Source organism: Bradyrhizobium sp. USDA 372, from assembly GCF_053629095.1.
The window spans coordinates 3,836,902-3,892,958 of record NZ_JBRJHR010000001.1 but is presented as its reverse complement, the minus strand read 5'-3'; the positions used below and the strand labels follow the sequence as shown (position 1 = coordinate 3,892,958).

Below are 56,057 nucleotides of genomic sequence, written 5' to 3'. Positions count from 1 at the left end.
AAATCCAGGCCGATTTGAGCTGCGGCAGCGAATCGCTCAGCCGCTTCAGCCGGCGATGCAGCGTCGGCTCCCGGGCGCGGATGACGTCGTCGGGCAGGCCGCGCACGACCTCGTTGAGCTCGGCGAGGCTGCGGTCGATGGTCTCGAAGACCTTGAGCGCGTGCTCATGGGCGACATCGACCGTCCGCTCGATCTCGCGGTCGGCGGTATCCTTGGTCGACGTGTAGGAGATCGCGGCGGCGACGGCGAACAGCGCAATCGGCAGCGCCAGGGATGCCGCCATCATCCACTGCAACAGCCTCAGCGAGTTGCGTTGCGCCCTCTGCACAGTCGCTCCGTCCCTGACGGGAGCTTAACTGAATCCCGCGTGAGGAAGGAAGCAGCTTGTGCTGGAACCGCTGGTTGTGAGCCGGAAACTTGCGCGCCCAGCGGGTCAGAGAAAATTCTGCTCGAATTGACGGCAAATGCAGGACACCCCGGCCGGTTTGGCCGGGGCGCAAAGGGGGGACTTCGCCTCAGATCTGCCGTTCGACCATCTTGAGCTTGAGCTCGGCGATGGCTTCGGCCGGGTTGAGGCCCTTCGGGCAGGCCTTGGCGCAGTTCATGATGGTGTGGCAGCGGTAGAGCCGGAACGGATCCTCGAGATTGTCGAGCCGCTCGCCAGTCGCCTCATCCCGCGAATCCGACACCCAGCGGTTGGCCTGGAGCAGCGCGGCGGGGCCGAGATAGCGCTCGCTGTTCCACCAATAGCTCGGGCAGGAGGTCGAGCAGCAGGCGCAGAGGATGCACTCGTAGAGACCGTCGAGCTTCTCGCGGTCCTCGTGGCTCTGGCGCCATTCCTTCTGCGGCGTCGGCGAGGTGGTCTTCAGCCAGGGCTCGACCGAGGCGTACTGCGCGTAGAAATTGGTGAGGTCAGGGACGAGGTCCTTCACCACCGGCTGGTGCGGCAGCGGGTTGATCTTCACCGCGCCGTCCTTCACGTCGTGCATCGACTTGGTGCAGGCCAGCGTGTTCTGGCCGTCGATGTTCATCGCGCAGGAGCCGCAGACGCCTTCGCGGCAGGAGCGGCGGAAGGTCAACGACGGGTCGATGTGGTTCTTGATCCAGATCAGGCCGTCCAGCACCATCGGACCGCAATCATTGGTGTCGACATAATAGGTGTCGACGCTCGGATTCTTGCCGTCATCCGGATTCCAGCGATAGACCTTGAACTCGCGGAGCTCGGTCGCGCCCGCAGGCTTCGGCCAGGTCTTGCCGCCTGATATCTTGGAGTTCTTCGGAAGTGCGAATTCAACCATTCGATTAAGGCCTTCGCTGTTCGATCAATACAAGCGCGACGTTTAGTAAACGCGAGCTTTGGGCGGGATGTACTGAACGTCGTTGGTCATGGTGTAGTTGTGAACCGGGCGATACTCGATCCTGACCTTGCCGGCATCGTCCAGCCAGGCCAGCGTGTGCTTCATCCAGTTCTTGTCGTCGCGCTCCGAGAAGTCCTCGCGGGCATGGGCGCCGCGGCTCTCGGTGCGGTTGGCGGCCGAGTTCATCGTCACCACCGCCTGCGAGATCAGGTTGTCGAATTCCAGCGTCTCGACGAGGTCCGAATTCCACACCAGCGAGCGGTCGGAGACGGCGATGTCGGTGATCCCGCTGTGGACCTTCGCGATCAGGTTCTGGCCTTCGCTCAGCACTTCGCCGGTGCGGAACACCGCGCAATTGTTCTGCATCACGTGCTGCATGCCTTCGCGCAGCTTTGCGGTCGGCGTGCCGCCCGAGGCGTAGCGGTAATGGTCGAGACGGCCGAGCGCCATCTCGGCCGAGTTCGCCGGCAGCTCGGGCTGCTTGGCGTTGGGCGTGAGCTTTTCCGCAAGGCGCAGCGCGGCGGCGCGGCCGAACACGACGAGGTCGATCAGCGAGTTGGAGCCGAGGCGGTTGGCGCCGTGCACGGAGACGCAGGCGGCTTCGCCGATTGCCATCAGGCCGGGGATCACCGCGTTGTCGTCGCCGTCCTTCTTGGTCAGCACCTCGCCGTGATAATTCGTGGGGATGCCGCCCATGTTGTAATGCACGGTCGGCACGATCGGGATCGGCTCGCGCGTCACGTCGACATTGGCGAAGATCTTGGCCGATTCCGAGATGCCCGGCAGGCGCTCGGCGAGCACCGCGGGATCGAGATGGTCGAGATGCAGGAAGATATGGTCCTTCTTCTTGCCGACGCCCCGTCCTTCGCGGATCTCGATGGTCATCGCGCGCGAGACCACGTCGCGCGAGGCGAGGTCCTTGGCCGACGGCGCGTAGCGCTCCATGAAGCGCTCGCCCTCGGAGTTGACGAGATAGCCGCCTTCGCCGCGCGCCCCCTCGGTGACGAGGCAGCCCGAGCCGTAGATGCCGGTCGGGTGGAACTGGACGAACTCCATGTCCTGCATCGGCAGGCCGGCGCGCAGCACCATGCCGCCGCCGTCGCCGGTGCAGGTGTGCGCCGAGGTGCAGGAGGCATAGGCGCGGCCGTAGCCGCCGGTCGCCAGGATCGTGGTCTGGGCGCGGAAGCGATGCAGCGTGCCGTCGTCGAGCTTGAGCGCGATGACGCCGCGGCAGGTGCCCTGATCGTCCATGATCAGGTCGATGGCGAAGAACTCGATGAAGAACTCGGCCGCGTGGCGCAGCGACTGGCCGTACATCGTGTGCAGCATGGCGTGGCCGGTGCGGTCGGCGGCGGCGCAGGTGCGCTGCGCCTGGCTCTTGCCGAACTCGGTGGTCATGCCGCCGAACGGACGCTGGTAGATCTTGCCGTCCTCGGTGCGCGAGAACGGCACGCCCCAATGCTCGAGCTCGTAGACCGCGTCGGGCGCGTTGCGCACCATGTATTCGATCGCGTCCTGGTCCCCGAGCCAGTCCGACCCCTTCACGGTGTCGTACATGTGCCAGCGCCAGTCGTCCTTGTGCATGTTGCCGAGCGAAGCGGAGATGCCGCCCTGCGCCGCGACCGTGTGCGAACGGGTCGGAAACACTTTCGTAATGCAGGCGGTGCGGAGGCCGGCCTCGCTGCAGCCGACGACCGCGCGCAGGCCCGCGCCGCCGGCGCCGACCACGACGACGTCATAGGTGTGGTCTTCGATCGGATAGGCTTTTCCGTTGGTGGCGGGAGCGCCGTTGCCCTTGCCATTGGTCTCAGCGGCCATGGGTTACACTCCGGAAGAAAGCTTCAGGATCGCATAGGTCGAGGCGAGCGCCACGGCGACCGAGAAGAAATTGTTGAGCATGATCGCGGTGAGCTTCAGCTTCTCGTTATGGACGTAGTCCTCGATCACCACCTGCATGCCGATCTTCATGTGCCAGGCGCTGGCGAAGATGAAGAGGAGCAGGATCACCGCAACGGGAATGGAGCTCAGGGTCTGCGCCGCGTAGACCTGGTTGCGGCCGAGCAGCATCATGATGATCACCAGCGCGGGGATCATCAGCAGCGTCATGGCAACGCCAGTGATGCGCTGGCGCCAGAAATCGGTCGTGCCGGAATGCGCGGCGCCGAGATTGCGGACGCGCCCGAGCGGCGTGCGCATCGAGGGACGCTTCGGAGAGCCGTGGGATTCGTCAAAGCTCATCGGCCGCCTCCGTTCGCATAGGCGATGATCCAGATCAGCACCGTCAGCGCGATGCCGCCGATCAGGGCGCCCCAGGTCAGCGCTTCGCGCTCATTGGCCTTGAAGCCGTAGCCGAGATCCCAGACGAAATGCCGGATGCCGCTGAGCATATGGTGCATCAGGGCCCAGGTGTAGCCGAACACGATCAGCCGGCCGATGATGCTGCCGGAGAAGGCCTGGACATGGGCATAGGCGGCCGGGCCGGAGGCCGCGGCAACCAGCCACCAGACCAGCAGCAGGGTTCCGACATAGAGGGCGATACCGGTGGCACGATGGACGATGGACAGGGCCATCGTCAGCGTCCAGCGATAGGTTTGGATGTGCGGCGAAAGCGGTCGTTCGATCCGTGCGGTCATGGGCGGCTTTTGATGTTTGTTGCGGCCCAGCATGGGGCGCGCGGGGATCGCGAGAGGTCGGCTCTATTTACGGAGTCGATTTGGCCTGCGCAATCACCAAATCGCCATAAACGGAACCTGGGTTCAGCTCTATGGCCTTGATGAACCAAGGCCAATCAAGGTCTTGGTATACCAGCATATCGGTCCGCCAACGAAAGTGTGAATATAAGTTCGCTCTTTGATCCCGAGCGTATGGCGCATTGAAATCACTGTTGGAACGCCTCTAAGCCGCCTCGGGCCCCGTGATCGCAACTCGCGAGGGGCATCGCCGAGGGTGAGCCGGCCCGGCCACCGCCCCACCGCGGTTCTCGCCGCGCGCCACGGTTCCTGCAGCGCGGGCGGATATGCGCAGCCTGCATTCCACCCCAGCCGGGTCGCGCGACGTGTCGACCGGCTGGATCGGATCGCCTACAGCTTGCCGACGCGGCCGGCTCTGAACGTGCGTATCGGGCCGGCAGGCCGGGCAGGTCTGGGGTGATTGCAGGTCTTGATATCAGGGACTTTGTCGAGCTCGCGCTGCTGCTGATCGCAACCGGCGCGCTCTCGGGATTCCTGGCCGGCGTGTTCGGCATCGGCGGCGGCGCGATTCTCGTGCCGGTGTTCTACGAATGCTTCCGCATCGCCGGCGTGCCGCTGGAGGTGCGGATGCCGCTCTGCGTCGGCACCTCGCTCGCCGTGATCATCCCCACCTCGATCCGCTCTTTCCAGGCGCATTACAAGCGCGGCGCCGTCGACATGGCGATCCTGCGGGTCTGGTGGCTGCCGATCCTGATCGGCGTCATCGCCGGCAGCGTGGTCGCGCGCTTCGCGCCGGAGCGGCTGTTCAAGATCGTGTTCGTCGCCGTCGCCTGGTCAGCCGCGGTCCGGCTGATCTTCGCCCGCGAAACCTGGAAGCTCGGCGATGATCTGCCGAAGGGCCCGTTGATGCGCGTCTACGGCTTCTGCGTCGGCATCCTCTCGACCCTGATGGGCATCGGCGGCGGCCTGTTCTCGAACCTGCTGATGACCTTCTACAGCCGCCCCATTCATCAGGCGGTCGCGACCTCCTCGGCGCTCGCGGTGCTGATCTCCATCCCCGGCGCGCTCGGCTACATCTATGCCGGCCGGCCTGCTGCCGCGAACTATCCGGCCGTCGCAGCGCTGCAAGTGCCATTCGCGCTCGGCTACGTCTCGCTGATCGGCGCCGTGCTGGTGATGCCGATGAGCCTCGTCACCGCGCCGCTGGGCGTGAGAGCCGCGCATGCGATGTCGAAGCGTACACTGGAGATGGCGTTCGGGTGTTATCTGTTGATCGTGGGGAGCCGGTTCGTGCTGAGCCTTGTGGGCGGGCAGTAGCCGCCACGACCTCCGTCATTGCGAGCGAAGCGAAGCAATCCAGTGGTAGGGTGGGTTAGCGGAGCGTAACCCACCGCTTCTGTCTCCGCAGAAAGTAAAGAGGTGGGTTACGCTCCGCTAACCCACTCTACGAACTAGTCCTTCAATCGCACCTCGCTGTGGAACCATGATCGGAGATCGCCGATGCCTTCGATGCGACCGGAATCGGAAAGTACCTTCAATCGCGCAGCAATCACTTCGCCTTCGATCGGCAATCCAAGCTCTTTGCAGCGATCCAACACATAGCTGACCATCATCGCGGTTTTCCGCCAAGTCGGCTCCATGACCGAGAAAATGATCTCGTCGAGCTGCTTTTCGGTCACCGACGCTGGGAGTTGCACCTCATCCCACGTGAGTTCGCCGATATATCTTAGCGGTTCTCGATCAGATTTCGGCGGCTCTAGATCCGGGTACTGATCGTAGATTGGCTGGAGCAGCTCGTCCTCTAAGGCGACAACGACTTCCTCAAGCCAATCTTCGAGCTCGATCCGCTCAGCCTTGCCAAGTGCCGCGATCGCCATTCGAGCCTCGTCGAGGGCCCTATAAGCATCGAGGAGATGATCGTTGATCCGGACAGCCTGCTCGCGCTTCATGCATCTCCCCGCACTGGAGCATTTGCCCCCTCACTTCTTCGCGTAAATATCCTTGTACGTCTCGCGCAAGACATTCTTCTGCACCTTGCCCATCGTGTTGCGCGGCAGCTCGTCGACCACGAACACCCGCTTCGGCATCTTGAATTTCGCGAGGCGCCCTTCGAGGCCCTTCAACACGGCTGCTTCATCGATGCTCGCGCCGGGCTGGCGCACCAGCACCGCGGTGACGCCTTCGCCGAAATCGGCATGCGGCACGCCGATCACGGCGGACTCCACCACGCCGGGCATGGCGTCAATCTCGCTCTCGATTTCCTTCGGGTAGACGTTGAAGCCGCCCGAGATCACGAGATCCTTGCCGCGGCCGAGGATGTGCACGTAACCCTTCGCATCGATCTTGCCGAGATCGCCGGTGATGAAGAAGCCATCAGGCCGGAACTCGGCCTTGGTCTTCTCCGGCATGCGCCAATAGCCCTTGAAGACGTTCGGCCCCTTCACCTCGATCATGCCGATTTCGTCGCGCGGCAGCTCTTTCCCCGTCTCGGGATCGGTCACGCGCACAGAGACGCCTGGCAGCGGGAAGCCGACCGCGCCGGGCACGCGCTCGCCGTCATAGGGGTTCGACGTGTTCATGTTGGTTTCGGTCATGCCGTAGCGCTCGAGCACGGCATGTCCGGTGCGCGCCGACCATTCGCGATGCGTCTCGGCCAAGAGCGGCGCCGAGCCCGAGATGAACAGCCGCATGTGCTTGGTCGTCTCATGCGACAGCGCGGGGTTCTGCAGCAGGCGGGTGTAGAAGGTCGGCACACCCATCAGCACCGTCGCGCGTGCCATCAGCTTGATGATCAGGTCCGGATCGAGCTTCGGCAGGAAGATCATCGAGGCGCGCGCGAACAGCGTCACGTTGGTCGCCACGAACAGGCCGTGGGTGTGGTAGATCGGCAGCGCGTGGATCAGGACGTCCTTGTCGGTGAAGCGCCAATAGTCGACGAGCGAGAGCGAGTTGGACGCCAGATTGTCATGCGTCAGCATCGCGCCCTTGGAGCGGCCGGTGGTGCCCGAGGTGTAGAGGATCGCGGCGAGATCGTCGTTTTCACGCGGCACCGTCGTGAACTCGCGGCTCGCTCTGTCGGCGGCCTCCGTGAGCGAGCCCTTGCCGTCAGCCCCGAGCGTCTCGACCTTCGCCTTCACTTTGGCGGCGATCGGGGTGAGCCCTTCCGCCTTGGAGGGATCGCAGACCACGAGCGACGGCTCGGCATCGCCAATGAAGTAGTCGAGCTCGTTGAGCGTATAGGCCGTGTTCAGCGGCAGATAGACCGCGCCGGCGCGCACCGTGCCGAGATAGAGCACGATGTTGGCGACCGACTTCTCCACCTGCACCGCGACGCGGTCGCCGGGCTTCACGCCACGGGCGACCAGCACGTTCGCCATCTGGCCCGCGCGCGCGATCAGATCGCCATAGCTGATATGGGCGCCGTCATGCGTCTCGATCGCGAGCCGCTTGGGATCGGCGAGGCCCTCGAACAGGCGGGAAAACAGGTTGGCGTTGGCAGCTTGGTTCATGCAACATTCCTCGCCGGCACAGGCCGGTCAAAACCGAGGGCTGGATTAGCAAAAACCGCCCCGATGAAGCAACGGAGACAGTTTGCATGTCAAAAAGCGGGAAACGCGTGGCCTGGGTCACGGGCGGTGGCAGCGGGATCGGGGAGGCCGGCGCCGAGGCGCTAGCGGCCGACGGCTGGATCGTTGTGGTCTCGGGCCGGCGCAAAGACGCCCTGGAGACCGTGGTAGCGAAGATCACTGGGGAAGGTGGGGCGGCCGAGGCCCTTGTGCTCGATGTGTCCAACGCGGCCGCAGCCCAGACGGCGGCCGACCAGATCGTCGCAAGGCACGGCCGCATCGACCTGCTCGTCAACAATGCCGGCATCAATGTTCCCAAGCGCAGCTGGAAGGACATGGAGCTGGAGGGCTGGGACAGACTGGTCCAGGTCAATCTCAACGGCGTGCTCTATTGCATGCGCGCGGTGCTGCCGACGATGCGCAAGCAGCAAGACGGCGCCATCATCAACGTCTCGTCCTGGGCCGGCCGCCACGTCTCGAAAATGCCGGGCCCGGCTTACACCACCACCAAGCATGCGGTGCTGGCGCTGACCCATTCCTTCAACATGGACGAATGCGTCAACGGCCTGCGCGCCTGCTGCCTGATGCCGGGCGAGGTGGCGACGCCGATCCTGAAGCTGCGTCCGGTGGTGCCGAGCGAAGCGGAGCAGGCGAAAATGCTGCAATCGGAAGACCTCGGCCGCACCATCGCCTTCATCGCGGGCATGCCGGCCAGAGTCTGCATCAACGAAGTGCTGATCAGCCCGACGCATAATCGCGGATTCATCCAGACCCCGAACAACAGGGATTGAGGCGAGGCGGAGCCGCAAACTCGTCATTGCGAGCGAAGCGAAGCAATCCAGAAATGTGCCCGCGGAGACAGTCTGGATTGCTTCGTCGCAAGGGCTCCTCGCAATGACGGCGGATGGGCCCCCACGGACATCCCCGCCGATAGTTTCACCCATCACAAAGAATTTTTCCTCGAAACCGCACCACAAACCCTCCCGTAGTTCGGTCCAACGACGGCACTGCTGCATCACCCCTCGACTGTCGCAGGCGCCGTTGTTGCCCCAACTCAACGCCGGCCATCGCCGGTCTCAATTCAATCGGGAGACTTTCTCATGTCGAAGCGCATTGCCTATCTCGCTGCCGCCGCCTTCAGCGCCCTGGCCATCACTGCGACCGTCGTCGCGCCCGCAAGCGCCGAGGAAAAGACCGTCATGGTCGGCGGCGCCGCGATGTTCCCCTCGAAGAACATCGTCCAGAACGCGGTCAACTCCAAGGACCACACCACGCTGGTGGCGGCGGTGAAGGCCGCGGGCCTCGTGCCGACGCTCGAAAGCAAGGGCCCGTTCACAGTGTTCGCGCCGACCAACGCCGCCTTCGGCAAGCTGCCGGCCGGCACCGTCGACAGCCTCGTCAAGCCCGAGAACAAGGCGACGCTGACCAAGATCCTCACCTACCATGTCGTGCCCGGCAAGCTCGAAGCCTCCGACCTCACCGACGGCAAGAAGCTGAAGACCGCCGAAGGCGAGGAGCTGACGGTCAAGAAGATGGACGGCAAGGTCTGGATCGTCGACGCCAAGGGCGGCACCTCCATGGTGACGATCTCCAACGTCAACCAGTCCAACGGCGTGATCCATGTGGTCGACACCGTGCTGATGCCGGCCTCGTAACACCGCGCGATCCTGTTTCATCCCCGAACAGGATGGTCTCAGACCGCGAGCCGGGGATACCCGGCTCGCTTTTTTGTGACCACAATAGCCTCGCGGCATCGATTCGATGGCGGGCGGGATGTAACGAAAGCCGAAACACCGGCGTATAATTGCTGTCACACGACCTCAGAATGGAACCCGCTATGGCGAGCCTCACAGTCACCGACGAGCAGGTCACGGCTATCAAGTCCAAAGTGATCCAGCCGGCCTGGGTGCGGGTCATGCACTGGGTCAACGCTTTCGCCATGATCCTGATGATCCTGTCGGGCTGGCAGATCTACAACGCCTCGCCGCTGTTCGACTTCCGCTTTCCGCGCGAGTACACGCTCGGCGGCTGGCTCGGTGGCGGCCTGCTCTGGCACTTTGCGGCGATGTGGCTCTTGATGATCAACGGCCTCGCCTATCTCATCACCGGCTTCGCCACCGGCCGCTTCCGCAAAAAACTGCTGCCGATCACTCCGTCGGGCGTGCTCCACGACGTCAGGGCTGCCCTGACATTCAAGCTCGGCCATGACGATCTCACCGTCTACAATTACGTGCAGCGGCTGCTCTATGCCGGCATCATCGTGGTCGGCGTGCTGATCGTGCTCTCAGGCCTCGGCATGTGGAAGCCGGTGCAGCTCTATTATCTTGTGATGCTGTTCGGCGATTATCCGACCGCGCGCTACGTGCACTTCTTCTGCATGGCCGCGATTTGTGCCTTCCTCGTCATTCACGTCCTGCTCGCGCTGCTGGTGCCGAAGAGCCTGCGCGCGATGATCATTGGCCGCTGATTAGGAGAATTATCATGGCCAAGCGTCCGTTTCTGATCCCCGGCGTCGACAAACGATTGCTGATCAAGGACTCCATGAAGACCATGCCCGACGTCACCCGCCGCCGCTTCATCGCCGGCGGCGCCAGCCTGGGCGCGCTGACGCTGCTGACCGGCTGCGACGTCGTCGACTCGTCCTCGGCCGAGGAGATGCTGAAGAGCGTCTCGAAGTTCAACGACGCGGTGCAGGCCTTCATCTTCAATCCCGACGCGCTGGCGCCGACCTTCCCCGAAAGCGCGATAACAAAGCCGTTCCCGTTCAACGCCTATTACGATCTCGACGACGCGCCCGAGGTCTCGGCCGCGGACTGGAAGCTCGAGGTGCGCGGCCTCGTCGACAACAAGAAGTCCTGGACGCTGGAGGAGCTCTACAAGCTCCCACAGGTGACGCAGATCACGCGACACATCTGTGTGGAGGGCTGGAGCGCGATCGGCAGCTGGACCGGCACGCCCTTGCGCGATTTCCTGAAACTGATCGGCGCCGACACGCGCGCGAAATATGTCTGGTTCCAGTGCGCCGACAAGGACGGCTACAACTCCCCGCTGGACATGCGCAGCGCGCTGCATCCGCAGACGCAGATGACGTTCAAATACGCAAACGAGATCCTGCCGCGCGCCTACGGCTTCCCGATCAAGATCCGCGTGCCGACCAAGCTCGGCTTCAAGAACCCGAAATACGTGGTCTCGATGGAAGTCACCAACGACTACAAGGGCGGCTATTGGGAAGACCAGGGGTATAATTCGTTCAGTGGGAGTTGAACTCCACTGCCGTAGGGCGGATTAGCGAAGCGTAATCCGCCATGCGTCCGCGCTTGCCGAACGAAGTTGGTGGATTACGCTTCGCTAATCCACCTACGGCACCGTCTATTTGGCTGGGCCCACCTTGCGCTGGCACAGCGCCGCTACCGCCCCCAGCGCCAGCAGCGCCGCCGACACATTCAGCGCGTAGCTCAAGCTTCCCAGCGCATCGGTGATCGCGCCGACCACGATCGGCCCGAGCGTCTGGCCGACGCCGAACGAGATGGTCATCGCCGCGATCGCGGTCGGCCACACAGGCGGCGGATAGTTGAAGCGGACGAAGGCGGTGGTCGAGCCGACCACGGCGAAGAAGGCGACGCCGAACACGATCGCGGAGACCGCAAGCCAGGCCGGCGAATGCCCGAGCATCGGCAGGGCTGCGCCCAGCGCGTTGGTGCCGAGGATGATGGCGGTGGCAAGTCCGCCGCGATCGAGCGCCAGCACGGCGCGCCAGGCCCAGGGCGTCACGAAAGCGGATAGGCCGATCAGGCTCCAGAACGCCGCCTGCGCCGCGGCTCCGCCGCCGCCGTCGCGCACATAGGCGATCATGAAGGTCATGTAGGCGATGTAGCCCGCGCCGAACAGGAAATAGCCGGCGAGATAGATCAGCACCGGCAGGATCGCGAACGAGGTGTGGCTGCCTTCCGAGAAGCGCGCGCCGCTCTCGATGCGGATCAGGAACAGCGGCACGGTCATCGCGACCGACAGCAGCGTCAGCGCCCACCAGACGATCCACCACGAGCCCGGCCCGAAATATTGCAGCGTGAACGGGGCGATCAGCCCCGAGGACAGAATGCCGATGCCGGGTCCGGCATAGAACAGGCTCAGCAGGAAATTGGCCCGCTCCGGACGCGACTGGGCGATGGTGGCGGCAAGCGCGCCACCGGCGACGAAGCCGGCCGCCGCGCCCAGGCCAAGCACCAGGCGCGCCAGGCTCAGCGCCACGAAATTGCCGGTCAGGGCGCAAGTCGCAAGCGCGGCGACGCAGGCGAGGGTTCCGCCGCGGATCGCGCCGGCCCAGCCGACGCGCTGGATCAGGCGGGACGCCACCAGCGCGCCGACGAGATAGCCGACGGCGTTGATCGTGTTCATGAAACCGGCCGCCGAGTAGGACCAGCCGAGGTCCTCCCGCATGTCCGGCAGCACCAGCGCATAGGCAAAGCGGCCGATGCCGAGCCCGACCGTCGCGGCCAGCGACAGGGTCAGGATCAGCCGCGCGGGGTGTGCGTCGGGCAGGGGGCGATCAGGTGCGTGCAAGGGGTACTCCGGCCTGCCCAGTGTGGCAGGCCCCGCCCGCCTTGCACAGCCGCACCCCGGCAATGGTGTCTTGCCAAGCGTGCAACGCCGCTCTAGCACTCCGGCCGACCTGTCATTCCGGGGCGCACGCGAAGCGGGCGAGCCCGGAATCCATAACCCCGGCTGGTGGTTATGGATTCCGGGCCCGCGCATCCAAGTCGGCTGTTGCCGACTTGGACAACCAAGATGCCGAACTCGGGTAAACCCGGGGTCGGCGGCGCGTCCCGGAATGACGAGAGAGGATCAAGAAGGACACGACCATGGCGACCCACAAATTGCTGCTGCTCCCCGGCGACGGTATCGGCCCCGAGGTGATGGGCGAGGTGAAGCGGCTGATCGACTGGCTCAATGCGGCCGGGATCGCCAAGTTCGAGACCGACACCGGCCTCGTCGGCGGCTCCGCCTATGACGCGCACAAGGTCTCGATCTCCGACGGCGACATGGCCAAGGCCAAGGACGCCGACGCTGTGATTTTTGGTGCGGTCGGCGGCCCGAAGTGGGATGCCGTGCCTTACGAGGTGCGCCCGGAAGCCGGCCTCTTGCGCCTGCGCAAGGATCTCGCGCTGTTCGCCAACCTCCGCCCGGCGGTGTGCTACCCGGCGCTGGCCGATGCCTCGAGCCTGAAGCGCGAGGCGGTCGAGGGGCTCGACATCGTCATCGTGCGCGAGCTCACCGGCGGCGTCTATTTCGGCGAGCCCAAGACCATCACCGATCTCGGCAACGGCCAGAAGCGCGCCATCGATACCCAGGTCTACGACACCTATGAGATCGAGCGCATCGGCCGCGTCGCCTTCGAGCTTGCCAGGAAGCGCAAGAACAAGGTGACGTCGATGGAGAAGCGCAACGTCATGAAGTCGGGCGTGCTCTGGAACGAGGTCATGACCCAGGTCCACAAGCGCGAATATCCCGACGTCACGCTCGAGCATCAGCTCGCCGATTCCGGCGGCATGATGCTGGTGAAGTGGCCGAAGCAGTTCGACGTCATCGTCACCGACAATCTGTTCGGCGACATGCTGTCCGACATCGCGGCGATGCTCACCGGCTCGCTCGGCATGCTGCCCTCGGCCTCGCTCGGCGAGGTCGACGTCAAGACCAAGAAGCGCAAGGCGCTGTACGAGCCCGTGCACGGCTCGGCCCCCGACATCGCCGGCAAGGGCCTCGCCAATCCCATCGCGATGATCTCGTCCTTCGGCATGGCGCTGCGCTATTCCTTCGACATGGGCGATCTCGCCGACAAGGTCGACCAGGCGATCGCCGCCGTGCTCGCCAGCGGCCTGCGCACCGCCGACATCAAGTCGGAGGGCACCACGTCCGCCTCGACCACGCAGATGGGCGAAGCGATCCTGAAGGAATTGCAGAAGCTGCACGCGTAAGGCGGGCACCGCTCTTGTAGGGTGGGCAAAGCGTAGCGTGCCCACCACTTTTATCTCGATAGCCGAGAGATGGTGGGCACGGCGCAAGCGCGCCTTTGCCCACCCTACTGCACGCGCGCCCGGAGCCACCTCATGGATGCCTCACCCCGCCCCAAGATCGCGGAAACCATCATCCATGAGACGGTGCGCTTGCGCGAGGCGCAGATCGGGCGGCGCTGCGAGGTGCTCGCGGGCACGCGCATCGAATATGCTTCGCTCGGCGACTACTCCTATCTCGGCGAGAATTGCGACGTCGCCGACGCCGTGATCGGCAAGTTCACGGCGATCGCCAATTCGGTGCGGATCGGTGCGCCGAACCATCCGATGGGCCGTCCCTCGCAGCACCGCTTCACCTATGTCCCCGAATATTACGAGGCGGGCGCGACGCGCGACCGCGACTTCTTCGCAGGTAGGCGCGGCGACCGGGTGATCGTCGGCAACGATGTCTGGATCGGCCACGCCGCCATCCTGCTGCCGGGCGTGAGCGTCGGCGACGGCGCGGTGATCGCCGCGGGCGCGGTCGTCAGCCGCGATGTCGCGCCCTACACCATTGTCGGCGGCGTTCCCGCCCGTCCCATCCGCAAGCGCTTTGACGATTCCGTTGCCGCAAGCCTGCGCCGCATTGCCTGGTGGGATTGGCCGGATGAGCTGATCTTCGAGGTCCTCGGCGATTTCCGCTCGGAAGCGATCGAGGAGTTTTGCAGGCGCTACGATCCGGCTGCGAAAGCGTAGCCTCAAGCCGTCATTGCGAGGAGCGAAGCGACGAAGCAATCCGGAATCTGCCCGCAGAGAGTTCTGGATTGCTTCGCTGCGCTCGCAATGACGAGGGAGAGGCAGGTGTGCCCTACGGCATCTCGCCAAAACAAAAATGGCCGGACTTCGGCCCGGCCATTTTGACTTCAAGTCGACCCGCCTCAGTACAGCGGGAAGTTCTGCGGATAGCCGCCGACATCCTGCGGCGGCGAGAGCGGCTGGCGGTCGATCGGACGGTTGAGGTTCTCGCGGGCGAAGGACGGATAGCCCACGGCCGGCGGGAAGGCGTAGTCGGTGAACTTGCGGTCGCCCGGATTGACCTCGGTGCCGCCGTCGAGCCAGGAGCGCTTGCTCACATAGATGCGGGTGCGGCCCTGCTGGTAGACCGCGTTGGGGCCGCTCGGGCCGTAATAGGGCCGGCCGCGCTCGTCATAGCGCTGCTTGGTCCTGGTCTCGGCGGAAGCCGGGGTCGCGAACGCGATGGCCATTGCGGCGCCCGCCGCAAGCAATGTCGCCAGTTTGTTCGCGGCAGAAAATTTCAAGCTCATCACGTCCCCTTCAGGCGGCAGGCCGCCAGTCGATTTCACCCCATACTAGCCCGGCCAGGGCGGATGCAACTAGGTCAATTGGGTCACACCAGCCCGGAATAATCGTGCGCGCCGGCAAAAGTTGCATGCAAACCAGCCACTTGAGCTTGATGCAGAATCCTTGATGCAGGTCAAAGCGCTCCGCGCAATTGCGCGTTCGCGGCGCCGAGCAGCCAGTCCGGCGAGCCCTGCGGGGCACAGCCGCGGCGCCTGAGCTCGGCATGGGCGAACAATTCGGCCAGCTTCGGCTCGTTGCCCGAGGCCAGCAGCGTGAGCCGGTTCAGCGTGCAGGCGATCGCCGCGCGGCGGGCGGGCAAGCTGTCGCCCTGGCAAGAGAAGCCGGAGATCTGCAAGCCTGGCTCCTCATAGCGCTTGAGATAGCCGAGGCAGGCCCGCGTCCCCTCCGCCGCGCCGACCGGTCGGAACAGGGCAACGGGGCCTAATTTGGTGTCGATCAGGCCGGCCTGCTCGAGCGGGGCATCCGCACCCAAACCCATCTGAGCGGCCAAGCCTGCGGCTGCCGGCCGCGTCACGTCGAATTCGGCGCCCTGGCGGTAGATTTCGAGCTCGGCCGCCGGCTTGTCCGCCGCGTCGGTCCAGCGCAGCACGTCCCTGCGGCCGCCTTCGGGATGCCGAAGGATGGTGTAAGAGGCTGTTTTCTCTGATGAATCGATCCGACTGACGGCGAAGCGCGGATGCGAGCGGTCTGCCGTAGTCCAGCTTGGCTTGTCCGCGGGACCGTCACCGCGCAGGTCAGGCAGCTGTCCCAGGCCTGCGAGGGCGAGGATGGCAAACAGGGCGAGCGCCCCCACATAGACGACCAGATGCGCGAGCGTGCCGACGACCTCGTCGGCGACAGCCAAAAGCGTCAGCTGGATCTGGGTAGGGCTAACGGCCGTGCTGGCCTCAGGCGACTGCATCCACGGCCTTCAGGCATGGTCTTAACGTTGTCTTGAGGCCGGTTCTCGCATAGAAGCGCTGCTCTTCCTGTTTAAGCGTCAGCTTCGGGAACGGGCTTTTTCATCGGAGAGTGAACGATGGGTTACAAAGTCGCAGTCGTCGGCGCGACCGGCAATGTCGGTCGGGAAATGCTCAACATCCTGGATGAGCGCAAATTCCCCGCGGACGAGGTCGTGGCCCTGGCGTCGCGCCGCAGCGTCGGCGTCGAGGTCTCCTATGGCGACCGCACCCTGAAGGTCAAAGCGCTCGAGCATTACGACTTCTCCGACGTCGACATCTGCCTGATGTCGGCGGGCGGGTCGGTGTCGAAGGAATGGTCGCCGAAGATCGGCGCCGCCGGCGCCGTGGTGATCGACAATTCCTCGGCCTGGCGCATGGACCCGGACGTGCCGCTGATCGTGCCCGAGGTGAATGCGGCCGCGACCGAAGGCTTCAAGAAGAAGAACATCATCGCCAACCCGAACTGCTCGACCGCGCAGCTCGTGGTGGCGCTCAAGCCGCTGCACGAGAAGGCGACGATCAAGCGCGTCGTGGTCTCGACCTATCAGTCGGTGTCGGGCGCCGGCAAGGACGCGATGGACGAATTGTTCTCGCAGACCAAGGCCGTCTACACCAACGACGAGCTGGTCGCGAAGAAATTCCCCAAGCGCATCGCCTTCAACGTCATTCCCCACATCGACGTCTTCATGGAGGACGGCTACACCAAGGAAGAGTGGAAGATGATGGCGGAGACCAAGAAGATCCTGGATCCCAAGATCAAGCTCTCCGCCACCTGCGTGCGCGTGCCTGTGTTCGTCGGCCATTCCGAGGCCGTCAACATCGAGTTCGAGAATCCGATCACCGCCGATGAAGCGCGCAACATCCTGCGCGTGGCGCCGGGCTGCCTCGTCATCGACAAGCAGGAGCCCGGCGGCTACGCCACGCCCTATGAGGCGGCCGGCGAGGACGCGACTTACATCAGCCGCATCCGCGAGGACGCGACGGTGGAGAACGGCCTCGTGCTCTGGTGCGTCTCCGACAATCTGCGCAAGGGCGCCGCCCTCAACGCGATCCAGATTGCGGAAGTCTTGATCAACCGCAAGCTGATCACCGCGAAGCAGAAGGCAGCGTAAGGGGCTTACATCGGCCGGACTTCGACCACGTCGGGCACGAAGTGCTTGAGCAGGTTCTGAATGCCGTGCTGGAGCGTCGCCGTCGATGACGGGCAGCCGGAGCAGGCGCCCTTCATGTTGAGATAGACGATACCGTCCTTGAAGCCGCGGAAGGTGATGTCGCCGCCGTCATTGGCGACCGCCGGCCGCACCCGGGTCTCGATCAGGTCCTTGATCATGTCGACGGTCTCGGCGTCGGCCTCGTCGAAGAACTCGTCCTCGTCGTCGAGATCGGCCTCGCTTGTGGCCGCGCCGTCGGCCAGCAGCGGCGCGCCCGACATGTAGTGCTCCATGATGGCACCGAGGATCGCGGGCTTGAGCTGCTGCCACTCACCGCTCGCCTTGGTCACGGTGATGAAGTCCGATCCGTAGAACACGCCGGTGACGCCGGGCACCTCGAACAGCTTTTCGGCGAGCGGCGAACGCGCCGCCGATTCGCGGCTCGAAAACTCCATCGGGCTGCCGTCGACCACGACGCGGCCGGGAATGAACTTCAGCGTGGCGGGATTGGGGGTGGCTTCGGTTTGAATGAACATGGTTTTCTCCAGACGTCGCCGGTTCAAGGCCGGCGCGTGCTCTATCCCCTAGCAGATGGCGACGGCGAACGCACGATCAAGGGCTTTGGATAGCGTTCTGTTGTTAAATCAGCGGGTTAGGGACGTTCTTACTTACCCTCTCCTGGAGGGGGAGGGAAGCGCGAGCGGGGTGGGGTGATCTCTCCCCACGGGCAGCGTTCGAGGTGGAGAGACTGTCACCCCACCCCGTCTCATGTCTCGCTTCGCTCGACACGAGCCGACCCTCCCCCTCCAGGGGAGGGTAAGAGCAGCGCAGCTACGACAGCGAATCCACGCTTTGGTCGCTGAGGGCGCCCGAGATGATCGTCACCGGCACCGGGAACGTGCCGAGCGCATGGGCGAGCAGCGAAACCAGAGGCCCGGGTCCTTCCGCGCCGGGATTGGCGGCGAGCACCAGCATGGCGATATCGGGGTCCTCGTCGATGACAGCGAGCAGCTGCTCCAACGCTTCGCCTTCGCGGATCACCCGCTCCGGCGTGATGGCGGCAATGCCGTTGGCGCGCCCGGCGGCGCGGTCGAGCGCGGCTTCGGCGGCTTCCTGCGCCTCGGCGCGCATGATGTCGGCCACGCCGAGCCATTCCTGGCTCTGCTGTTCCGGCTCGATGATGCGCAGCATCACCACACCGCCGCCGGCGCGGATCGCCCAGCGGCTGGCGTAATAGACGGCGCGATCCCATTCGGCGCTGTCGTCGACGATGACGAGGCATTTGGGCTTGTGACCCGGCTCGTAGCAAAGTCGCTTGCTGGTCATGCATGTCCCGGATTGTGCACGGCAAGCATGCTGCCACACTCCCGCAACGTTTGGGAGAGGAGAAGCGGCCGGCGCCGTGGCGCCAGCCGGTCTTGCAATGGCGGCTCTAGCGCCGGCGGATGAAGCCGACGATGTCCTTGGAGAGCTTCATCGTCTCGTCGGCGATCGCGCGCGCCCGGTCGGATCCCTCGTTCAGGATCGCGTCGATATGGCCGGGATCGGCGACGAGGCGCTTCATCTCGCCGGCGATCGGCGCGAGTTTTGTCACGCACAGCTCCGCCAGCGCGTTCTTGAAGCTGGAGAACTGGCCGTTGCCGAACTCGCGCAGCACGTCCGCCTTGGAACGGCCGGACAGCGCGGCGAAGATGCCGACGAGATTGTCGGCCTCGGGCCGCGCTTCCAGGCCCTTCTCTTCCGTCGGCAGCGGCTCCGGATCGGTCTTCGCCTTGCGGATCTTCTGCGCGATGGTGTCGGCGTCGTCGGTGAGATTGATGCGCGAATTGTCCGACGCATCGGACTTCGACATCTTCTTGGTGCCGTCGCGCAGGCTCATCACGCGCGTCGCCGGACCCGTGATCAAGGGTTCGGGCAGCGGGAAGAACAGGCCGTCATTGGTGCCCTGCGCGCGGATGGAGTCACCAAAGTCGTTGTTGAACTTCTGCGCGATGTCGCGGGAGAGCTCGAGATGCTGCTTCTGGTCCTCGCCCACGGGCACGTGGGTGGCGCGATAGAGCAGGATGTCGGCGGCCATCAGCACGGGATAGTCGAACAGGCCCACGGAGGCGTTCTCGCGGTCCTTGCCGGCCTTCTCCTTGAACTGGGTCATGCGGCCGAGCCAGCCCATGCGCGCGACGCAGTTGAAGATCCAGGCGAGCTCGGCATGGCCCGAGACCTGGCTCTGGTTGAACACGATGTGCTTCTTGGGATCGATGCCGGCCGCGATGAACGCCGCGGTCACCTCGCGGGTGTTGCGCGCGAGCTCGACCGGTCCGCCCCAGACGTCCACCCCTTGCGTGATCGCGTGCATGTCGACGACGCAATAGATGCAATTGTGGGTTTGCTGCATCTTCACGAAGTTGACGATGGCGCCGAGGTAATTGCCGAGGTGCAGATTGCCCGTCGGCTGGACGCCGGAAAAGACCCGTTCAACGAATGGCATGGTCAGCCTTCCCATAGGTATTCGGCCGTCGTTTCCAACAGCGGCGCTGCCCCGTCAAGGGTCTTTCGCGCGGGCCGTGGGTCAGCCGGGTCGTTTCAGCGCGTTAACCGCCTCGCGCCAGGAGGCGGCACCGAGGATCTGCAGCAGCAGGCCGTAGACCGCGATCCCGGCCGCGATCTGCACACCCAGCACGACGAAGCGGATCAGGCCATGCGCCTCCGCAGGCATCAGATCCGCGGACAGCCAGAGCAGGGCGCCCATCGCGGCCGCGGCGAGCACGATCCGCGGCAGCCGTCTTCGCGCGGCATCGTCCACCGAGAAGCCGAACTCGCGCGTGCCCTTTCGGAGCAACGAGAGCGCGCTGCTCCAGGCGCCCGCCGCGATGCTCGCCGCGATCCCGCTCGCGCCGAAGAGATGGCCGAGCAGGACCGCGAGGGCGACCGCGACCACAAAGCCTTTGGCGGTGGCCATGAGCGGCGTCATCGTGTCGCTGCGGGCATAGAACGCCGGCGACAGCGCCTTGATCAGCACATGGGCCGGCAAGCCCAGCGCCAGCCACATCAGCGCGCGCGCGGTGGCCGTGCTGTCCTCCGCACCGAACGCGCCATGCTCGAACAACAGCCGCACGATCGGCTCGGCGAGCACGATCAGGCCGAGGGTCGCCGGCAGCGCCAGCCCGGTCGCAAGCTCCAGCGCACGGGATTCGGCGTGCGCCACCGCGTCGCGATCGGAGCTAGCCACCGCGCGCGTCAGCTCCGGCACCAGCACCGTACCCATGGCGACGCCGACGATGCCGAGCGGCAGCTCGATCAAGCGGTTGGCGAAATAGAGCCACGACACCGCGGACGGCGTCGCGGACGCGATGATCGCGCCCGCCACCATCAGCCATTGCGGCCCCGAGCTTGCGATCATGCCGGGGATCGCCTTGGCGAAAAAGCCGCGCATCTCCGTGTCGAAACTGGCGCGCAGCGGCGTCGCGAGGCGCGCGCTTCGCTGCGACAGCAGCATCATCAGTTGCAGCAGGCCGGCAAGACCAACGGTCGCAGCCAGGATCCACGCGGCGAAGCCGGCCTCTGCCCGCCCGACGAGCAACATCGCGATCGCGGCGATCAGCGCAATGTTGAACAGCAGCGGCGCGAATGCCGTGAGCGCGAAGCGTCCCTGCGCGTTGAGCAGTCCCATCAGCACGGTGACGGGACCGGCGAAGGCGAGGTAAGGCAGCATCAGCCGCGCGTTCTGAACCGCGAGATCGAGCGTGCCGCTGCCGAGGAATCCCGGCGCGATGACCGTCATGATCAGCGGCATCAACAATGCGATCAGGAGCGAGATCGCGACCAGCGCTGCGCTGACCGTGCCGAGCACGCGCCCGGCGAACGCCGCGGCTTCCGCCACTCCGTCGCGGTCCCGCACCCGCAACCAGGCCGGGATCAGCGCCGCGTTCAGCGCGCCCTCGCTGAGCAGCCGCCGCACCACGTTGACGAGCTGGAACGCCGCCAGAAACGCGTCCGCCACGGCGCCGGTGCCGAGCAGCGCCGCAATCAGGGAATCGCGGGCAAAACCCAGGAGGCGCGAGGCCAGCGTTCCCGTCGAGACGGTCAGGAAGGAGCGGATCATGCTCTCGAAAATACCGTTGCTTGCCCGCCAAGGCCCGGTCGTGATAGGCCGCGAGCTTGGATTTCAGGCCGACAGGAAGCGGATTTCCGTAAGGTCCGCAATCCGGCAAACAGGATCAAGGTGAATGGCTGACGTGAAATATGACGTTCTCGGCATCGGCAACGCGCTGTTCGACGTGCTGGTTCGGACCGACGAGGCCTTTCTGGCCAAGCATGGCATGACCAAGGGCAGCATGTCGCTGATCGACGAGGCGCGGGCGGCGGCCATCTACAAGGACATGGGGCCGGCCACCGAAGTCTCGGGCGGCTCGGCCGCCAACACCATCGTCGGCATCGGCAGCCTGGGGGCACGCGCCGCCTATGTCGGCAAGGTCAAGGACGACCAGATCGGCAAGCTCTACGTTCACGACATCCGCTCAGCCGGCGTCGCCTTCAACACGCCCGCCGCCAAGGACGGCCCCGCCACCGGCTGCTCCTACATCCTGGTCACCGGCGACGGCGAGCGCACCATGAACACCTATCTCGGTGCGGCGCAGGATTTGTCGCCCGCCGACATCGATCCGGACGAGATTGCTGCTGCCGGCATCGTTTATCTCGAAGGCTATCTCTGGGACCCCAAGAACGCCAAGGAGGCCTTCGTCAAGGCGGCCAAGATCGCCCATGACGCCAAGCGCAAGGTGGCGCTGACGCTGTCGGATTCCTTCTGCGTCGATCGCTATCGCGACGAGTTTCTCTCGTTGATGCGGGGCGGCACCGTCGACATCGTGTTCGCCAATGAGTCCGAGCTGCACTCGCTCTACATGACCTCGGACTTCGACACCGCGCTGAAGCAGCTGCGCAACGACGTCAATCTCGGAATCGTCACTCGCAGCGAGAAGGGCTGCATGGTGGTGTCGTCGGAAGACGCGGTCGCAGCGCCGGCCTTCCCGGTCGAGAAGGTGGTCGACACCACCGGCGCCGGCGATCTCTTCGCCGCCGGTTTCCTCTACGGCCTCGCGCGCAACTTCGGCTACAAGCAGTGCGGCGAGCTCGGCGCGCTCGCCGCCGCCGAAGTCATCCAGCACATCGGCGCCCGCCCACTGGTGTCCCTGAAGGAGCTGGCGGAGCAGCGCGGCCTGACGGGGTAGAGCAAGGCTCTTTCCCCGTCATTGCGAGGAGCGCAGCGACGAAGCAATCCAGAGTCCCTCCATGGCGGCAGACTGGATTGCTTCGCGGAGCCTGTCATCGGGCCGCGCTTCGCGCGGACCCGGTGGCTCGCAATGACGGTGGTGATGCAGATGCGCGCCTTGGACTCTGCTGTCTGCATGGCGTTCCTCGGGTTTGATTATTGTTTGAAGTAGTCGACTGCCTTCACGCGCGGCGAACGCGTCCGGATGCCCGCACTGGTCGCGATGTCGTGACTTGACCGCCTTGGTCCGAGGCACGACGACAGCGGGACTGAACCGCGACGCTCTCTCACAATCTGCGGTGGATTGCCGGACGTCGCCTCACCTCGGGAGGGCTCGAGGCGATATAGTTTCGGCAGCTTGAAACATTTCGTGAGCTGCCGCGTTCAGCACCCGGCCCGGCTCATGGGCTGATTAAGATTTGATGCAAATGTCGCCGCCCGTGCATGGGCGGCGAGGGGGGACCTCAGATGATATCGACCTGGAGCGAATGGAAACGCTATCCCCGTGCCGGACGGGGCGAGAACCTGGAGGCGCCGATTTCGCCCGGGATTTACGAGGTCCGCATTGCCGGCACCGGCGCGCTCTATTCTTTCGGCGCGGTCGACAATCTGGCGCAGGCGCTGGCGCTGCTGCCGGTCGGCTCGAAGTCGTGGTTCGGCCGTCGCGACACCTCCCACGTTCCCGATCTCGAATACCGGACCTGCGCGACGTCCTCCAAGGCCGACGCCAAGGCGGCCGCCGAGCGCATGATCGGCCGGCGCGAGACCTATATGAGCGGCGCGGCGTAACCTCGCGGCTCCGAGTTTAATTCCCATCAGATGTGCGTTGCGGGGCGGTGCATTGCGCGCCGCCTGTCCCTATATTCCGGGCCAATCCGATCGCCCGCAGGGAGAACGCCATGACCCCGACCGCCGCCGCCCGCGCCACTCAATCCACCGCCACCCTGCGCGACCGGTTGAAGGACCCCTCGCTGCTGAAGGAGGCCTGCTATATCGACGGCGCCTGGGTCGGTGCGCCGGTCTTCGCCGTCAACAATCCCGCCACGGGCGTCGAGCTGGCAAAGGTGCCGCAGCTTGGTGCTGACGACACCACCAGAGCGGTCGAAGCCGCAGAGCGTGCCTTTCCGGGTTGGGCCAAGCACACGGCCAAGCAGCGTTCCAACATCCTGCGCAAATGGTTCGAGCTGATCACCGCCAATCGCGAGGATCTCGCGCTGATCCTCACCTCCGAGCAGGGCAAGCCGCTCACCGAGGCGCTCGGCGAGGTCGATATCGGCGCCGCCTATATCGAGTTCTTTGCGGAAGAAGCCCGCCGCGTCTATGGCGAGACCATTCCGAGCCAGCGGCCTGATGCGCGCCTGCTCGCCATCAAGCAGCCGATCGGCGTCTGCGGCGCGATCACGCCGTGGAATTTCCCGAACTCGATGATCACGCGCAAAGTGTCTCCGGCGCTGGCCGCCGGCTGCACCGTGGTGCTGAAGCCCGCCAACGAGACGCCGCTGTCGGCGCTGGCGCTCGCCGTGCTCGCCGAGAAGGCCGGCATCCCCAAGGGCGTGCTCAACATCATCACGGGTGACGCGCCGCCGATCGGCAAGGTGCTGTGCGAGCATCCGGCGGTGCGCTTCGTCGGCTTCACCGGCTCGACCGCAGTCGGCAAGATCCTCTATCAGCAGGCCTCGGTCGGCGTGAAGCGGCTCGGCCTCGAGCTCGGCGGCAACGCGCCCTTCATCGTGTTCGACGACGCCGACATCGAGGCTGCCGTCGAAGGCGCCATCGTCTCGAAATATCGCAACATGGGCCAGACCTGCGTCTGCGCCAACCGCATCTACGCCCAGGACAAGATCTACGACGAATTCGTGCAGAAGCTGTCGAAGAAGGTCGCGGCGATGAAGATCGGCGACGGCACCGAGAGCGGCGTCACGCAGGGCCCGCTGATCAACATGAAGGCGGTCGACAAGGTCGAGCGCCACATTGCCGACGCCGTCAAGCGCGGCGCCAAGGTCGTGACCGGCGGCAAGCGCAGCGAGCTCGGCCGCTCCTTCTTCGAGCCGACTGTGCTCGCCGACGTCAAGCCGGACTCGCTGGTGTCGCAGGAGGAGACCTTCGGCCCGCTCGCACCCGTGATCCGCTTCAAGGACGAGGCCGACGTCATCGCGATGTGCAACGCCTCGCCCTTCGGTCTCGCCTCGTACTTCTATTCCCGCGATATCGGCCGCGTCTGGCGCGTCGCCGAAGCGCTGGAATCAGGCATGGTCGGCGTCAACACCGGCCTGATCACCACCGAGGTCGCGCCCTTCGGCGGCGTCAAGGAAAGCGGCCTGGGCCGCGAGGGCTCGCGTCACGGCATGGAAGAATATGTCGAGATCAAATACGTGATGATGGCGGGGGTGTAAGCCACCATCATCTCTCCACGTCGTTGCGAGCGCAGCGAAGCAATCCAGAATCCCTCCGCAGAGGCAGCCTGGATTGCTTCGTCGCAAGGGCTCCTCGCAATGACGGAGCTGACGTCGTAGCCCGGACCGGCGAGTTGAGTTCGCCGGCGCGGATGGCATCAGCGGCAGACGTAGGCGCCGTTCACATAGACACGGACGCATGCCGCGCCGGCAGCTGCCGCACCCACCGCCGCTCCCCCCACGACCGCGCGTCGCGTGGTTCGACGTGCGACGCCGGCAACGCTCACGGGGGTTGCCGGCCGGCCGACCCTGGCTTCAGCGCTTGGAACGCCGAACGCGATGACGGTGTCGTTTGACCAGTCGGTCGAGCCGAAAATTCCGCAGCCCAGGACGGCTGCAAAAAGTAACGTTCGCTTGGTGCCTACCAGGGTCATGGCGATCTCCCTCGTTTGTTGTATCAAGCCGAGGTGATCAGCTTTCTCTAATCGTTGGCTCCCGGCTTGATCTGGATCAATGGAGGCGAGATCGCAGCCCCAGAGCCCTTGGGTCGGCGCAAAGCGTCAAAGGCGTGTCCATACTTTGCTGTTGTCCTGCCGCGAAGCGCGCCAATCCAGACATGCATCCGTCAGCAAACCGCGCCTAAATCCTCAGCTCCGCTCCGGTCACGCGCCGATACGCTTCCAGATATCGCTTGCTGGTCGCGTCAACCACGCTCGCCGGCAGCGGCGGCGGCGGGGCGTCGCCGTTCCAGCGGCCGGCGCGGCGCTCGACGTCGAGATAGTCGCGCAGCGGCTGCTTGTCGAAGCTCGCCTGCGGCTGGCCCGGCTTGTAGGCATCCACCGCCCAGAAGCGCGAAGAATCCGGCGTCATGACTTCGTCGATCAGGATGATGCGGCCGTCCTTGTCGCGGCCGAACTCGAACTTGGTGTCGGCGATGATGATGCCCTGCTCGCGGGCGAGCTCCTCGCCGAGCGTGTAGATCGCCCGCGTCATGCTCTCCAGCGTGTAGGCGACCTCGTCGCCGACCACCGCGCGCATCTTCGCGATGGTGATGTTCTCGTCATGTCCGCTCTCGGCCTTGGTCGCCGGGCTGAAGATCGCCGGCTCCAGCTTCTCGCTCTCGACGAGGCCCGTCTTCAGCTTCTCGCCGGCGAGCGTGCCGCTGGCGGCGTATTCCTTCCAGGCGGAGCCCGAGAGGTAGCCGCGGATCACGCATTCGATCGGAAACACGGTGGTCCGCTTGCACAGCATGGCGCGGCCGAGGATCTCGGCGCGGTGCGGCTGCAATGCCGGCACGGCCGCGACGATCTCGTCGGTGTCGGCGCTGATCATGTGATGCGGCACTACGCCTTCGAGCTCGTTGAACCAGAACGCGCTGATCTGCGTCAGCACCGCGCCCTTCATCGGGATGGTCTCGCCCATCACGACGTCGAAGGCGCTGATGCGGTCGGTGGTGACGAGCAGCAGGCGGTCGTCGTCGACGGCGTAGATATCGCGCACCTTGCCGCGTCCGATCTTGGATAGAGGCAGGTCGCTGGAGAGCATGGTGGTCATCGGCAAAGCCTTCGCGCAGGACATCCGGCCGCGTCTGACGGCGCGACCGGAGACCGGATTAGCCTATTCCGGCAGCGGAATGAACTCGTGTTCCTGCGGAACTGCCGCGAAGCGGCCGGTTTTCCAGTCCTGCTTGGCCTGCTCGATCCGCTCCTTGCTGGAGGAGACGAAATTCCACCAGATGTGGCGTGGGCCTTCCAGCGCATCGCCGCCGAGAAACATCATCCGCGTCGCTTTCAGCGCCTTCACGGTGATGCGGTCGCCGGGCCGGAAGATCAGGAGGCGCGGCCCCTCGTACCGCTCGTTCGCGATCTCGACCACGCCGTCGACCACATAGATCGCGCGCTCCTCATGATCGGGATCGAGCGGCACGCTCGCGCCCGCCGCCGCCGTGACCTCGGTGTAGAACCAGGGCGAGACCATCGACACCGGCGAGGCGATGCCGAAGGCGGAGCCCGCGATCACCCGCGCGGTGAAGTCGCGCTCGGAGATCATCGGCAGGTCGCCCGCCGCGTAATGCTGGAACGACGGTGCGATCTCTTCGGAGCCCGCCGGCAGCGCGATCCAGCTTTGCAGGCCGAGCATCTTCTGGCCCGAGGCGCGCTGCGCATCCGGCGTGCGCTCGGAATGTGCGATGCCGCGCCCCGCCGTCATCAGGTTCATCGCGCCGGGCGCGATCTCCTGGACGTTACCCTCGCTGTCGCGATGCATGATCGCGCCGTCGAACAGATAGGTGACGGTGGCAAGCCCGATATGCGGATGCGGCCGCACGTCCATGCCTTTGCCGGAGACGAACTGCACCGGGCCGAAATGGTCGAAGAAGATGAAGGGCCCGACCATCTGCCGCTTGCCGTGCGGCAACGCGCGGCGCACCGCGAACCCATCGCCGAGGTCGCGCGTGCGCGGCACGATGACGAGATCGAGCGCATCGCAGGACATGGGATCGCCGAGCACGGGATCGTTCGAGGGCTGCCAGCTCATGGTGGACTCCTTTTAGCTTTGTTGAGCGCGATCGTAGCAGGATTTCGCATCGCCGTCGCGACAAAGGCCGAACCACATACTCCGCTGTCATGCCCCGGCTTGACCGGGGCATCCAGTACGCCGCAGCCCGTCGATTCAATCACTGGCGTCTCGGTGTACTGGATCGCCCGGTCAAGCCGGGCGATGACAGCGGTGGGCGCCGCTAATCCTTGTATGCGGATGGTCCTTGAAAAACCCGGCGCAACAAACGATGTTCGGCTGCCTTCAACCGCACCGTCGCATCACCCGATGACACTTGCCACAACCGAGCTCGCCTTCCGCGCTGCCAGCGTCGCGCTGCTGCTGGTACTGACGGCATCATTGCTCTCCGAGTTCCGCAATGTGCTGGCAGCCCGGCTCGGTGCGGCCTTCGCGCTCGGCTCGGCGGCGCATGCCGCGAGCTATTCCATCGGCGTGTCGTCGCTCGTTCCGGTCTGGCACGCGCCGCTGATTGCACTGTCGACCGGCAATATCGTCGTATTCTGGCTGTTCACACGCGCGCTGTTCGACGACGCCTTTCGCCTGCGCTGGTGGCACGGTTTGATCTGGGCTGCGGTGACCGCCTTCAGCTTCGTCGGGTGTCTCTGGATCGCGCCCGGTGGCAACGCGCGGTTCTCCGTGACTGCAGTGAACCTGATCGTGCTCGGTTTCATCGCGCTTGCGGTGGCGCAGACGATTCGATCATGGTCCGCCGACCTGGTCGAGCGTCGCCGCCGCGTGCGCGTCTTCATCGTCTGCGCTGCCGTGCTCTATGGCGGGTCGAATGCGGTGCTCCAGATCCTCGTTGCCTTCAGCGCGGGCGATGTCGCCAACACAATCAATACAGGCGTGCTCGCCTGCATCGTTGCAGCGATTGCCTACGCGATGATGCGCGTCGATGGCGCCGACCTGTTTCCGATTGCGCCAGAGCCCGCACTCCCGGTCGCGCTGGTCCAGCCCGCGGCCGAGGACTCCGACCAGAAACTCGTCGATGCCCTGATGCGCCTGATGGCGGACGAGCGGATCTATCGCCAGGAGAACATCACCATCGGCGCGCTGGCGGGCCGGCTGAAGATTCCCGAATACCGGCTGCGCCGGCTGATCAACCAGCGGCTCGGCTATCGCAACTTCAATGTGTTCCTGAACAACCATCGGATCGAGGAAGCCAAGGCCGCGCTCGCCGATCCCGCCCAGGCCGAGGTCCCCGTCATCACCATCGCCATGGATGCCGGTTTCCAGTCACTGGGGCCGTTCAACCGGGCGTTCAAAGCGGTGACGGGCGTGACGCCGACGGAGTACCGGCGGCTGAAGACAAGTGCGGCCTAATTTCCAAGCCATTCTAATCACACCGAAATTCTGGAATCGGCGAGGTCAGTTCGGTTTCAACAAGGCCATTTTCCAAATCCGGCGAGCGCACCTCCGGCTGCTCCGGCTTCCTCCAGCATGCGTCCCAGCCGGAGAAAGCCCGTGACCCGCCGCAAGATCCTCCTTCTCACCACCGGCATCGCCGCAGCCGGCCTCGCGCTCGGCGCGGCCCGGGCCCGCGACGTGCCGAAGGTCGCCACCGGCTTCGTCGCCGACATCCTGTGCGCCGAGACGTTCGTCTCAGGCCTCGATCCCAGCCGCAGCTTCGCCGAGACCACCGACGCCATGCCCGGAGCGAACCTGATCAGCTGGGCGATGGAGTACAGGGTCGATTCCGTCCGCAAGGATGTCACGGTGACGCTGTTCGGCCTCGGCCGCAGCCGTGCCGTCTATCGCGAGGGCCTCGGCTGCACGCTCGATCACGGCACTGGCATTGCCGCCGTCGCGCCGCCGCCTGGCGACAAACGGCCCGCCTTGCTGCCCGAGATCGCCGGCCCCGCGATCGTGTCGCCGCAAAACCCCTCGCTCGCCGCCGCGCTCGACCGGGCCTTCGCCGAGCCCGCGCAGCCGCCTCACCGCCGCACCCGCGCCATCGTCGTGCTGAAGGCCGGCCGCGTCGTCGCCGAGCGCTACGCCGACGGCATCGGCCCCGAGACGCCGCTGCTCGGCTTCTCCATGACGAAATCGGTGATCTCGGCGTTGATCGGCGTGCTGGTGCGCCAGGGCAAGCTGAAGCTCGACGGTCCCGCGCCGGTCGCGGCCTGGAAAGATCCCGATGATCCCCGCCATGCCATCACCGTCGATCAGCTGCTGCGTCACACCGCGGGCCTTGCGCTCGGCAGCTCGCTACAGGCTTCGCTCGGCTCCGCCTTCGAGCCCGTCAACCGGATGAAATTCGCCGAGAAGGACATGGCCGCCTATGCCGAGACCATCCCGCTTCAGACCGCGCCCGGCACCGCGTGGAATTATCACGACGGCAACGTCCTCATCCTCTCGCATCTGATCCGCGATGCGGCCGGTGGCACGCCGGAAGACGCGCTGCGCTTTGCGCGCCGCGAATTGTTCGCCCCGCTCGGCATGCGCCATGTCGTGCTCCAGCTCGACGGCGCCGGCACGATCGAAGGGTCGAGCGAGATGCTCGCCTCTGCGCGCGACTGGGCGCGCTTCGGCCAGCTCTATCTCGATGACGGCGTCGCCGGCGGCAAACGCATCTTGCCGGAAGGGTGGGTGAACTATTCGGCGACGGCCACGCCGAATGCCTGGGTCGGCATCGGCGCCGGCTTCTGGACCAACCAGGGCGACAGCTTTGGCGCAAACTTTCGCGTGGAACATGGCTGGCCGCGCGATGCCTTCTTCGCCAAGGGCACGATCGGGCAATACGCCATCGTGATCCCGTCTGAGCAACTGGTGATCGTGCGCCTTGGACGCTCGCCGAACTGGCCGCCGGCGGCGGATGGCGTGTTCGATCTCGTGCGCGAGGTGGTGGCAGCCACGCGCGAAAAGGGGAAGCTGGCGGGAGTGGATTAGCTCAATCTCTCCCCGCTTGCGGGGAGATGTCGGATCGCTCTTGCGATCCGGGTGAGGGGGTACAGGTCCCTCGACGATCTCACGTGTGGAAAGAGGCCCCTCACCCCAACCCTCTCCCCGTAAGAACGGGGAGAGGGAGAAGAGAGAGCCCTACCTCCCCAATTCCGTCGCCTGCGCCACGCGGTCGAACCGCTCCAAGGTCATGATCGCATCCGCAAACTTCTCGGCGCGCGCGTTCAGCACGGGGCGCGCCAGCGTCAGGAATTTCTGCTGCATCGCCTGCGTGTCCGGGAATGAGGTCGGCTCGCCCGACGGGTCGGCATAGAGCCGCTCGTGCACGCCGTCATCCGTCGTGATGCTCACGCGCGCGCCAAAGGGATGGGTGCGGCCGATCTCGAGCCGATCGTCCTGCACCACGTCGAACTTGTCGGCGAGCGCATCGATCGCGGCATCACCGAGCCGGTTGTAATCGTCCCAGCCGAACGAGCCCTGGTCGAGCGCGAGCGCGCCGGTGAAGAACATCGAGAACTGGCCGCCGACGATCGAGCGCGGATGGCGCTTGGTGGCGGCATCGCCGGTCAGCGTGATGCCGTTGCGGTGCAGGCCGATCTCGACGCGCTTGACCTGCTCCGGGGTCAGATTGTGCTCGCGCCGCATCGCGATCAGCGCATCGATCGCGGCATGGGTATAGCGGCAACTCGGATACGGCTTCACGCCGATCTTCATCGTCTCATAGGTCTTGCCGAGCTCGGCGACCGCCTTGTCCGGATGCGCATCGTCGGTGTAGCCGGCGAGCAGGCCGTGCTTGCCCTCGACCGACTCGGTCGCGCCGACGAAATCGTTGCGCGCCAGCGTCGCGGCGATCACGCCGTTCATCGCGGCGGCGCCGACCTGGTAGCGCTTGTTCCAGGCGCCGTTGACCAGAAATTGCAGCGAGCCTGCGGCCTGGCTGCCGGAGACGCCGAACGCGGCGATCAGCTGCTTCTCGGACAGGCCGAACAGCTTTCCGGCCGCCGCGGCGGCGCCATAGGTGCCGGCGGTCGCTGTGGGGTGGAAGCCGCGCGCGTAATGCGAGGTCGGGTCGAGTGCGTTGCCGAGCCGGCAGCAGACCTCGTAACCGGCAACGATCGCCGTCAGCACGTCGCGGCCCGACGCGCCGACCATCTCGCCGACGGCGAAGGCGGCCGGCACCACCGGTGCGCTCGGATGCAGCGAGGAATCGGCGTGGGTGTCGTCGAAATCGAGCGAATGGCCAAGCGCGCCGTTGAGCAGCGCCGCGACCGCCGGCGTCCAGGTCTTGGTATCGCCGAACACGGTGGACTCGCCCTTGGTGTCCAGCGCCAGCGCCTCCAGCATCTTCAGCATCGACGGGGTCGATTCCGCCTCGCGCCGCGCCCTGATCGCGCTGCCGAGGAAATCCAGCGTCAGCACTTTGGCGCGCTCCAGCACCTCGGTGGGAATATCCTGGTATTTCAGATTGAAGACATAGGCGGCGAGCGTTGCGGTTTCGTGAGCCATCGTGTTTCCTCGTTTTGGCGCGCAAGTTAGGCGGGTCGATTTGGCCTTTCAAGCGGCCTTGCGGGGGCGGGGATCAGCCATGCTTTTGGCTTGGCGCAAAGGATCGGGATATTCCGTATGACGCGCGCAAGGCAGCTGTTCGACCGGGTTCGAGCGCGGCGGACGCAATTGGGGCTGGCGATCCGGGTCACGGTCGCCGCGACCGCGGCCTATGCGATCGCCACCGCGCTGCATCTGTTGTTGCCGCTCTGGGCGGTGCTGACATCACTGATCGTGACCCAGATGAGCGTCGGCCGCTCGCTGAAGGCGACGCGCGACTACATGCTCGGCACCATCGGCGGCGCGATCTATGGCGGCGCCATCGCCATCCTGATTCCCTATTCCAGCGAGGCGGGCCTGCTCGGCCTGCTGGTCCTCTCCGTCGCCCCGCTCGCCTTCATCGCCGCGATCAATCCGAGTCTCAGCGCCGCCACGGTCACCGCCGTGATCGTGCTCCTGGTTCCGACCCTGCATCATGCCGATCCCCTGACCTCGGCGATCGATCGGGTCAGCGAGGTCGGCGTCGGCGCCGTCACGGGATTGCTGGTCTCGTTCCTGGTGCTGCCGTCGCGCGCAGTACGGCAGATCCGCGCCAGCGCGGCGGTTCTGCTCGAGCTGATCGCCGATGCCTTCACCGAGCTGCTGGCGGGCCTCACGCGCGGCCGCGACAACGACGCGCTGCACCGGATCCAGGACGGCATCGGCTCCGCGATGGTCAACCTGAATGCGATCGGCTCCGAGGCCGAGCGCGAGCGCGCCGCGCGGCTGTCGAGCGGCCCGGACACCGGTCCGTTGTTGCGAACCATCCTGCGGCTGCGCCACGACGTCGTGATGATCGGCCGCGCCACGGTGGTGCCGCTGCCGGTCGAGGTGCAGATGCGGCTGGCAGCGCCCCTGACGGAAGTCTCGACGGCGATCGCGCGCTTCCTGCGCGCGGCCGCTGGCGCCTTGCGCGAAGGCGCCGGCGCGCCGCCGATCCATCCCGTGCATGTCGCGCTCCAGCACTACGCCGAGGCCGTCGCGTCCGTCCGTCAGGACGGCCTGATCCGCGGCCACGCAAGCGACACCGCCGAGCGCTTCTTCGCGCTCGGCTTCTCCTTGGAGCAGATGCACCAAAATCTCTGCGACCTCGACCGCGTCGTCGGCGAATGGTCGGAAACCGCAACCGACAAGTCAGTTCGGGTGGCGGAGTGAGTCGAACGCATCCTCGTAGACTCGTTTCGACCGCGATGCATACGTCGCGCGATTCAGCCGTGATCGCTGCCTGCGTCTTCTGACGCTGCACGCGCCAGGTTCCATCGGGTCATGTTGCTGACGCAATCTCTGTCTTAACCGGTAAACACGACGTGAGGACCACGCCGGTTCACACAACGGTTCCGTAGCCAGGGGTTGGCTCGAATCCGCAAAACGATTGGCGCAAGTTGATGAACGCTGCTGCGTTCGCTTGACCAGTTTTGCGGTTCTGGAACCGGACAATCTAAAAAATAACAGGACTTATGATGCTCTTCCGCTCGAGCGCCGCAATTTGCGGCGCCCTGGTTACGCTTGCCTTTTCCGTTTCAGTTGCTCGAAGTGAAACGCGTGGGGATCACTCAAGTGCCGTCGTCGATGCCGCTTCCGGTAATGCGATCGTGGGCGCGGCGTCCACCTACAATCCGTTCAAGCCCGGCAAGGAGGAGGGAGGTCCGAAGACAGCCTCCGGCGAGCGTTATGATCCCTCTGCCTGGACGGCTGCCATCAAGACGAGCCTGCGTCGGAAATTTGGTGGGGTCGAATTTGGCGCGAGGCCGAAATATGCCCTCGTCGAGGCTGTCGGCAAGAAGGTCATCGTCAAGATAAATGACGTGGGACCGCTCAGACCCGGCCGCATCATCGACCTCAACGAGCGGGCGATGCGCCATTTCGATCCGAGCATGGACCGCGGTGTCATTCCTGACGTGAGAGTCAGTCCGCTCGCGGGAGACAATTGGACCCCGGGGCCGGTGGGCTGAACGCGGACGTGTTCATCAATGTCGGCCCGCACAGTTCAGCGGGCCGGCGCCACGATTCGTCCCATCATGTTGCGGACCACGAGCTTGTGGAAGGGCATGATCAGCGCGAGATAGGTCCGGCCGAGCAGATTGTGCGTGCGCACCAGCGTGGTCGAGGTCACCTGCCGGCTCGCGGCATTGCCTGAAACGTCGACCACGATGCGGAAGTCGAGGTGATGATCATCGAAGCCCGCCACCAGCCGCTCGGGCGTTTCGTCGACCACCGGAAACAGGCCGATCATGCCGCCCGGCGCCGGCTCGCCTTCGCCGGAGGACTTCAGCCCGAACGGCCTCACCAGAATGTTGCGCAGGCGCAGCAGCGCGTCGATCCAGCGCGGCCCGTGCAGCACCATCCTGGTGCAGGCTTCGCGGGCATTCACCGCCGCAGCGCCGATGTCCACGCGAAACGCGTCGATGAACTGCGCGCCGGCGAGCAGCGCATTGGCATCGACTTCAGGCGCGACTTCGCGGACCGTCCCGATCATTCCGCCAGTTTGCGCGCCAGCATCCGGAAGCGCAAGATCAACAGCCCGGCATAAACGAAGGTGCCGATCGAGAATCCGATCCAGACGCCGACCGCGCCGAGCCCTGTGTGGAACGCCAGCATCCAGCCGATGGGAAAGGCGACGCCCCAATAGCCGATCGCAGCGAACAGCAGCGTCATTCGAGTGTCATTGATGCCGCGCAGCGCGCCGCCCATGATGGTCTGCAGGCCGTCGGCGATGAAGAAGCTCGCGCCGACCAGAAGCAGCGTCGCCGTCAGCTCGACCGTTGCCGCGCTTTCGCTGCCGCTGCCGAAAAACAGCCGGCCGAGCTGATAGCGACCGATCACGATGGCGATCGTCAGCGCGGAGACCAGCGCGACGCCGAGCACGGCTGCGACGAGCCCTGCGCGCTTCACCGCCGCCGGATCCTTGCGGCCGTAGGCGTGACCGACCCGCACCGTCGCCGCCATGCCGATGCCGAGCGGCACCATGAACAGCACGGCGGTGACCTGGAGCGCGATCTGATGCGCGGCAATCGCGGCGGTCGAGATCAGTCCCATCAGCAGCGCCGCCGAGGAGAACAGACCATATTCCAGCAGCAGGGAAAACGAGATCGGCGCACCGATCGCGATCAGCTGGCGCATCAACGGCCAATCGATCCGCCACAGGCGGGCGAGCGGATGATAGTCCGCGAACGGTTTTCGCCATGCGGCAATAGCGAGTGCGGCGATGAAGGTGCCGAGATTGACCAGCGTGGTCGCAAGCCCCGCGCCGAACAGGCCGAGCTCCGGCAGGCCGAACAGGCCGTGGATCAGCGCGTAGACCAGCGCGGCGTTGACCGGGATCGCCGCCAGTGTGATCCACAGCGGCGCCTGCGGCCGGTTCACCGCGCTCATCATGCCGCGCAGCGCGATGAATCCGAGCGCCGGCGCGATGCCCCAGGCGAGGCCGTTCAAATAGTGCTGCGCCAGCGCGGCGGCTCGCGGCATTTGACCCAGCGCGAGCAAAATCTGCTCGCCATAGAGCGGCGAGGCCATCATCGGCAGCGAGATCAGCAGCGCGGCCCACAGACCGACGCGCAACGAGCGGCGAATGCGCCTGGCGTCGCCGGCGCCGAACGCCTGCGCCGCCAGCGGCGACACTGCCGAGGTCAATCCGAGCCCGAACGTGAAGCTGACGAAATAGACCGTATGGGCCAGCGCCGCCGCGGCCACCGCCTCCTCCCCGAGTCGGCCGATCATCGCGAGATCGGTGGTGATCATCGCGATCTGCCCGAGCTGGGTCAGCATCATCGGCACGGCGAGGCGCAGCGTCTCGACGAATTCTTCGGCAAGGTGATTCGGCGGCACGCCGGCATGCGGCTGCGCATGATGTTGGACGGTGTCGAGCATGGCGCTCAATAGCACAGCCGCGCGACGAAAACATGGCTCGCGTCCCGGACGCGCGAAGCGCGAGCCGGGACCCAGAAGCCGCGAGCGTGGCGCGTAGTCGCATGGGCCCCGGCTCAGCAGCGCATCGCTGAAGAAGCGCTGCGCTGCGTCCGGGGCACGAAACCGATGTACGATGCGAGAGGCTTACCTCTTCCCCTCTCCCCTTGTGGGAGAGGGTGGCTCGCCGCGAAGCGGCGAGACGGGTGAGGGGTTTTATCCACGAGTCCAACTCTCACCGGAATTTGTGGAGGCATACCCCTCATCCGGCGCTTCGCGCCACCTTCTCCCACAAGGGGAGAAGGAAGAACGCCTCAGCCCTTCCGCTCCGGCACGCGCTTGATCTTCGCACCCAGCGCGTTCAGCCGTTCCTCGATGCGCTCATAGCCGCGCTCGATCTGGTCGGCATTGTTGATGGTCGAGGTGCCCTCGGCGCAGACGGCCGCGAGCAGCATCGCCATGCCGGCGCGGATGTCGGGCGAGGTCATCGTTGCGCCGTGCAGGCGGCTGGGGCCGGCGATGATGGCGCGGTGCGGATCGCACAGCACGATGCGCGCGCCCATCGCGATCAGCTTGTCGACGAAGAACATCCTGGATTCGAACATCTTCTCGAACATCAGGATCACGCCCTCGCATTGCGTGGCGGTGACGATCGCGATCGACATCAGGTCGGCCGGGAAGGCCGGCCAGGGCTGGTCCTCGAGCTTGGGCACATGGCCGCCGAAATCGTCCTGGATTTTCAATGTCTGGTTGGAGGGCACGATGAGGTCGTCGCCCTCGATGCGGCAGACGATGCCGAGCCGCTCGAAGCCCATGCGGATCGAGCGCAGATGCTCGACGCCCGCGCGCGTGATGCGTAAGGGCGAGCGCGTCACGGCGGCGAGCCCGATCAGCGAGCCGACCTCGATATGGTCGGGCTGGATCCGGTAGGTGGCTCCGCCGAGCGTCGCTGGACCATGGATGATCATGGTGTTGGTGCCGATGCCTTCGATCCTGGCGCCGAGCGCGACCAGGAAATTGGCGAGGTCCTGCACATGCGGCTCGGAGGCCGCGTTGCGCAAATAGGTGGTGCCGTCGGCGGCGACCGCCGCGACCAGCGCGTTCTCGGTCGCGGTGACGCTCGGCTCGTCCAAGAATACGTCCGCGCCCGCGAGCTTGGGCGCGCGGAATTCGAGCCGGTCGGTCGCGGTGACCTTTGCGCCGAGCTGCTCCAGCGCGAGCACATGCGTGTCCAGGCGCCGGCGGCCGATGACGTCGCCGCCCGGCGGCGGCAGCATCACTTCGCCGCAGCGGGCGAGCAGGGGCCCGGCGAGCAGGATCGAGGCGCGGATGCGCACGCACAGCTCGGGGTCGAGGTCGGCGGCGCGGATGCTCTTGGCGTGGATGTGGAGCGTGTTGCGCGCGGACCATTCCGCCGACGCGCCGACCGAGCGGACCAGCTCGACCAGCGTCTCGGTGTCACGGATCCGCGGCACGTTCTCCAGCACGACCGGGTGCTCGGTCAGCAGTGCGGCGGCGATGATCGGCAGCGCCGAATTCTTGTTGCCGGACGGCTCGATCGAGCCCGAGAGCCGGTGACCGCCCTCGACGATGTATTGGATGGGCGCCACGGGGTTCTCGCTGTCCTGTTGGGTGGGCTGTTTCGGGCGGAAACTACAGAGATTTGACCGCGGGAGCAATTGTGCTGGCCGGGACCCGCACACGTCCGTCCGGCGCTTGTGGCAGGACGCCCGCCCTTAGAACAGCCCGATGATATTCCCGATCACGTAGAGGATCGCGATCAGGATCAGGGCCCCCATCATGAAGAAGGAGATTTCGATGGCGATGGCGCCGGTGCCGAGTGTGGCGGCGACAGCGGCAAGGAGCCGTTCCTCCCGGAAGATCAGGGAGAGCACCGAGAGCAGGATGGCGAGCAGGCCGAGCGAGATTGCCGTGACCGATGCGGTTTCACTCCAGCTTCGTCCGGCCGATTTCTCGACCTTCGGAGCCTGATACTCCACGCCCTTCACCTTCGCGACGATGCGGTCCTTGATGCGATGTCCGGTGTCGACGATCACCTTGTCCGCCGGCGGCGGCGGAAACACGATCGGCACGACCCAATGCGGCAGCACAGCCGCCATCAGTGCCAGCACGCCGACGATGCTGCCGATGATGCCGAGGCGGCGTGAGGGCGCAGCGGAGCTGGCCGATGCAGAGGCGGTCATGGCGCGACACTTCCCGGCCGGAATGGGCCTTGCGGGTTCATGCCATTTCGTCGCGATGGCGGGTGGGGAGGTTCAGGAGCGGCCTAGAGTGCAGTGGGGCTCGTAGCCAGGACGGCGGTGCGCTCCCTCCCCGCTTGCGGGGGAGGGCGGGGGAGAGGGTGTCTCCGCAATGGGACAATCCCCTAGAGGAGAAAGCCCTCACCCGCCACGCTCTGCGAGCGTGTCGACCTCCCGCAAGCGGGAGAGGTGCAGCGAGTGCTTGGCTGGCACCGAGAGCTACGAGCTTGAGAGGCGATCAAATATCGATCGTCGCGCTCAGCGAATGTTCCTGGATGAAATCGCGGCGCGGCTCGACCACGTCGCCCATCAGCTTGGTGAAGATGTCGTCGGCCTCGTCGACCTCCTTGACCTTCACCTGCAGCAGCGAGCGCGCCTCGGTGTCGAGCGTCGTTTCCCAGAGCTGCTCCGGATTCATCTCGCCGAGGCCTTTGTAGCGCTGCAGGGTGATGCCCTTGCGGCCCGCGTCGGTCACGGCCTCGAACAGATCGACCGGACCATGGACCATGTGCTCTGTATCCTTGCGCCGCAGCTTGCCGGACCGGGCATAGACGTCCTGAAGCCTCGTCGTGTACTCGTCGAGCTTGCGGGCCTCGGCGGAGCCGAGCAGTGCATCGTCGATGACGGCGGCTTCCTTGACGCCGCGCACGGTGCGCTCGAACAGGAAACCCTGGCCCTCGACGAATTGTCCGACCCAGCCGCGCTCGACCTCTTCGGCCTGGTTGTCCAGCCGGCTCGCGATGTATTGCGCAGCGGCCGCCGCCTTCTCGGGATCGCCGTAGATTTCCTTGTTCAGCACGCCGGTGATGGCGGCCTGCTCGACCACCTTGCGGTTATAGCGGCTGTGCAGGTTGCGCAGGATGCTGCGGACGATTCGGGCGTCGTCGACCAGTGCGCGAAGATCGCGCCCGGAGCGGTCGCCGCCGGTGCCGGGGATGTACACGCAGTCGTCGAGGCCGGCGTCGATCAGATAATCTTCCAGCGCCCGCTCGTCCTTCAGGTATTGCTCGGACTTGCCGCGCGAGACCTTATAGAGCGGCGGCTGGGCGATGTAGAGATAGCCGCCGTCGATGATGTCGCGCATCTGCCGGTAGAAGAACGTCAGCAGCAGCGTTCGGATGTGGGCGCCGTCGACGTCGGCGTCCGTCATCACGATGATCTTGTGATAGCGCAGCTTCTCGACCGAGAACTCGTCGCTGATGCCGGTGCCGAGCGCGGTGATCAGCGTGCCGATCTGCTCGCTCGACAGCATCTTGTCGGGACGCACGCGCTCGACGTTGAGGATCTTGCCGCGCAATGGCAGAACCGCCTGGAATTCGCGGTTGCGGCCCTGCTTGGCGCTGCCGCCTGCGGAGTCGCCCTCGACGATGAAGAGCTCGGACTTGGCCGGATCCTTTTCCTGGCAGTCGGCGAGCTTGCCGGGCAGCGAGGAGACCGAGAGCGGGCTCTTGCGCGTCAGCTCGCGCGCTTTTCGCGCAGCTTCACGGGCCGCCGCGGCCTGGATCACCTTGCCGACGATCATCTTGGCTTCGCTCGGGTGCTCCTCGAACCAGGCCTGGAGCGCCTCGTTGAGGACGTTCTCGACCACGGGGCGCACTTCCGAGGACACCAGCTTGTCCTTGGTCTGCGACGAGAATTTCGGGTCCGGCACCTTCACCGAGAGCACGGCGGTGAGACCTTCGCGGCAATCGTCGCCGGTCAGCGCGATCTTTTCCTTCTTGGCATTGGCCTCGGCATAGCCGTTGACCTGGCGCGTCAGCGCGCCGCGGAAGCCGGCCAGATGGGTGCCGCCGTCACGTTGCGGGATGTTGTTGGTGAAGCACAGCACGTTCTCGTGGTAGCTGTCGTTCCACCACAGCGCCGCCTCGACGCCGATGCCGTTGGCTTCCGAGCGCACCATGATTGGGGCGGGCACCAGCGCCTTCTTGTTGCGGTCGAGATATTTGACGAACTCCTCGACGCCGCCGGAATAGTGCATCTCCTCGCGCTTCTCGACCGCGTGGCGCATGTCGGAGAGCGCAATGTTGACGCCGGAATTGAGGAAGGCGAGCTCGCGCAGCCGATGCTCGAGGGTAGCGAAATCATATTCGATGTTCTTGAAGGTCTCGGTCGAGGCCAGGAACGTCACTTCGGTGCCGCGCTTGCCCGGGGCGTCGCCGACGACCTTCAGCGGCGCCACGGCATCGCCGTGGGCGAACTCGATGTAATGCTCCTTGTTGTCGCGCCAGATGCGCAAGCCGAGCTTGCTCGACAGCGCGTTGACGACGGAGACGCCGACGCCGTGCAGGCCGCCGGAAACCTTGTAGGAGTTCTGGTCGAACTTACCGCCGGCGTGCAGCTGGGTCATGATGACCTCGGCCGCCGAGATGCCTTCGCCCTTGTGGATGTCGACGGGAATGCCGCGGCCGTCGTCGCGCACGGTGACGGAATTGTCGGCATTGAGGATGACGTCGACACGCGTGGCATGGCCGGCGAGCGCCTCGTCGATGGCGTTGTCGACGACCTCATAGACCATGTGGTGCAGGCCCGAGCCGTCGTCGGTATCGCCGATATACATGCCAGGGCGCTTGCGGACGGCGTCGAGACCCTTGAGCACGCGGATCGATTCCGCGCCGTAATCGCTCGCGTTGGAGGGCTCGTTTTCGGCAGCGTGCTGCCGAGCAGGTTCTGTCATGAGAGGCCTTCGAGATGTCGCCCGAATCAGCGGCGCAAAAGGCGCTGATTTGCGAGGCTATTTGTGCCATGAAAGACCGCTTGCGCCTAGCGCAAAGTATCTCCCGGCAACCCTTTGAGCAGATAGGGTTTTTCGGCAAGTTTTCAAGGCTTTTGCCGGGCGATTTCGGGCGCTGCAAAAAGCCCGATTCGTGGGCGGTTTTCGGCCGTGGGAGGCGTGGTTTTTGCGGTGACGTGGATGCCTGTTCCGAAGGCGCCGTGCCGCCCCGGAACGGGCCATCGGGTTCAGTAGATCTGGTCCGGCTTCTTATCGTCGTCCCCCAAACTGAGGGACCAGGCCTCGCCGGCGGCCACGGTGATGGTGTCGGTGTGCACCCGATGGCCCGACACCAGCAGCGCGTAGGAGTATGTGCCGGGCGGCAGATCCAGCGTTTGCGGATGGTTGACGCCGCCCGCGATCTCGATGGTCTGGCCGTTGATCGCGAGCGAGGCCACATCAGGTACGAGATAACCGAAGATCAGCCGCGCGTGTCCTGCGATCGGCAGGAAGTTGGCCTTGGCCGCAACCTCGGTATTTCGTTGCACGAGGTCGATTGTGGTCTCGCTTTTGACGCGGTCGAGCGTCAGCGTGCCCGGCCCCTTCGGGGAGGCGAAGACGAGCCGCGCGTGATCGGCGGCGACCATCGCGCCATCAGGCCTCTCCTGCCAGCCGCGCTTTCCGAGTTCTGTGCGGTAGAACGCCAGGACTTCGCTGAGCTCTGCGGGTACATGGGCTTTGAGCTCGCGTCGAAACGGGACATCGATGCCGGACGCGCGCATGGTGCTGAAGCTGGAGTGACTGGCTCGCGTCGGCACGGGCATGTCGGCGTGGGGATCTGCTGCGGTCAGGGGCTCCTGCGAGCAGCCTGCAAGAAGCGCGAGGCCGCACATCAACAGCCGCCACCGTGCCGGGACCTTCGCCCCGTGCCTTGCCGTCGTCATGCCCACTCTCCAGGATACCGCGATCTCTGCGCGATGCAGCGGCTGCGACACGGTCGCCGCCGCCTTCTCGACGACTAGTCGCCCCACGAACCGGACGGGTTCAACGAGGCCCATACACTCGCGGACATGAGATCAGTACATCTGCAGCGGCAGCACGTCGCCGCTCGGGCCCACCAGCAGGCCCCAGGCCTCGCCGGCGACAACGGTGAGGGTCTCGGTGCGGGCCGGGCGTCCGGGCAGGCGCAGCGCGTACTGGTATTTGCCCGGCGGAAGGTCGAGCATCGGGCCTTTCGGTGATTGCGGGCCGCCGGCGCCGGCTGCGATCTTGACGGTTTGCTTGTTGATCGTGAGCGAGGCTTCCTTGTCGCCCATGTTGCCCATCATCACCCGGGCCTGTCCGGCCTTCGGCATGATGTCGGCCTTGGCCGCGGCATCCGCGTTCTTCTGCGCCAGATTGACAATGGTCTCGCCCTTGGCGCGGCCGAGCTTGAGCACGGCCGGGCCTTGCGGCGAGGTGAAGTCGATCTGCGCGCGTTCGGCGGACACGGCTGCGCCGCCGGTCTTTTCCTGCCAGCCGAGCTTTGCAAGCTCCGCACGGTAGAAAGCGAGGACCTCGTCGAGCGAAGCGGGGATGCTGGCCTCCAGCTCGCGGCGGAACGGCGTCTCGCTGCCCGGCATCTTCGAGGTGGCGAGCGATTTCGACGAGCGCTGCGTCGGCACCGGCAGCGGGGATTCGGGATCCGGCTTCAGCGGATCGGCGGATTTGGCCTGCACCTCCGGGACGGCCGCCGGCCTGGCCGCGGCCATCACCAGGCCCGATCCACTGGCGCTCACATTCACCTTCGGTCCCATCTGCATCACGGTCATCGAGATCGACTTGCCGCCCTTGGAAAATTCCAACACCGCCATGTTGGGTTGGTTGATGACGGAAGGCTGCTCCTTCCAGCCGGTGGGCTTGAGCGATGCGCGATAAAACGCGGTAAGCGCCTTGACGCTCGAGGTGGAGGAGAATTCGAGATGGCCGTCGCCGCCTTCGAATTTCACGCCTTCGGCGCTCTCGGGCAGCGGCACTGGCGTGTTGCTGTCGGCGAGCGCACGGAGCGGCGCATCGGACAGGGAGGTGGCCTGCGCCTTGCGCCTCGCCTCGTCAGCAGCGATGAGCTGCTGAGCCGCACCCAGCGCATCGCCGAGGAACTTCGCGTCGGCCTCCTTCTTCGCTTTGGCGCGGGCGGCGAGCGCGGAGTCCTTCACCTGCGCGGTGAGGCTGACCATGGTGAAATCATATTTGCGGCCGAGCCGCAGCACGCCGATTTCATCGGGGTTGGAGATCTTGATCGCCACCTCGTCGCCGGGTGCGAGCGGCGCGCTGCCGTCCTCCTGCCAGCCGCGTGCGGCGAGCTCGCGCTGGTAGAAGGCGAGCACGGCGGGCAGCTCGGCCATCGCGGCGGCCGAGATCTCGCGCTTGTTGGAGCTGGCGCTGCCGAGGCTCCGCGCGGATTTGGTCGGCTTGGGCCGCGGCAGGCCGGCCATCTCGCTGTCGGCCTCCAGCACCTCCGGCAGCGCGAACGGCGCGACCCGGATTTCGACATTGGTGCGGCCATCGTCACGGCGGGTCAGCGTCAGCATCACCGGCTTCTGCTTGGAGAAGCCGGTCTCCTGGTCATCAGGGTGCGCGTAATACGCGCGCAGACCGTTGGGGATGGTCTCATCCAGATTGCTGGTCCAGCGCGCGGCGGTCTCCGCCGTGAGCTTTTGCCAGCCGATCGCAGCCATCTCGCGGCCAAAGAAATCCGACGTCGCATCGAGCGCGGTGGGCGCGATGCAGCCGAGATAAGGCCTCGTGCCATCGAACATGATGTCGGTCGCGCCATCAGGGAACGGCACGTTGCCGTAGATCCGGTCGGAGGCGTAGGTGACCATGGATTGATCCGGGCGGCCGAGGCCCTGCGTGAAATGAACCGACAGGCCCTGACGTCCCTTCTTGAAATTCAGCGTCGTGCTCTTTTCGTCGAGCGGCCGCAGATAGGGTACCCAGCCGTCGGCGCCGAGGAGCTTTTTCAACGCGGGCGCCGTCACCGCTTCCGACGTCGGCATGCGATATTCGAGGCGCCAGGATTCGGACCGTGAGGTGTCCTCCACCGCACCCTCGAGCTTGGGCAGCGCGTGGACATCGACGATACCGCTGTCCGCGGCAGCCGCGATCGAGCAGCTCGCTACCAGGACGAGGCCGCAGGCCAACAGCCGCCATCGTGCCGGGACTTGCGTCCCGCGCGGGATCATCGACATCGTCAAGCTCCTGGATGGCGCGGGGTCGTCATGCCCGCGCATTTGCAGGCGACGCCCCCATCGGCGCGGCCTCAGACCAGAAGTCGCGGCAGGAACCGGCCAGGTTCAACAGCCATGGCCGAACAGCGGCTCAGTACAGCTGCAGCGGTGGCCACGCCTCGCCGTCGCGCCCGATCGTGAGCTCCCAGGTATCGCCGGCTGTGACCGTGAGCATGCTCGTTCTGGCCGGATGGCCCGGCACGCTCAGTCCGTAGCTGTATGTGCCGGGCACAAGGTCCAGCGCGACGGCGTTGGCGCCGGCGGGGCGCGGGATGGTCCGCTGGTTGATCGTGAGCACGGCTTCGTTCTCGCCGATATTGCTGAACACCAGCTTGGCCTGGCCGGGTTCAGGCAGGACGTTGGCGCGGGTCGCGGCCTGCGAATTCTTCTGCACGAGCTGCACCGCGGTGCTGCCCTCCTTGCGGTCGAGCTCCAGCGCTGCCGGCCCGATCGGGGAGACGAAGGCGAGGCGCGCGTGATCGGCGCCGACCACCGCGTCATCCTGCTGCTCCTGCCAGCCGAGCTTTCCAAGCTCGGTCCGATAGAACGCGAGCACGTCACTGAGCGCCGCGGGCACGCGGGCCTCTAACCTGGTCCGGAGCGGCGCCTCGATGCCGGGCATCACGGTGGTGTGGATCCCCCGATAGCTATAGCGGGTCGGCGCGGGGAGCCTGGCCGCGGGATCCAGCGTCAGCGCGGCCGGGAACAGCGGCGGCAGGTTCGACACGAAGGCGCCAGCGCTTGCCGCGAGCAGGCAGCTTGCGAGGAGAGCAAGGCCGCACGCAATGAGTTGCCATCGTGCCGGAGCTTGCGCCCCACGCCCCACCGTCGCCATGCTCATGCTCCAAGGATATCGCGCCAGTTGTGAAATCCTGCGCGATGGCCGCCTCTTGCAGCCACAAGCAGCTAGTCGTGGCCGCAAACAAGCGGGTTCAATGCGGCGGCCTAGCTGCGGGCCGAGACTCGTCCGCTCTCGACGTCAAACACTTCGCCCCCTGCGCCGATCTCGGCGAAGGCGGCGGGATCCGCACCGGTCAGCCACACCTGCGCGCCGAGCTTCTTCAGCTCATCGAACAGCGCCGCCCGGCGGTTCGGATCGAGATGCGCAACCACCTCGTCGAGCAGCAGCAGCGGCACGATGCCGGTCATCTCGGCGACCAGGCTCGCATGCGCCAGCACGAGGCCGATCAGCAGCGCCTTCTGTTCGCCGGTCGAGGCATCGCGCGCCGGCATGCTCTTCGGCGCATAGAGGACCGCGAGGTCGGTGAGGTGCGGGCCGTCGGTGGTGCGGCCGGCGATGGCATCGCGCGGGCGGTTGTCGCGCAGGATCTGGCGGTAGCGGTCCTCGACCGAGGTCGCGGTCTCCGTCAGCAGTGCGTTCTCCATCCAGCCGTCGAGCGCGATTTGCGCGGACGGAAATGCGGAGGCTTGCGCGCGCGCGTTGAGCATGCCGGTCAGCCTTGCCGCGGTCTGGCCGCGCGTGGCCGCCACCGCGACTGCGAGCTCGGCGGTCTCGCGCTCGATCGCGTCGCACCAATGGTCGTCGTAATTGCGCGTCTCCAAGAGGCGGTTGCGCGAGCGCAAGGAGCGCTCGAGCGCGTTGATCCGGCTGGAATGCTCGCTGTCGATGGCGAGCACGAGACGATCGAAGAAGCGCCGGCGCTCCGAGGCCGCGCCCATGAACAGCCCGTCCATTGCCGGCGTCAGCCACACCATGCGGATGTGATCGCCGAATGCGCTGGCCGAACCCACCGGCTCGCGGTCGATGCGACAGCGCCGGCTCACCGGGGCGTCCGCGCGCGGCGCATCGATGCCGGTGCCGAGCGTGGCCAGCCCCAGCGCGCCCTCGACCTGCGCCGACACCGCCCACGAACCGTCGCCCTGGTTGTCGGCGACGTCTTCGAGCGTCGCGCGGCGCAGGCCGCGGCCCGGCGACAGGAACGAGATCGCCTCGATGCAATTGGTCTTGCCCGCCCCGTTCGGCCCGACCAGTGCCACCAGGTCAGCCGCCGTCTCGAGCCCCGCCGCCCGGTAATTGCGAAAATGCGTCAGCGTCAGGCGATGAATGCGGGAGGGGGTCATGAGTTCTTTGTCATGGACGCGCTTTCTCCCCTTGGGAGCAGGCCGTAGGGTGGGCAAAGGGGCGCGCTTCGCGCGCGCCGTGCCCACGTCTCGCCGCGATCCGGGCTGCTGCATGGTGGGCACGCTTTCGCCTTCGCTCTTCGAGCTACGGCGCAAGCTTTGCCCACCCTACGGCTCCGATGGATGGTCGAGAGAGCACCCCTCACACCCGCATCGGCATCAGCACATACAGCGCGCTCTTGTCGTCGCGGTCCTGCACCAGCGTCGGCGAGCCGGGGTCGGCGAGGCGAAGCGTTGCGACGTCGCCTTCGATCTGGGCGGCGATGTCGAGCAGATAGCGGGAGTTGAAGCCGATATCGAGGGCGTCGGAGGCGTATTCGACCTCGAGCTCTTCGGTCGCGCTGCCGGAATCCGGGTTGGTCACCGACAGCACCAGCTTGCCCGCCGACAGCGACAATTTCACCGCGCGGCCGCGCTCGCTCGAAATCGTCGAGACGCGGTCGACCGCGTTCTCGAAATCCTTCTTGTCGACCACGAGCTCCTTGTCGTTGTTCTGCGGGATGACGCGGCCGTAATCGGGGAAGGTGCCGTCGATCAGTTTCGAGGTCAGTACGACGTTGCCGATGGTGAAGCGGATCTTGGCCTGCGACAGCTCGATCGTCATCTCGGCCTCGGTGTCCTCGATCAGGCGCTGCACCTCGCCGACCGTCTTGCGCGGCACGATCACGCCGGGCATGCCCTCGGCGCCCTTGGGCTGCACCAGGTCGAGCTGGGCGAGGCGGTGGCCGTCGGTGGCGACACCGCGCAGGGTGGCGGCCTTTGCCGTGCCGGCGGCATGCAGATAGATGCCGTTGAGGTAATAGCGCGTCTCTTCGGTCGAGATCGCGAACTGCGTGCGGTCGATCAGCCGCTTGACGTCCTTGGCGGCGAGCGAGAACGAGTGCGACATGTCGCCGGCCGCCAGATCCGGGAAATCGTTCTCCGGCAGCGTCTGCAGCGTGAAGCGCGAGCGGCCGGCGCGGATTGCCAGCACCGCGCGGTCGCCGTCGGCCTCCAGCACGATCTGCGAGCCGTCCGGCAGCTTGCGCACGATGTCGTAGAACATGTGCGCCGGCACCGTGGTGGAGCCCGCGGTCGCGGTTTCCGCCGGCAGCGTCTCGGTCACCTCGAGGTCGAGGTCGGTCGCCTTCAGCGACAATTTCGCGTTCTCGGCGCGCACCAGCACGTTGCCGAGGATCGGGATCGTGTTGCGGCGCTCGACCACGCGGTGGACATGGCCCAGCGACTTCAGCAATTGCGCGCGTTCGACCGTAACCTTCATTGCACTACTCGCCCGATCCCCAAGGAAAACACAGCGTTGAGAAGGCCGGGCGGCGGGACGCGCGCCACGGCATCGAAGACCCCGCAAGGCCGGATCATTCCTGCCGATATGACCAAAGCCGCCTGGGTCGCGCAAGGTGCCGCGGATGCCCCGGCGATTCAAGGGATCGGGGCCAGTTCCCCACGATTTACCGCCCCAAACGAAGGCCGCCGCCCAGGAGAGCCGGGGCGGCGGGAGCAGGGCGGGAGCCCTAGGCCTTTATTCCTGAAGCTGGCGCTTCAGCGACTCCACTTCTTCGGACAGAGCGGTGTCCTTGGAGACCAGCGCCTCGATCTTGCGCACCGCGTGCAGCACCGTGGTGTGGTCGCGTCCGCCGAAGCGGCGGCCGATCTCGGGCAGCGAACGCAGGGTCAGCGTCTTGGCGAGATACATCGCCACCTGGCGCGGGCGCACCACGTTGGCGGTGCGGCGCGAGGAGAGCAGGTCGGAGCGGCTGACATTATATTGCCGTGCCACCACGCGCTGGATGTCCTCGATCTTGATCCGCTTGGGCTCCTGCGGCCGCACCAGGTCGCGCACCTCGTGCTCGGCCATCTCCAGCGTCACCGGCCGGTTGTTGAGCTTGGAATGCGCGAGCAGGCGGTTGATCGCGCCTTCGAGGTCGCGGCCGTTATGGGTGATGGTGCGCGCCAGATAGTGCAGCACCTCCTCGGGCACCTCGAACGTCGCGTGATGGGCGCGGGCCGCCGCGACGCGCGATTTCAGGATGCCGTGGCGCAGCTCCTCGCCGAGCGAGCCCATCTCGACCACGAGCCCGCCGGCGAGCCGCGAGCGCACGCGATCATCCAGGCTTTCGAGATCGGACGGCGGACGGTCGGCCGCGATCACGACCTGGCGGCCGGCGTCGATCAGCGCGTTCAGCGTGTGGCAGAACTCGGCCTGCGTCGACTTGCCCTGCAGGAACTGGAGGTCGTCGATCACCAGCACGTCGATGCCGCGCAGCGCTTCCTTGAAAGCCAGCGCCGTCTGCGTCTTCAGCGCGGCGACGAAGCCGTACATGAATTTTTCCGCCGTGAGATACAGCACCTTGCGCTCGTTGCCGGAATTGCCGGCCCAGGTCACCGCCTGCAACAGATGCGTCTTGCCGAGGCCGACGCCGGCATGGATGTAGAGTGGGTTGAACATCACGGGGTCGCCGCGACGTCCTTCGGCGACCTGGCGCGCGGCCGCATGGGCCAGCGTGTTGGAGCGGCCGACGACGAAGCTCGCGAAGGTCAGGCGCGGATCGAGCGGCGAGCCGCCGAGCGCGTCGTGATTGGCCGAGACCGGTGCGGTCGCGGTCGAGCGCAATTCCGGTGTCGGCGCGCGGCGCGCCTCGACCGGCGCGGGCGCCTCCTTCGGCTGCGCCGTCGGACGCACGGCGGACCGCACCGTGAGGTCGATGCGATGCACTTCCGGCATCTCGGCCTGCCAGCACGACAGCACGCGCTCGGCATAATGGGCCTGGATCCAGCTCTTCAGGAACCGCGTCGGCACCGACAGCCGCACGCTCTCGTCCTGCACGCCTTCCAGATCCATGCGTGCAAACCAGCTCGTGTAGACGTCCTCGCCAACGCTCGAGCGCAACCGACCCTTCACGCGTGACCAGCGATCCTGTTCCATTGTCATCGTCAGAAAACTTCTCTTGAGAGATATAGTTGCGTTGTGAGCGCCATGCAGGGTTCTTGCCACGCACCCTGAACTGGCGCGACCTCGAGCGAGTCCATCGTCGGGCATGGCTCGACCGTTCGGCGCGAACGCCGCGGGTCAGATCAGCGATGTCAGAGATGGAGGGGTCGCGAGGTCAGCGCGTACTCGGCGCTCCGTCACACGCGGGAGGCTGGAGATCCGACGGGGCTGAAACGGCATCGTTGGAAAAAGAAACGTGCTGCAATACCGCGCTGAGTCCGTAAGACATGATACCTCCCCGTCCTGCCGTGATCGCTCACGACAAGGTCCTGCGTGTCCTGAAGACAACCGCGCCGTACTCCTGTCGCGGATGTCTGCCCAATGTACTCGTCGTCCGCTCGACTTCGCCACCTTGCGTGCCGGGGTAACTTCGCGATGTCTCTCATTTGCGCTTGGCGCGAGCGAGGAGATCCCGCTTGGAGACATTCAGACAAAGAGCTACCATTCCCACATTGCTGTGGGTTTTGAACCGACATCACTTGTTGAAGCGTCGCCTACGTGCCTACCGCCGCCGATCTGCACGTTCGCCCCGTTTCCTAAACCGCGCTGGTCTCAAGATCGTGGGCGCCGCTGACTGGGTTAAGGAATACACTAAGCGGAAAGACTCGCAACGAAATTGATTCACAGTTGAGGCGTCAAAAAACTTGACCTCGGTTAATGCCGCACAGGAGTTGTTCACAGGCTCCGAAGCAAGTTTTTGAATCCGTGCACAGAATCGAGAAGGCCGCGCGTCATGTGACAATTCTCGTTCAGCGCCAAATTTTTTTTATAAATTCGTCATGCGCCCGACGTGCGGGCGAATTTTCCAAATGCTTGTCGCTGCTATGTAGATAAGTGATTATCGAGTCATCGCTTTTCGAGACTCGTTTTGCAGGGTAACTCCACACTCGCTCGCGTTCCGGTGAATCTACGGTGTGCAGAACTCTCATCGGCCACCGATTCAATTCGCGCCCGCGGCACAGGGGTTTTTGCAACGCAGTGAAGTTTCCACTGTTGCAGAACATCGGCAGGTAGAACTACGGAACGAAAACTGACGCAGACGATTTAAATCGTCCAAGCGAGGCGTGAGCATCGCGTGACTGCTGGCGTGAAATTATGACAGCCAACAAAAAAGCCCGGCGTGAGGCCGGGCTTTTTGACGCGCTGACCGGATCGACCGATCAGACGATGTCGCCAAGATGACTTGGCAAGATTTACTTCGCGAGCTTGGCGATCTGCGCGGTGAGGCGCGAGACTTTGCGGCTGGCGTTGTTCTTGTGAATGATGTTGCGCTGGGCGGCGCGCATCAAGGCGGGCTCGGCAGTCGCGAGTGCCTTCACGGCAGCGGCGCGATCGCCGCTCTTGATGGCTTCCTCGACAGTGCGCACGGCGCCACGCATCTGGGTGCGGCGCGACTTGTTGACGGCGGTGCGGCGGGCGATCTTGCGCGTCGCTTTCTTGGCAGAAGTGGTATTGGCCATGGTCTCAATGTCCTTTGCGGGTACCGGTCGCGTCTTGGTCGGGTAGCGCCGGCTTGCTTGACCGCGTAATCGACGCTCGGATTTAGGGTGTTCGGTTGCTGGGCCGTTCCCGGAACATGAGCGACCGCCTTGCGGCTGTCTCTGAGGCTCCACGGTGTCTTCAAGCTCGAAAGAGTCCTGAAGCCCAAGGGGCCTGCAACTGCTCAAAGAACAGCGGCGGCGGGATTGCGCCCACCGCCAGTTGGCGCCCTTATAGAGAGGGTCTTTCGCACCGTCAACGCTTTCGGGGGCTGGAAACGCGCCTTTGGCGGGCCGGTTTGGTGCCGTAACGCCCTGAAGAGGTTGAATTTCTGCCGTCGCCCGGCTATTGGCTGGCATCGTTTCGCAAGGTCGTCCGGTCGGGCGACCATCGTAGGTGAGGCATGATCCGCGGCTTTTTCCGACTGATTGGGCTGTTGCTGCTCGCCGGCGGGTTCATCTTCATGGTCTATGACGGCGCCCGCTGGGTGGCCGACCAGACCCTCAAATTCACCCGTTTCGGCCAGTTCTGGAACGACATCAATCAGGCCAGCCAATCGGCCTTCCGCACCTGGGTCGAGGCCAAGGCGCCTTGGCTCTGGACCTCGGTGATCCGCCTGGTGCTGGAGCAGCCGGTCTTCGCCGTCCTCGGCATTTTGGGCATCCTCCTGATGATCCTGTTCCGCCCGCGCAAGCCCTTGATCGGCTATTCCCGGGATTGAGCTTTCAAGTTCCGCCGGCCGCCGCGTAACAGCGCTGCCTCTTGCCGCGTAGAGCCCTATATTCCCACCTCATCGCGAGCACGCGCCTGGTCTCCCGACTGGCTCAGGCATGCGCTCGCTTCGGAGATCCATCATGCTGTTCATGCGCAAGACCACTGCATTGCCGAGCGCAGCTGACGCGCTGCCGGGCCGTGCGCAGGCCATCCCGACCGCGACCACCCATTTCGTCAACGGCGCAAAGCTGAAGCCGCCTTATCCCGCCGGTCTCAAGCAGGCATTGTTCGGCTTAGGCTGCTTCTGGGGCGCCGAGCGCAAGTTCTGGCAGCTTCGCGAGGGCATCTATGTGACGGCCGTCGGCTATGCCGGCGGTCACACGCCGAACCCGACCTATGAGGAGGTCTGCTCGGGCCGCACCGCCCACACCGAAGTGGTGCTGGTCGTGTTCGACCCGAACAAGATCTCCTACGAGACGCTTCTGAAGACTTTCTGGGAAAGCCACAACCCGACGCAGGGGATGCGCCAGGGCAACGACGTCGGCACGCAATACCGAAGCGCGATCTACACCACTTCCGATGCGCAGAAGCAGGCGGCCGAGCAGTCGAAGGCGCTCTATCAGAAGGCGCTCGCAGCGAAGGGGCTCGGTGCCATCACCACCGAGATCGCGCCCGCCGGTGCGTTCTATTTCGCCGAGGACTACCATCAGCAATATCTGGCGAAGAATCCCGCCGGCTATTGCGGCCTGGGCGGCACCGGCGTGTCCTGCCCGATCGGCGTTGGCGTGAGCGCGTGAGCTAAACGACGTGTCTTGCTTACCCTCCCCTGGAGGGGGAGGGTCGGCACGCGATCGAGCGAAGCGAGATTGCGTGACGGGGTGGGGTGATCTCTCCACTCGGGCACTGTTCGTCGCGGAGAGACCGTCACCCCACCCCGCTCGCGCTGCGCGCGATCGACCCTCCCCCGCAAGCGTGTTCAGACCGAGGAGATGGTGGACGGGTGTTCGGAGACATCGTGGACACTTTCGACAGCGAAGCAAGGAGGCTGTCGGATGCCGTTCCGCGAGGTGTCCCGGATGGACGCAAGATTGGAGTTTGTGATGTTGGCCTCAGAAGAGGGCAGCAATGTTCGGCAGCTGTGCCGTCGCTTCGGGATCAGTCCGACGACGGGCTACAAGTGGCTGGAGCGTTGGCGGCTCGACGGGGCGGCTGGACTTGTGGAGCAGCCGCGGCGGCCTCAGACGTCGCCGGCACGCACCGCCGCGGCGATCGAGAGGGCCGTGCTTTCGGTGAGAGCCGAGCATCCGGTCTGGGGCGGGCGGAAGATTGCCAGGCGGCTGAAGGATCTAGGACAGGAAGCCGTTCCGGCCCCGTCGACGGTCACGGCGATCCTGAGGCGACATGGGGTGGAACTGGGCAAATTCGGCGGCGGCTCGCCTGCCTTGACCCGTTTCGAACGATCGCGGCCGAACGAGTTGTGGCAAATGGACTTCAAGGGCCACGTGGCCATGCACACTGGCCGGCTTCATCCACTGACCGTGCTCGACGATCACTCGCGTTTCTCAGTTGCACTCGCGGCGTGCACCAACGAACGCACCGAGACAGTTCAGGGGCATCTCATTGCGGCTTTCCGCCGCTACGGCCTGCCCGAGAGGCTGATCACCGACAACGGCTCGCCATGGGGCGATGGACCAGGCAGCCCGTTCACCCCTCTCGGGGTCTGGTTGATCGAGCATGGCGTCAAGATCAGCCATTCGCGGCCTTATCATCCGCAAACCATGGGCAAGGACGAACGCTTCCATCGCAGCCTCAAGGCCGAAGTCTTGTCCGCCCCGCCGTTCGCCGATATCGCCGCCGCCCAGCGTGCTTTCGAGCGATGGCGCACCATCTACAACACGCAGCGGCCGCACGACGCGCTCGAGCTTGCCGTGCCGGCCAGCCGTTACCAGCCGAGCCCGCGCGACTATGTCGAGACCGTCGCGCCCTTCGAATATGCACCAGGCGATGCCGTGCGTCGGGTCCAACAAGGCGGACACGTCAACTTCCTCGGCCGCAACATCAAAGTCCCCAAGGCGTTCCGCGGCAAAACCGTCGCGTTCCGGCCAACCACACAGGATGGCGTCTTCGACGTCGTCTTCAGAACTCAGACGATTGCAACCGTCGACATCCGGCCTCTCGACGGGAGCCTCGAAAGTGTCCACGATGTCTCCGAACACCCGTCCACCATCTCCTCGGTCTGAACACGCTTGCGGGGGAGGGTGGCACCGTCATCGCTCCACTCAACGCTTTATTAACCATACCCGGTGCATCAGTGGAGCTGTCTCGTTTCGAGGGATGGGTCCGGTGCCGGTTGCACGCGCGTTTCGATGGTCGAACTTGGCGTCCTTGGCAGCGTCCGCCGCGCTCGCCCTGGGCGGCTGCATGCAGACCGCAACCCCCGTCGCGATGGTGCAGCCTCGTCCCGACCTCGATTCCATGGCCTATGGCCAGCCCTACGGCGCGCCGCAGCCGGTGGTCGTTGCCAACAACGGCGGCGGCGCCATCGCGGCGTTCAGCAATTCCTTTGCCGCTTCGCCCGCACCGATGCCGGTCGGCTACGCCGCGCCGATGGCGATGCCGGTGCGGAATGGCGCCTCCTACCATCTCGACGCCGGCGACAAGCTTCGTGTCGTGGTCTATGGCCAGGAAGGTCTCACCAACAGCTATGCGATCGACGCCGGCGGCTCCATCACCATGCCGCTGATCGGCGCGGTGCCGGCCCGCGGCCGCACCACGGCAGGGCTGGCCGGCGAGATCGCCGCACGCCTGCGCAACGGCTATATCCGCGAGCCGTCAGTGGCGGTCGAGATCGAGACCTATCGCCCGTTCTTCATCCTCGGCGAGGTCCTGGCGCCCGGCCAATATCCTTACGTGCCGAACATGACGGTCGAGAGCGCGGTCGCAATCGCCGGCGGCTTCTCGCCGCGCGCCAAGCGCGACGTGGTCACCGTCACGCACAGCGAGAACGGCGGCGCCATGCGCGCGGTCGTCCCGCTCGGCACGCCGCTCGCGCCCGGCGACACCGTGTTTGTCGGCGAGCGCTGGTTCTAGGGTTCTCTCCCCTCGTCATTCCGGGGCGCGCGTAGCGCGAGCTAAGGTGCGCAATTGCGCACCAGAGAATCCATAATCACGAGCTGGGGTTATGGATTCCGGGCCTGCACCGCTGCGCGGCGCATCCCGGAATGACGGTGGAGAGAGACGGGCGTTACTTCGTCAAATGCTTCGCGAAGAACGCCATGCTACGCGGCCAGGCGATGTCGGCGCTGGCCTTGGCGTAGCTGGCGCGCTCGTCGCAATGGAAACCGTGCTGGGCGCCCGGATAGATGTGGACTTCGACCTCGGGCCGCTTCGCCTTGATGGTCTCGACGTCGGCGAGTGGAATGCCGGCATCCTTCTCGCCGAAATGCAGCTGGGTCGGCACCTTCGGCGTCTCGTCGGCAAAGCGCACGACCGCGCCGCCGTAATAGCCGATGGCGGCCTTCAGGCCGGTCAATCGCGTCGCCGCGACGAAGGCGATGCTGCCGCCTAAGCAAAAGCCGATGATGCCCACGGGCCCGGTGCGCTTCACCGCATCGATCGCAGCTTGCGTGTCGCGCAGCATCGCGGCCCAGTCCGGATTGGCCACGAACTTGCGCGCCTCCGCGATCTCGTCGGGCGAATAGCCCGACTGGAAGTTCGGCGCCGTCCGGTCGAAGATCGACGGCGCGATCGCGACATAGCCCTCTCCGGCAAGGCGGTCGCAGACCGAGCGGATGTGGTGATTGACCCCAAAGATCTCCTGGATCACCACCACCGCGCCCTTCGGCGTGCCGGCGGGGTCGGCGCGATAGGCGCCGAGCTGGAAATTGTCGGAGGCCGTCAGCTTGATGTCTTGTCCCACGCGGGTTGTCCTTCTTGGTTGTTACGAACTCAGGCTCTCAGGATGACGGTCATAGATGAGAGCTCGCTGCTTCAACACCGTCATTGCGAGCGCAGCGAAGCAATCCAGAATCCCTCCGCGGAAGCAGCCTGGATTGCTTCGCTGCGCTCGCAATGACGGAGTATGATGTAGGGCCATTGTCCGCCAACCAGCACCTCAATCCTAGCGATAGCTTCACATTCTCTCAGGATGAGGCGCAGCACCTACTCCCACATCCAGTTCTCGCCGTAATCCTCCTTCCATCCGGCCAGCCGTCCGTGACGGAATTGCAGGAACAGGCGGTGGCGAGAGGGGATCAGGCGGCTGCCGCCGATGTTGCGCAAAGCGAGATAGATCTCGTGGCCGGGACGTCCCCGCACATATTGCAGCGGCTGACCGAGCGCGCGTGCGGTCTGTTCGGCATCCATGCCGAAGGCGAGCGGAATGTTGTTCGACAAGGTCGCGACGAAGGGCAGGCGCGGCGGCACGGCGCCGATCGGCTCGGCGTGCGCGGATATGGACAGCAACATCGTGCCCGCAGCCAGCATGATCAGCTTCATCGCCTGTGTCCCTGCTCGATCGGCCTATGCCGGCAAGTTCTTCAGGAAAGGCGCGACCGCGTCAACAAAAGCCTGGGGCTGATCGATGTTGACGGCGTGTCCGGCCGCGGGGATCACGACCTTTTGTGCGCCGGGGATTTTTGCGGCCATGTAGTCGGACGCGGCGAGGAACGGCGTGTCGTCGGCGCCGACCACGATCAGGCTGGGCACCCGGATGTCGGGCAACAGCTCCATCACGCGCGCATCGCGCTGGGTCAGCATGCCGCGCGCGGCAAGCGCCAGTCCCCTGGCGTTGCGATGGCGCGCGGTGGCGCGCT

General features: G+C 65.4%; 52 protein-coding genes (2 of these 52 only partly in view). 19 read left to right on the top strand and 33 right to left on the bottom strand.

Annotated features, from left to right (window positions below):
• The 5 genes from AB7M16_RS18375 to sdhC form a co-directional block, all read right to left on the bottom strand.
• A protein-coding gene (locus tag AB7M16_RS18375; protein WP_453944734.1) for an ATP-binding protein crosses the window boundary here: on the bottom strand, positions 1–328 show its start. Its footprint begins 1,820 nt before the window's first position; only the first 328 of its 2,148 coding nucleotides appear in the window; it begins with the start codon at positions 326–328; the stop codon falls past the left edge of the window.
• Between the two features lie 187 nt (positions 329–515).
• A complete protein-coding gene (locus AB7M16_RS18370) occupies positions 516–1,298 on the bottom strand; it encodes a succinate dehydrogenase iron-sulfur subunit (RefSeq protein WP_172788004.1) in 783 nt (260 codons plus the stop codon).
• Positions 1,299–1,340: 42 nt separating this feature from the next.
• Positions 1,341–3,176 (bottom strand): succinate dehydrogenase flavoprotein subunit, encoded by a 1,836-nt coding sequence (gene sdhA / locus AB7M16_RS18365; RefSeq protein ID WP_271501494.1) that lies wholly within the window; start codon positions 3,174–3,176, stop codon positions 1,341–1,343.
• A 3-nt stretch (positions 3,177–3,179) separates the two neighbouring features.
• Positions 3,180–3,596 (bottom strand): succinate dehydrogenase, hydrophobic membrane anchor protein, encoded by a 417-nt coding sequence (gene sdhD, locus AB7M16_RS18360; RefSeq protein ID WP_246504571.1) that lies wholly within the window; start codon positions 3,594–3,596, stop codon positions 3,180–3,182.
• Positions 3,593–3,991, bottom strand: a complete 399-nt coding sequence (gene sdhC / locus AB7M16_RS18355; RefSeq protein WP_172788002.1) for a succinate dehydrogenase, cytochrome b556 subunit — start codon at positions 3,989–3,991, stop codon at positions 3,593–3,595. The genes sdhD and sdhC overlap by 4 nt, the downstream gene beginning before the upstream one ends.
• A gap of 513 nt (positions 3,992–4,504) precedes the next feature.
• Here sdhC and AB7M16_RS18350 point away from each other — a divergent pair.
• Complete coding sequence (locus AB7M16_RS18350; RefSeq protein ID WP_453944733.1) at positions 4,505–5,365, top strand: sulfite exporter TauE/SafE family protein; 861 nt, start codon at positions 4,505–4,507, stop codon at positions 5,363–5,365.
• A gap of 134 nt (positions 5,366–5,499) precedes the next feature.
• On the opposite strand, the gene AB7M16_RS18345 is transcribed toward AB7M16_RS18350, so the two are convergent.
• Entirely contained in the window at positions 5,500–5,997 is a 498-nt protein-coding gene (locus tag AB7M16_RS18345) for a DUF3658 domain-containing protein (RefSeq protein WP_453944732.1), read from the bottom strand.
• Positions 5,998–6,027: 30 nt separating this feature from the next.
• On the bottom strand, positions 6,028–7,557 hold the full coding sequence (locus AB7M16_RS18340) for a malonate--CoA ligase (protein WP_453944731.1): 1,530 nt from the start codon (positions 7,555–7,557) through the stop codon (positions 6,028–6,030).
• Positions 7,558–7,643: 86 nt separating this feature from the next.
• Here AB7M16_RS18340 and AB7M16_RS18335 point away from each other — a divergent pair, with 86 nt between their 5' ends.
• The 4 genes from AB7M16_RS18335 to AB7M16_RS18320 all read left to right on the top strand — a co-directional run bounded on the left by AB7M16_RS18335 (position 7,644) and on the right by AB7M16_RS18320 (position 10,878).
• Positions 7,644–8,405, top strand: a complete 762-nt coding sequence (locus AB7M16_RS18335; RefSeq protein WP_453944730.1) for an SDR family oxidoreductase — start codon at positions 7,644–7,646, stop codon at positions 8,403–8,405.
• A 309-nt stretch (positions 8,406–8,714) separates the two neighbouring features.
• On the top strand, positions 8,715–9,269 hold the full coding sequence (locus AB7M16_RS18330; protein ID WP_212255572.1) for a fasciclin domain-containing protein: 555 nt from the start codon (positions 8,715–8,717) through the stop codon (positions 9,267–9,269).
• Between the two features lie 182 nt (positions 9,270–9,451).
• Positions 9,452–10,081, top strand: a complete 630-nt coding sequence (locus tag AB7M16_RS18325; protein ID WP_212255573.1) for a cytochrome b/b6 domain-containing protein — start codon at positions 9,452–9,454, stop codon at positions 10,079–10,081.
• A 14-nt stretch (positions 10,082–10,095) separates the two neighbouring features.
• Positions 10,096–10,878 (top strand): molybdopterin-binding protein, encoded by a 783-nt coding sequence (locus tag AB7M16_RS18320; protein WP_453944729.1) that lies wholly within the window; start codon positions 10,096–10,098, stop codon positions 10,876–10,878.
• A 105-nt stretch (positions 10,879–10,983) separates the two neighbouring features.
• Here AB7M16_RS18320 and AB7M16_RS18315 read toward each other — a convergent pair whose 3' ends face one another.
• Positions 10,984–12,174, bottom strand: a complete 1,191-nt coding sequence (locus tag AB7M16_RS18315; protein WP_453944728.1) for a YbfB/YjiJ family MFS transporter — start codon at positions 12,172–12,174, stop codon at positions 10,984–10,986.
• A gap of 299 nt (positions 12,175–12,473) precedes the next feature.
• Between AB7M16_RS18315 and leuB the strand changes: the two genes are divergently transcribed.
• Both leuB and AB7M16_RS18305 read left to right on the top strand, forming a co-directional pair.
• Entirely contained in the window at positions 12,474–13,586 is a 1,113-nt protein-coding gene (gene leuB / locus AB7M16_RS18310; protein ID WP_453944727.1) for a 3-isopropylmalate dehydrogenase, read from the top strand.
• Between the two features lie 132 nt (positions 13,587–13,718).
• Positions 13,719–14,357: a DapH/DapD/GlmU-related protein gene (locus tag AB7M16_RS18305; RefSeq protein WP_439401802.1), complete on the top strand. Its 639-nt coding sequence runs from the start codon at positions 13,719–13,721 to the stop codon at positions 14,355–14,357.
• Between the two features lie 182 nt (positions 14,358–14,539).
• Here the strand turns inward: AB7M16_RS18305 and AB7M16_RS18300 are convergent, their stop codons facing one another.
• Complete coding sequence (locus tag AB7M16_RS18300) at positions 14,540–14,926, bottom strand: hypothetical protein (RefSeq protein ID WP_172787991.1); 387 nt, start codon at positions 14,924–14,926, stop codon at positions 14,540–14,542.
• 170 nt (positions 14,927–15,096) lie between these two features.
• Positions 15,097–15,885 (bottom strand): hypothetical protein, encoded by a 789-nt coding sequence (locus AB7M16_RS18295; protein ID WP_453944726.1) that lies wholly within the window; start codon positions 15,883–15,885, stop codon positions 15,097–15,099.
• Positions 15,886–16,002: 117 nt separating this feature from the next.
• Here AB7M16_RS18295 and AB7M16_RS18290 point away from each other — a divergent pair, with 117 nt between their 5' ends.
• On the top strand, positions 16,003–17,037 hold the full coding sequence (locus tag AB7M16_RS18290) for an aspartate-semialdehyde dehydrogenase (RefSeq protein ID WP_036002717.1): 1,035 nt from the start codon (positions 16,003–16,005) through the stop codon (positions 17,035–17,037).
• Between the two features lie 5 nt (positions 17,038–17,042).
• Here AB7M16_RS18290 and AB7M16_RS18285 read toward each other — a convergent pair whose 3' ends face one another.
• The 4 genes from AB7M16_RS18285 to murJ form a co-directional block, all read right to left on the bottom strand.
• The gene (locus AB7M16_RS18285) at positions 17,043–17,612 is read right to left on the bottom strand and encodes a NifU family protein (protein ID WP_172787988.1); all 570 of its coding nucleotides are present in this window, start codon (positions 17,610–17,612) and stop codon (positions 17,043–17,045) included.
• A gap of 295 nt (positions 17,613–17,907) precedes the next feature.
• Complete coding sequence (locus tag AB7M16_RS18280; RefSeq protein WP_172787987.1) at positions 17,908–18,402, bottom strand: universal stress protein; 495 nt, start codon at positions 18,400–18,402, stop codon at positions 17,908–17,910.
• A gap of 106 nt (positions 18,403–18,508) precedes the next feature.
• Entirely contained in the window at positions 18,509–19,561 is a 1,053-nt protein-coding gene (trpS, locus tag AB7M16_RS18275) for a tryptophan--tRNA ligase (protein ID WP_453944725.1), read from the bottom strand.
• Positions 19,562–19,642: 81 nt separating this feature from the next.
• Positions 19,643–21,175 (bottom strand): murein biosynthesis integral membrane protein MurJ, encoded by a 1,533-nt coding sequence (murJ, locus tag AB7M16_RS18270; RefSeq protein ID WP_453944724.1) that lies wholly within the window; start codon positions 21,173–21,175, stop codon positions 19,643–19,645.
• Positions 21,176–21,299: 124 nt separating this feature from the next.
• On the opposite strand from murJ, the gene AB7M16_RS18265 reads away from it, so the two are divergent.
• The 3 genes from AB7M16_RS18265 to AB7M16_RS18255 all read left to right on the top strand — a co-directional run bounded on the left by AB7M16_RS18265 (position 21,300) and on the right by AB7M16_RS18255 (position 24,735).
• On the top strand, positions 21,300–22,301 hold the full coding sequence (locus AB7M16_RS18265) for an adenosine kinase (protein WP_439365014.1): 1,002 nt from the start codon (positions 21,300–21,302) through the stop codon (positions 22,299–22,301).
• Between the two features lie 509 nt (positions 22,302–22,810).
• Positions 22,811–23,131 (top strand): hypothetical protein, encoded by a 321-nt coding sequence (locus tag AB7M16_RS18260; protein ID WP_172787983.1) that lies wholly within the window; start codon positions 22,811–22,813, stop codon positions 23,129–23,131.
• Between the two features lie 110 nt (positions 23,132–23,241).
• Positions 23,242–24,735, top strand: coding sequence for an NAD-dependent succinate-semialdehyde dehydrogenase (locus AB7M16_RS18255; protein WP_453944723.1), 1,494 nt, complete (start codon positions 23,242–23,244; stop codon positions 24,733–24,735).
• A 158-nt stretch (positions 24,736–24,893) separates the two neighbouring features.
• On the opposite strand, the gene AB7M16_RS18250 is transcribed toward AB7M16_RS18255, so the two are convergent.
• The 3 genes from AB7M16_RS18250 to AB7M16_RS18240 form a co-directional block, all read right to left on the bottom strand.
• Positions 24,894–25,169 carry a hypothetical protein gene (locus AB7M16_RS18250; protein ID WP_212255591.1) on the bottom strand — a complete coding sequence of 92 codons (276 nt, stop codon included), beginning with the start codon at positions 25,167–25,169 and terminating at the stop codon, positions 24,894–24,896.
• Positions 25,170–25,374: 205 nt separating this feature from the next.
• Positions 25,375–26,289, bottom strand: coding sequence for a phosphoribosylaminoimidazolesuccinocarboxamide synthase (locus tag AB7M16_RS18245; RefSeq protein WP_212255592.1), 915 nt, complete (start codon positions 26,287–26,289; stop codon positions 25,375–25,377).
• A 63-nt stretch (positions 26,290–26,352) separates the two neighbouring features.
• Complete coding sequence (locus tag AB7M16_RS18240; protein ID WP_439401795.1) at positions 26,353–27,270, bottom strand: pirin family protein; 918 nt, start codon at positions 27,268–27,270, stop codon at positions 26,353–26,355.
• 288 nt (positions 27,271–27,558) lie between these two features.
• Between AB7M16_RS18240 and AB7M16_RS18235 the strand changes: the two genes are divergently transcribed.
• The gene (locus tag AB7M16_RS18235) at positions 27,559–28,614 is read left to right on the top strand and encodes a helix-turn-helix domain-containing protein (RefSeq protein ID WP_453944722.1); all 1,056 of its coding nucleotides are present in this window, start codon (positions 27,559–27,561) and stop codon (positions 28,612–28,614) included.
• A gap of 141 nt (positions 28,615–28,755) precedes the next feature.
• On the top strand, positions 28,756–30,180 hold the full coding sequence (locus tag AB7M16_RS18230) for a serine hydrolase domain-containing protein (protein WP_453944721.1): 1,425 nt from the start codon (positions 28,756–28,758) through the stop codon (positions 30,178–30,180).
• Between the two features lie 150 nt (positions 30,181–30,330).
• Here AB7M16_RS18230 and AB7M16_RS18225 read toward each other — a convergent pair whose 3' ends face one another.
• A complete protein-coding gene (locus AB7M16_RS18225; protein ID WP_212255600.1) occupies positions 30,331–31,698 on the bottom strand; it encodes an MmgE/PrpD family protein in 1,368 nt (455 codons plus the stop codon).
• Between the two features lie 117 nt (positions 31,699–31,815).
• On the opposite strand from AB7M16_RS18225, the gene AB7M16_RS18220 reads away from it, so the two are divergent.
• On the top strand, positions 31,816–32,931 hold the full coding sequence (locus tag AB7M16_RS18220; protein ID WP_453944720.1) for an FUSC family protein: 1,116 nt from the start codon (positions 31,816–31,818) through the stop codon (positions 32,929–32,931).
• A 302-nt stretch (positions 32,932–33,233) separates the two neighbouring features.
• Entirely contained in the window at positions 33,234–33,728 is a 495-nt protein-coding gene (locus tag AB7M16_RS18215) for a septal ring lytic transglycosylase RlpA family protein (RefSeq protein ID WP_172787975.1), read from the top strand.
• A 35-nt stretch (positions 33,729–33,763) separates the two neighbouring features.
• Here AB7M16_RS18215 and AB7M16_RS18210 read toward each other — a convergent pair whose 3' ends face one another.
• From AB7M16_RS18210 to rpsT, 12 genes are all read right to left on the bottom strand, one after another.
• Positions 33,764–34,252, bottom strand: a complete 489-nt coding sequence (locus AB7M16_RS18210; protein WP_453944719.1) for a DUF2867 domain-containing protein — start codon at positions 34,250–34,252, stop codon at positions 33,764–33,766.
• Positions 34,249–35,643 carry an MATE family efflux transporter gene (locus tag AB7M16_RS18205; protein ID WP_453944718.1) on the bottom strand — a complete coding sequence of 465 codons (1,395 nt, stop codon included), beginning with the start codon at positions 35,641–35,643 and terminating at the stop codon, positions 34,249–34,251. Before AB7M16_RS18205 ends, AB7M16_RS18210 begins: the two co-directional genes overlap by 4 nt.
• A gap of 350 nt (positions 35,644–35,993) precedes the next feature.
• Entirely contained in the window at positions 35,994–37,289 is a 1,296-nt protein-coding gene (gene murA, locus AB7M16_RS18200; protein ID WP_172787972.1) for a UDP-N-acetylglucosamine 1-carboxyvinyltransferase, read from the bottom strand.
• 126 nt (positions 37,290–37,415) lie between these two features.
• Entirely contained in the window at positions 37,416–37,883 is a 468-nt protein-coding gene (locus AB7M16_RS18195) for a hypothetical protein (RefSeq protein WP_453944717.1), read from the bottom strand.
• A 295-nt stretch (positions 37,884–38,178) separates the two neighbouring features.
• Positions 38,179–40,614 (bottom strand): DNA topoisomerase (ATP-hydrolyzing) subunit B, encoded by a 2,436-nt coding sequence (gene gyrB / locus AB7M16_RS18190; RefSeq protein WP_453944716.1) that lies wholly within the window; start codon positions 40,612–40,614, stop codon positions 38,179–38,181.
• Positions 40,615–40,898: 284 nt separating this feature from the next.
• On the bottom strand, positions 40,899–41,594 hold the full coding sequence (locus AB7M16_RS18185; protein ID WP_260381371.1) for a hypothetical protein: 696 nt from the start codon (positions 41,592–41,594) through the stop codon (positions 40,899–40,901).
• A 132-nt stretch (positions 41,595–41,726) separates the two neighbouring features.
• On the bottom strand, positions 41,727–43,880 hold the full coding sequence (locus AB7M16_RS18180; protein ID WP_453944715.1) for a hypothetical protein: 2,154 nt from the start codon (positions 43,878–43,880) through the stop codon (positions 41,727–41,729).
• Positions 43,881–44,010: 130 nt separating this feature from the next.
• On the bottom strand, positions 44,011–44,754 hold the full coding sequence (locus AB7M16_RS18175; RefSeq protein ID WP_453944714.1) for a hypothetical protein: 744 nt from the start codon (positions 44,752–44,754) through the stop codon (positions 44,011–44,013).
• Between the two features lie 110 nt (positions 44,755–44,864).
• Positions 44,865–46,001 carry a DNA replication/repair protein RecF gene (gene recF, locus AB7M16_RS18170; RefSeq protein WP_260381368.1) on the bottom strand — a complete coding sequence of 379 codons (1,137 nt, stop codon included), beginning with the start codon at positions 45,999–46,001 and terminating at the stop codon, positions 44,865–44,867.
• 202 nt (positions 46,002–46,203) lie between these two features.
• Entirely contained in the window at positions 46,204–47,322 is a 1,119-nt protein-coding gene (dnaN, locus tag AB7M16_RS18165; RefSeq protein WP_172787964.1) for a DNA polymerase III subunit beta, read from the bottom strand.
• 258 nt (positions 47,323–47,580) lie between these two features.
• A complete protein-coding gene (gene dnaA, locus AB7M16_RS18160) occupies positions 47,581–48,990 on the bottom strand; it encodes a chromosomal replication initiator protein DnaA (RefSeq protein ID WP_172787963.1) in 1,410 nt (469 codons plus the stop codon).
• A 1,253-nt stretch (positions 48,991–50,243) separates the two neighbouring features.
• Positions 50,244–50,510, bottom strand: coding sequence for a 30S ribosomal protein S20 (gene rpsT, locus AB7M16_RS18155; protein WP_024338506.1), 267 nt, complete (start codon positions 50,508–50,510; stop codon positions 50,244–50,246).
• 422 nt (positions 50,511–50,932) lie between these two features.
• Here rpsT and AB7M16_RS18150 point away from each other — a divergent pair, with 422 nt between their 5' ends.
• From AB7M16_RS18150 to AB7M16_RS18135, 4 genes are all read left to right on the top strand, one after another.
• Positions 50,933–51,250 (top strand): hypothetical protein, encoded by a 318-nt coding sequence (locus tag AB7M16_RS18150; protein ID WP_025033220.1) that lies wholly within the window; start codon positions 50,933–50,935, stop codon positions 51,248–51,250.
• Positions 51,251–51,383: 133 nt separating this feature from the next.
• Positions 51,384–52,040, top strand: coding sequence for a peptide-methionine (S)-S-oxide reductase MsrA (gene msrA / locus AB7M16_RS18145; protein WP_453944713.1), 657 nt, complete (start codon positions 51,384–51,386; stop codon positions 52,038–52,040).
• Positions 52,041–52,295: 255 nt separating this feature from the next.
• On the top strand, positions 52,296–53,483 hold the full coding sequence (locus AB7M16_RS18140) for an IS481 family transposase (protein WP_453944204.1): 1,188 nt from the start codon (positions 52,296–52,298) through the stop codon (positions 53,481–53,483).
• 103 nt (positions 53,484–53,586) lie between these two features.
• Complete coding sequence (locus tag AB7M16_RS18135; protein ID WP_453944712.1) at positions 53,587–54,333, top strand: polysaccharide biosynthesis/export family protein; 747 nt, start codon at positions 53,587–53,589, stop codon at positions 54,331–54,333.
• A gap of 154 nt (positions 54,334–54,487) precedes the next feature.
• On the opposite strand, the gene AB7M16_RS18130 is transcribed toward AB7M16_RS18135, so the two are convergent.
• The 3 genes from AB7M16_RS18130 to AB7M16_RS18120 all read right to left on the bottom strand — a co-directional run.
• A complete protein-coding gene (locus AB7M16_RS18130; protein WP_453944711.1) occupies positions 54,488–55,162 on the bottom strand; it encodes a dienelactone hydrolase family protein in 675 nt (224 codons plus the stop codon).
• A 242-nt stretch (positions 55,163–55,404) separates the two neighbouring features.
• Positions 55,405–55,740, bottom strand: a complete 336-nt coding sequence (locus AB7M16_RS18125) for a hypothetical protein (RefSeq protein WP_453944710.1) — start codon at positions 55,738–55,740, stop codon at positions 55,405–55,407.
• Positions 55,741–55,764: 24 nt separating this feature from the next.
• On the bottom strand, positions 55,765–56,057 hold the 3' portion of the coding sequence (locus tag AB7M16_RS18120) for an alpha/beta fold hydrolase (protein ID WP_453944709.1). The gene runs 472 nt beyond the window's last position; the window shows 293 of its 765 coding nt (coding positions 473–765); its start codon lies beyond the right edge, outside the window; the stop codon is at positions 55,765–55,767.

What these genes read in the sequence shown, in the direction of transcription:
- murJ (WP_453944724.1), bottom strand. Translation starts at nt 21,175, where the DNA reads ATGATCCGCTCCTTCCTGACCGTCTCGACGGGAACGCTGGCCTCGCGC.
- sdhC (WP_172788002.1), bottom strand. Translation starts at nt 3,991, where the DNA reads ATGACCGCACGGATCGAACGACCGCTTTCGCCGCACATCCAAACCTAT.
- AB7M16_RS18290 (WP_036002717.1), top strand. Translation starts at nt 16,003, where the DNA reads ATGGGTTACAAAGTCGCAGTCGTCGGCGCGACCGGCAATGTCGGTCGG.
- AB7M16_RS18280 (WP_172787987.1), bottom strand. Translation starts at nt 18,402, where the DNA reads ATGACCAGCAAGCGACTTTGCTACGAGCCGGGTCACAAGCCCAAATGC.
- leuB (WP_453944727.1), top strand. Translation starts at nt 12,474, where the DNA reads ATGGCGACCCACAAATTGCTGCTGCTCCCCGGCGACGGTATCGGCCCC.
- AB7M16_RS18340 (WP_453944731.1), bottom strand. Translation starts at nt 7,557, where the DNA reads ATGAACCAAGCTGCCAACGCCAACCTGTTTTCCCGCCTGTTCGAGGGC.
- AB7M16_RS18250 (WP_212255591.1), bottom strand. Translation starts at nt 25,169, where the DNA reads ATGACCCTGGTAGGCACCAAGCGAACGTTACTTTTTGCAGCCGTCCTG.
- trpS (WP_453944725.1), bottom strand. Translation starts at nt 19,561, where the DNA reads ATGCCATTCGTTGAACGGGTCTTTTCCGGCGTCCAGCCGACGGGCAAT.
- AB7M16_RS18180 (WP_453944715.1), bottom strand. Translation starts at nt 43,880, where the DNA reads ATGTCGATGATCCCGCGCGGGACGCAAGTCCCGGCACGATGGCGGCTG.
- AB7M16_RS18125 (WP_453944710.1), bottom strand. Translation starts at nt 55,740, where the DNA reads ATGAAGCTGATCATGCTGGCTGCGGGCACGATGTTGCTGTCCATATCC.
- AB7M16_RS18305 (WP_439401802.1), top strand. Translation starts at nt 13,719, where the DNA reads ATGGATGCCTCACCCCGCCCCAAGATCGCGGAAACCATCATCCATGAG.
- AB7M16_RS18195 (WP_453944717.1), bottom strand. Translation starts at nt 37,883, where the DNA reads ATGACCGCCTCTGCATCGGCCAGCTCCGCTGCGCCCTCACGCCGCCTC.
- AB7M16_RS18205 (WP_453944718.1), bottom strand. Translation starts at nt 35,643, where the DNA reads ATGCTCGACACCGTCCAACATCATGCGCAGCCGCATGCCGGCGTGCCG.
- AB7M16_RS18330 (WP_212255572.1), top strand. Translation starts at nt 8,715, where the DNA reads ATGTCGAAGCGCATTGCCTATCTCGCTGCCGCCGCCTTCAGCGCCCTG.
- AB7M16_RS18255 (WP_453944723.1), top strand. Translation starts at nt 23,242, where the DNA reads ATGACCCCGACCGCCGCCGCCCGCGCCACTCAATCCACCGCCACCCTG.
- sdhA (WP_271501494.1), bottom strand. Translation starts at nt 3,176, where the DNA reads ATGGCCGCTGAGACCAATGGCAAGGGCAACGGCGCTCCCGCCACCAAC.
- AB7M16_RS18185 (WP_260381371.1), bottom strand. Translation starts at nt 41,594, where the DNA reads ATGACGACGGCAAGGCACGGGGCGAAGGTCCCGGCACGGTGGCGGCTG.
- dnaA (WP_172787963.1), bottom strand. Translation starts at nt 48,990, where the DNA reads ATGACAATGGAACAGGATCGCTGGTCACGCGTGAAGGGTCGGTTGCGC.
- AB7M16_RS18320 (WP_453944729.1), top strand. Translation starts at nt 10,096, where the DNA reads ATGGCCAAGCGTCCGTTTCTGATCCCCGGCGTCGACAAACGATTGCTG.
- AB7M16_RS18370 (WP_172788004.1), bottom strand. Translation starts at nt 1,298, where the DNA reads ATGGTTGAATTCGCACTTCCGAAGAACTCCAAGATATCAGGCGGCAAG.
- dnaN (WP_172787964.1), bottom strand. Translation starts at nt 47,322, where the DNA reads ATGAAGGTTACGGTCGAACGCGCGCAATTGCTGAAGTCGCTGGGCCAT.
- AB7M16_RS18300 (WP_172787991.1), bottom strand. Translation starts at nt 14,926, where the DNA reads ATGAGCTTGAAATTTTCTGCCGCGAACAAACTGGCGACATTGCTTGCG.
- AB7M16_RS18210 (WP_453944719.1), bottom strand. Translation starts at nt 34,252, where the DNA reads ATGATCGGGACGGTCCGCGAAGTCGCGCCTGAAGTCGATGCCAATGCG.
- AB7M16_RS18150 (WP_025033220.1), top strand. Translation starts at nt 50,933, where the DNA reads ATGATCCGCGGCTTTTTCCGACTGATTGGGCTGTTGCTGCTCGCCGGC.
- AB7M16_RS18220 (WP_453944720.1), top strand. Translation starts at nt 31,816, where the DNA reads ATGACGCGCGCAAGGCAGCTGTTCGACCGGGTTCGAGCGCGGCGGACG.
- AB7M16_RS18240 (WP_439401795.1), bottom strand. Translation starts at nt 27,270, where the DNA reads ATGAGCTGGCAGCCCTCGAACGATCCCGTGCTCGGCGATCCCATGTCC.
- AB7M16_RS18325 (WP_212255573.1), top strand. Translation starts at nt 9,452, where the DNA reads ATGGCGAGCCTCACAGTCACCGACGAGCAGGTCACGGCTATCAAGTCC.
- gyrB (WP_453944716.1), bottom strand. Translation starts at nt 40,614, where the DNA reads ATGACAGAACCTGCTCGGCAGCACGCTGCCGAAAACGAGCCCTCCAAC.
- AB7M16_RS18245 (WP_212255592.1), bottom strand. Translation starts at nt 26,289, where the DNA reads ATGACCACCATGCTCTCCAGCGACCTGCCTCTATCCAAGATCGGACGC.
- AB7M16_RS18215 (WP_172787975.1), top strand. Translation starts at nt 33,234, where the DNA reads ATGATGCTCTTCCGCTCGAGCGCCGCAATTTGCGGCGCCCTGGTTACG.
- AB7M16_RS18235 (WP_453944722.1), top strand. Translation starts at nt 27,559, where the DNA reads ATGACACTTGCCACAACCGAGCTCGCCTTCCGCGCTGCCAGCGTCGCG.
- rpsT (WP_024338506.1), bottom strand. Translation starts at nt 50,510, where the DNA reads ATGGCCAATACCACTTCTGCCAAGAAAGCGACGCGCAAGATCGCCCGC.
- AB7M16_RS18345 (WP_453944732.1), bottom strand. Translation starts at nt 5,997, where the DNA reads ATGAAGCGCGAGCAGGCTGTCCGGATCAACGATCATCTCCTCGATGCT.
- AB7M16_RS18140 (WP_453944204.1), top strand. Translation starts at nt 52,296, where the DNA reads ATGCCGTTCCGCGAGGTGTCCCGGATGGACGCAAGATTGGAGTTTGTG.
- AB7M16_RS18225 (WP_212255600.1), bottom strand. Translation starts at nt 31,698, where the DNA reads ATGGCTCACGAAACCGCAACGCTCGCCGCCTATGTCTTCAATCTGAAA.
- AB7M16_RS18285 (WP_172787988.1), bottom strand. Translation starts at nt 17,612, where the DNA reads ATGTTCATTCAAACCGAAGCCACCCCCAATCCCGCCACGCTGAAGTTC.
- AB7M16_RS18295 (WP_453944726.1), bottom strand. Translation starts at nt 15,885, where the DNA reads ATGCAGTCGCCTGAGGCCAGCACGGCCGTTAGCCCTACCCAGATCCAG.
- AB7M16_RS18265 (WP_439365014.1), top strand. Translation starts at nt 21,300, where the DNA reads ATGGCTGACGTGAAATATGACGTTCTCGGCATCGGCAACGCGCTGTTC.
- AB7M16_RS18175 (WP_453944714.1), bottom strand. Translation starts at nt 44,754, where the DNA reads ATGGCGACGGTGGGGCGTGGGGCGCAAGCTCCGGCACGATGGCAACTC.
- recF (WP_260381368.1), bottom strand. Translation starts at nt 46,001, where the DNA reads ATGACCCCCTCCCGCATTCATCGCCTGACGCTGACGCATTTTCGCAAT.
- AB7M16_RS18260 (WP_172787983.1), top strand. Translation starts at nt 22,811, where the DNA reads ATGATATCGACCTGGAGCGAATGGAAACGCTATCCCCGTGCCGGACGG.
- msrA (WP_453944713.1), top strand. Translation starts at nt 51,384, where the DNA reads ATGCTGTTCATGCGCAAGACCACTGCATTGCCGAGCGCAGCTGACGCG.
- sdhD (WP_246504571.1), bottom strand. Translation starts at nt 3,596, where the DNA reads ATGAGCTTTGACGAATCCCACGGCTCTCCGAAGCGTCCCTCGATGCGC.
- AB7M16_RS18335 (WP_453944730.1), top strand. Translation starts at nt 7,644, where the DNA reads ATGTCAAAAAGCGGGAAACGCGTGGCCTGGGTCACGGGCGGTGGCAGC.